The organism is Filimonas zeae (genome assembly GCF_014641615.1).
GTDB classification, from domain to species: Bacteria; Bacteroidota; Bacteroidia; order Chitinophagales; family Chitinophagaceae; genus Filimonas; species Filimonas zeae.
The window spans coordinates 1-57671 of sequence record NZ_BMIB01000001.1; the positions used below are offsets into that span (position 1 = coordinate 1).

45 protein-coding genes, 1 tRNA gene and 2 rRNA genes (1 of these 48 running past the window's edge) are annotated in these 57671 nt (G+C 41.8%); 38 read left to right on the forward strand and 10 right to left on the reverse strand.

All coding sequences use genetic code 11. From position 1 onward, the window contains the following. Both IEY13_RS00005 and rrf read left to right on the forward strand, forming a co-directional pair. Positions 1-2373 (forward strand): 23S ribosomal RNA (locus IEY13_RS00005); the annotation flags it as partial. Between the two features lie 155 nt (positions 2374-2528). Beyond that, positions 2529-2640, forward strand: a 5S ribosomal RNA gene (rrf, locus tag IEY13_RS00010). A 387-nt stretch (positions 2641-3027) separates the two neighbouring features. On the opposite strand, the gene rbp is transcribed toward rrf, so the two are convergent. Beyond that, positions 3028-3435, reverse strand: coding sequence for an RNA-binding regulator (gene rbp, locus IEY13_RS30270; RefSeq protein WP_188949422.1), 408 nt, complete (start codon positions 3433-3435; stop codon positions 3028-3030). A 212-nt stretch (positions 3436-3647) separates the two neighbouring features. On the opposite strand from rbp, the gene IEY13_RS00020 reads away from it, so the two are divergent. The 5 genes from IEY13_RS00020 to IEY13_RS00040 are packed head-to-tail and all read left to right on the forward strand — an operon-like array spanning position 3648 to position 8720. Then, a complete protein-coding gene (locus IEY13_RS00020) occupies positions 3648-4937 on the forward strand; it encodes an aminopeptidase P family protein (protein WP_188949424.1) in 1290 nt (429 codons plus the stop codon). Between the two features lie 3 nt (positions 4938-4940). Then, positions 4941-5708, forward strand: a complete 768-nt coding sequence (locus IEY13_RS00025) for a CDP-alcohol phosphatidyltransferase family protein (protein WP_188949426.1) — start codon at positions 4941-4943, stop codon at positions 5706-5708. After that, on the forward strand, positions 5708-6373 hold the full coding sequence (rsmI, locus tag IEY13_RS00030) for a 16S rRNA (cytidine(1402)-2'-O)-methyltransferase (protein ID WP_188949428.1): 666 nt from the start codon (positions 5708-5710) through the stop codon (positions 6371-6373). Before IEY13_RS00025 ends, rsmI begins: the two co-directional genes overlap by 1 nt. Positions 6374-6407: 34 nt before the next feature. Beyond that, a complete protein-coding gene (locus tag IEY13_RS00035; protein WP_188949430.1) occupies positions 6408-6842 on the forward strand; it encodes a hypothetical protein in 435 nt (144 codons plus the stop codon). A 9-nt stretch (positions 6843-6851) separates the two neighbouring features. Further along, positions 6852-8720 carry a M1 family metallopeptidase gene (locus tag IEY13_RS00040; protein WP_188949432.1) on the forward strand — a complete coding sequence of 623 codons (1869 nt, stop codon included), beginning with the start codon at positions 6852-6854 and terminating at the stop codon, positions 8718-8720. A 214-nt stretch (positions 8721-8934) separates the two neighbouring features. Here IEY13_RS00040 and IEY13_RS00045 read toward each other — a convergent pair whose 3' ends face one another. Next, the gene (locus IEY13_RS00045) at positions 8935-9459 is read right to left on the reverse strand and encodes an outer membrane beta-barrel protein (RefSeq protein ID WP_188949434.1); all 525 of its coding nucleotides are present in this window, start codon (positions 9457-9459) and stop codon (positions 8935-8937) included. Between the two features lie 375 nt (positions 9460-9834). Here IEY13_RS00045 and IEY13_RS00050 point away from each other — a divergent pair, with 375 nt between their 5' ends. The 22 genes from IEY13_RS00050 to IEY13_RS00155 all read left to right on the forward strand — a co-directional run bounded on the left by IEY13_RS00050 (position 9835) and on the right by IEY13_RS00155 (position 34274). Then, the gene (locus IEY13_RS00050; RefSeq protein ID WP_188949436.1) at positions 9835-10650 is read left to right on the forward strand and encodes a polysaccharide biosynthesis/export family protein; all 816 of its coding nucleotides are present in this window, start codon (positions 9835-9837) and stop codon (positions 10648-10650) included. 11 nt (positions 10651-10661) lie between these two features. After that, entirely contained in the window at positions 10662-13040 is a 2379-nt protein-coding gene (locus IEY13_RS00055; protein ID WP_188949438.1) for a GumC family protein, read from the forward strand. Positions 13041-13061: 21 nt separating this feature from the next. Next, positions 13062-13985: a GDP-L-fucose synthase gene (fcl, locus tag IEY13_RS00060; RefSeq protein ID WP_188949440.1), complete on the forward strand. Its 924-nt coding sequence runs from the start codon at positions 13062-13064 to the stop codon at positions 13983-13985. 48 nt (positions 13986-14033) lie between these two features. Beyond that, positions 14034-15146 (forward strand): GDP-mannose 4,6-dehydratase, encoded by a 1113-nt coding sequence (gene gmd, locus IEY13_RS00065; protein WP_188949442.1) that lies wholly within the window; start codon positions 14034-14036, stop codon positions 15144-15146. Positions 15147-15207: 61 nt separating this feature from the next. After that, entirely contained in the window at positions 15208-16752 is a 1545-nt protein-coding gene (locus IEY13_RS00070) for an MATE family efflux transporter (protein WP_188949444.1), read from the forward strand. Positions 16753-16816: 64 nt separating this feature from the next. Beyond that, on the forward strand, positions 16817-17794 hold the full coding sequence (locus tag IEY13_RS00075) for an acyltransferase family protein (RefSeq protein WP_188949446.1): 978 nt from the start codon (positions 16817-16819) through the stop codon (positions 17792-17794). A gap of 3 nt (positions 17795-17797) precedes the next feature. Then, positions 17798-18589, forward strand: a complete 792-nt coding sequence (locus IEY13_RS00080; RefSeq protein WP_188949448.1) for a hypothetical protein — start codon at positions 17798-17800, stop codon at positions 18587-18589. After that, positions 18586-19605, forward strand: coding sequence for an O-fucosyltransferase family protein (locus IEY13_RS00085; protein WP_188949450.1), 1020 nt, complete (start codon positions 18586-18588; stop codon positions 19603-19605). Before IEY13_RS00080 ends, IEY13_RS00085 begins: the two co-directional genes overlap by 4 nt. Next, positions 19598-20548 (forward strand): hypothetical protein, encoded by a 951-nt coding sequence (locus IEY13_RS00090; RefSeq protein WP_188949452.1) that lies wholly within the window; start codon positions 19598-19600, stop codon positions 20546-20548. Before IEY13_RS00085 ends, IEY13_RS00090 begins: the two co-directional genes overlap by 8 nt. Positions 20549-20584: 36 nt before the next feature. Next, positions 20585-21565, forward strand: a complete 981-nt coding sequence (locus IEY13_RS00095) for a nitroreductase family protein (RefSeq protein ID WP_188949454.1) — start codon at positions 20585-20587, stop codon at positions 21563-21565. A gap of 12 nt (positions 21566-21577) precedes the next feature. Beyond that, entirely contained in the window at positions 21578-22759 is a 1182-nt protein-coding gene (locus IEY13_RS00100; protein ID WP_188949456.1) for a polysaccharide pyruvyl transferase family protein, read from the forward strand. A gap of 22 nt (positions 22760-22781) precedes the next feature. Further along, on the forward strand, positions 22782-23963 hold the full coding sequence (locus IEY13_RS00105) for a glycosyltransferase family 4 protein (protein ID WP_188949458.1): 1182 nt from the start codon (positions 22782-22784) through the stop codon (positions 23961-23963). Beyond that, positions 23941-25059 (forward strand): glycosyltransferase, encoded by a 1119-nt coding sequence (locus IEY13_RS00110; RefSeq protein WP_188949459.1) that lies wholly within the window; start codon positions 23941-23943, stop codon positions 25057-25059. Before IEY13_RS00105 ends, IEY13_RS00110 begins: the two co-directional genes overlap by 23 nt. Beyond that, positions 25059-26342 (forward strand): hypothetical protein, encoded by a 1284-nt coding sequence (locus IEY13_RS00115; RefSeq protein WP_188949462.1) that lies wholly within the window; start codon positions 25059-25061, stop codon positions 26340-26342. Before IEY13_RS00110 ends, IEY13_RS00115 begins: the two co-directional genes overlap by 1 nt. A 48-nt stretch (positions 26343-26390) precedes the next feature. Then, positions 26391-27215, forward strand: coding sequence for a glycosyltransferase family 2 protein (locus IEY13_RS00120; protein ID WP_188949464.1), 825 nt, complete (start codon positions 26391-26393; stop codon positions 27213-27215). Continuing rightward, positions 27206-28087 (forward strand): hypothetical protein, encoded by an 882-nt coding sequence (locus IEY13_RS00125; RefSeq protein WP_188949466.1) that lies wholly within the window; start codon positions 27206-27208, stop codon positions 28085-28087. The genes IEY13_RS00120 and IEY13_RS00125 overlap by 10 nt, the downstream gene beginning before the upstream one ends. 1 nt (position 28088) lies before the next feature. Beyond that, complete coding sequence (locus IEY13_RS00130) at positions 28089-29306, forward strand: glycosyltransferase family 4 protein (RefSeq protein WP_188949468.1); 1218 nt, start codon at positions 28089-28091, stop codon at positions 29304-29306. 482 nt (positions 29307-29788) lie between these two features. Beyond that, positions 29789-30397 (forward strand): glycosyltransferase family 4 protein, encoded by a 609-nt coding sequence (locus tag IEY13_RS00135; protein WP_188949471.1) that lies wholly within the window; start codon positions 29789-29791, stop codon positions 30395-30397. A gap of 41 nt (positions 30398-30438) precedes the next feature. Next, positions 30439-31347, forward strand: a complete 909-nt coding sequence (locus IEY13_RS00140; protein WP_188949473.1) for a glycosyltransferase — start codon at positions 30439-30441, stop codon at positions 31345-31347. Next, positions 31344-31895, forward strand: coding sequence for an acyltransferase (locus IEY13_RS30335; protein WP_188949475.1), 552 nt, complete (start codon positions 31344-31346; stop codon positions 31893-31895). Before IEY13_RS00140 ends, IEY13_RS30335 begins: the two co-directional genes overlap by 4 nt. A 100-nt stretch (positions 31896-31995) precedes the next feature. Then, complete coding sequence (locus tag IEY13_RS00150) at positions 31996-32757, forward strand: WecB/TagA/CpsF family glycosyltransferase (RefSeq protein ID WP_188949478.1); 762 nt, start codon at positions 31996-31998, stop codon at positions 32755-32757. Between the two features lie 116 nt (positions 32758-32873). Then, positions 32874-34274 (forward strand): undecaprenyl-phosphate glucose phosphotransferase, encoded by a 1401-nt coding sequence (locus IEY13_RS00155; RefSeq protein WP_188949480.1) that lies wholly within the window; start codon positions 32874-32876, stop codon positions 34272-34274. A 135-nt stretch (positions 34275-34409) separates the two neighbouring features. On the opposite strand, the gene IEY13_RS00160 is transcribed toward IEY13_RS00155, so the two are convergent. From IEY13_RS00160 to IEY13_RS00185, 6 genes are all read right to left on the reverse strand, one after another. Continuing rightward, entirely contained in the window at positions 34410-36737 is a 2328-nt protein-coding gene (locus IEY13_RS00160) for a glycosyl hydrolase family 28-related protein (protein ID WP_188949483.1), read from the reverse strand. A gap of 230 nt (positions 36738-36967) precedes the next feature. Further along, positions 36968-37519 (reverse strand): dTDP-4-dehydrorhamnose 3,5-epimerase, encoded by a 552-nt coding sequence (gene rfbC / locus IEY13_RS00165; RefSeq protein WP_188949485.1) that lies wholly within the window; start codon positions 37517-37519, stop codon positions 36968-36970. 17 nt (positions 37520-37536) lie between these two features. Beyond that, positions 37537-38592, reverse strand: coding sequence for a dTDP-glucose 4,6-dehydratase (gene rfbB, locus IEY13_RS00170; protein WP_188949488.1), 1056 nt, complete (start codon positions 38590-38592; stop codon positions 37537-37539). A 37-nt stretch (positions 38593-38629) separates the two neighbouring features. After that, positions 38630-39283, reverse strand: a complete 654-nt coding sequence (locus tag IEY13_RS00175; protein WP_188949490.1) for a phosphatase PAP2-related protein — start codon at positions 39281-39283, stop codon at positions 38630-38632. Positions 39284-39339: 56 nt separating this feature from the next. After that, complete coding sequence (gene rsmG / locus IEY13_RS00180) at positions 39340-39963, reverse strand: 16S rRNA (guanine(527)-N(7))-methyltransferase RsmG (RefSeq protein ID WP_188949492.1); 624 nt, start codon at positions 39961-39963, stop codon at positions 39340-39342. A 46-nt stretch (positions 39964-40009) separates the two neighbouring features. Further along, the gene (locus IEY13_RS00185) at positions 40010-41131 is read right to left on the reverse strand and encodes a glycosyltransferase (RefSeq protein WP_188949494.1); all 1122 of its coding nucleotides are present in this window, start codon (positions 41129-41131) and stop codon (positions 40010-40012) included. Between the two features lie 59 nt (positions 41132-41190). Between IEY13_RS00185 and tgt the strand changes: the two genes are divergently transcribed. The 5 genes from tgt to IEY13_RS00210 all read left to right on the forward strand — a co-directional run bounded on the left by tgt (position 41191) and on the right by IEY13_RS00210 (position 45638). Continuing rightward, the gene (gene tgt / locus IEY13_RS00190) at positions 41191-42330 is read left to right on the forward strand and encodes a tRNA guanosine(34) transglycosylase Tgt (protein WP_188949496.1); all 1140 of its coding nucleotides are present in this window, start codon (positions 41191-41193) and stop codon (positions 42328-42330) included. 32 nt (positions 42331-42362) lie between these two features. Next, positions 42363-43463 carry an LptF/LptG family permease gene (locus IEY13_RS00195; protein WP_188949498.1) on the forward strand — a complete coding sequence of 367 codons (1101 nt, stop codon included), beginning with the start codon at positions 42363-42365 and terminating at the stop codon, positions 43461-43463. A gap of 127 nt (positions 43464-43590) precedes the next feature. Then, a complete protein-coding gene (locus IEY13_RS00200) occupies positions 43591-44916 on the forward strand; it encodes a citrate (Si)-synthase, eukaryotic (RefSeq protein ID WP_188949500.1) in 1326 nt (441 codons plus the stop codon). Positions 44917-44996: 80 nt separating this feature from the next. Then, positions 44997-45521, forward strand: a complete 525-nt coding sequence (locus tag IEY13_RS00205; protein ID WP_188949502.1) for a DUF1801 domain-containing protein — start codon at positions 44997-44999, stop codon at positions 45519-45521. 43 nt (positions 45522-45564) lie between these two features. Further along, positions 45565-45638, forward strand: a tRNA-Ala gene (locus tag IEY13_RS00210). Positions 45639-46099: 461 nt separating this feature from the next. Here the strand turns inward: IEY13_RS00210 and IEY13_RS00215 are convergent. Next, positions 46100-47461, reverse strand: coding sequence for an alkaline phosphatase family protein (locus IEY13_RS00215; protein WP_229687645.1), 1362 nt, complete (start codon positions 47459-47461; stop codon positions 46100-46102). Between the two features lie 425 nt (positions 47462-47886). Further along, entirely contained in the window at positions 47887-51120 is a 3234-nt protein-coding gene (locus IEY13_RS00220; RefSeq protein ID WP_188949504.1) for an AsmA family protein, read from the reverse strand. A gap of 387 nt (positions 51121-51507) precedes the next feature. Here IEY13_RS00220 and IEY13_RS00225 point away from each other — a divergent pair, with 387 nt between their 5' ends. From IEY13_RS00225 to IEY13_RS00240, 4 genes are all read left to right on the forward strand, one after another. After that, complete coding sequence (locus IEY13_RS00225) at positions 51508-52068, forward strand: RNA polymerase sigma-70 factor (RefSeq protein WP_188949507.1); 561 nt, start codon at positions 51508-51510, stop codon at positions 52066-52068. A gap of 156 nt (positions 52069-52224) precedes the next feature. After that, positions 52225-53310 carry a FecR family protein gene (locus tag IEY13_RS00230; RefSeq protein ID WP_188949508.1) on the forward strand — a complete coding sequence of 362 codons (1086 nt, stop codon included), beginning with the start codon at positions 52225-52227 and terminating at the stop codon, positions 53308-53310. 260 nt (positions 53311-53570) lie between these two features. Next, a complete protein-coding gene (locus IEY13_RS00235) occupies positions 53571-56774 on the forward strand; it encodes a TonB-dependent receptor (protein WP_188949510.1) in 3204 nt (1067 codons plus the stop codon). A gap of 12 nt (positions 56775-56786) precedes the next feature. Then, positions 56787-57671 carry the 5' portion of a RagB/SusD family nutrient uptake outer membrane protein gene (locus IEY13_RS00240; protein WP_188949512.1) on the forward strand. 612 nt of this gene lie beyond the right edge of the window, so the window shows 885 of its 1497 coding nt (coding positions 1-885); it begins with the start codon at positions 56787-56789; its stop codon lies off the right edge, out of view.

Genomic DNA, 57671 nt, shown 5'->3' on the forward strand with positions numbered 1-57671 from the left:
GGTGACGGCGTGCCTTTTGCATAATGAGCCTACGAGTTGCTCCTCACTGGCGAGGTTAAATTCGTAAACGAATGGAGCCGTAGCGAAAGCGAGTCCGAACAGGGCGGCTAGTCAGTGGGGGCAGACGCGAAACTTTGTGATCTATCCATGGGCAGGTTGAAGTTCTGGTAACACAGAATGGAGGACCGAACCCGTTAACGTTGAAAAGTTTTGGGATGACCTGTGGATAGGGGTGAAAGGCCAATCAAACTGAGAGATAGCTCGTTCTCCCCGAAATGTTTTTAGGAACAGCCTCGTATATAGAAGTTTAGCAGAGGTAGAGCTACTGATTGGGCTAGGGGGCTTCACCGCCTACCAAACCCTGACAAACTCCGAATGCTGCTAAATATCTGCGGGAGTGAGGCTGCGGGCGCTAAGGTCCGTGGCCGAGAGGGAAATAACCCAGATTAGCAACTAAGGTCCCTAATACATGGTTAAGTTGATCAAACGAGGTGGGATTTCAATAACAGCCAGGATGTTGGCTTGGAAGCAGCCATTCATTTAAAGAGTGCGTAACAGCTCACTGGTCGAGAGATCCTGCACGGAAAATAATCGGGCATCAAACCATGAACCGAAGTTCTAAATTCAGCGTAAGCTGAGTGGTAGGGGAGCATTGAAGTTGCATCGAAGCTGTTGGGCGACCAATGGTGGAGCGGCTTCAAAAGAAAATGTAGGCATAAGTAACGATAAAAGAAGTGAAAAACTTCTTCGCCGAAAGTCTAAGGGTTNATTATATCTGAGTGGTAGGGGAGCATTGAAGTTGCATCGAAGCTGTCAGGCGACTGATGGTGGAGCGGCTTCAAAAGAAAATGTAGGCATAAGTAACGATAAAAGAAGTGAAAAACTTCTTCGCCGAAAGTCTAAGGGTTCCTGATCAACGTTAATCGGATCAGGGTTAGTCTGGTCCTTAGGAAAACCCGAAAGGGGCATCTGATGGAAAGAAGGTTAATATTCCTTCACCTGCTATACATTAAAAGTGACGCATCGACGTGGTGGTTACGTACTGACAGAATAGTGCGTTGAGATGAACCTTCGGGGGAGTCGAAATCATAAAATTGGTGCCGAGAAAAGCGAGTATAGCGGCCAGTACCGCAAACCGACACAGGTAGACGGGATGAGTATTCTAAGGCGCTCGGGTGAGCCGTGGAGAAGGAACTAGGCAAATTAACGCTGTAACTTCGGGATAAGGCGTACCGCAGCGATGCGGTCTCAGTAAAATGGTTCAACCAACTGTTTAACAAAAACACAGGGCCCTGCAAAATCGAAAGATGACGTATAGAGCCTGAAACCTGCCCGGTGCCGGAAGGTTAAGGAAGGATGTTCGGAGCAATCCAAAGCTTCTGACTGAAGCCCCGGTAAACGGCGGCCGTAACTATAACGGTCCTAAGGTAGCGAAATTCCTTGTCGGGTAAGTTCCGACCTGCACGAATGGTCTAATGAGTTGAACACTGTCTCCTCCACGAGCCCGGTGAAATTGTAGTATCGGTGAAGATGCCGGTTACCCGCCACGGGACGGAAAGACCCCGTGAACCTTCACTACAACTTTGCATTGTTTTTGAGTAACAAATGTGTAGGATAGTTGGGAGACTGTGAAGTAGTGTCGCCAGGCATTATGGAGTCAACGTTGAAATACCAACCTTTTGTTACTTAGAATCTAATCCTGTTAAGGGAGACATTGCATGGTGGGTAGTTTGACTGGGGTGGTCGCCTCCTAAAAAGTAACGGAGGCTCGCAAAGGTACCTTCAGTACGGTTGGTAATCGTACGTAGAGCGCATTAGTAAAAGGGTGCTTGACTGTGAGACAAACAGGTCGATCAGGAACGAAAGTTGGCTAAAGTGATCCGGTGGTTCTGCATGGAAGGGCCATCGCTCAAAGGATAAAAGGTACTCCGGGGATAACAGGCTGATCTTACCCAAGAGCTCATATCGACGGTAAGGTTTGGCACCTCGATGTCGGTTCGTCACATCCTGGGGCTGGAGAAGGTCCCAAGGGTTCGGCTGTTCGCCGATTAAAGTGGCACGTGAACTGGGTTCAGAACGTCGCAAGACAGTTCGGTCCCTATCTGTGGTGGGCGTTAGGAAATTGAGAGGACGTGACCTTAGTACGAGAGGACCGGGTCGCATGTACCGCTGGTGAATCTGTTATGCCGCTCGGTGTATTGCAGAGTAGCTATGTACAGTCAGGATAAACGCTGAAAGCATCTAAGCGTGAAACCTACCTCAAGATGAGTTTCCTTTTAAGGGTTGTCAGAGACTATGACGTTGATAGGCTACAGATGTAAAGTTGGTAACAACAAAGTCGAGTAGTACTAATTGCCCGTAAGCTTTAATTTTTTTAACTAAGCTGAAACAAACAGGAAACATAATTAGTTAAACCTCTTTTGTTGCGCTTCCCAATATGATCTTATTATGGTTGAAGTATGAGTAGTAAACAGATAGAAGCATAAGTAACTATCAACTAATAACTACCAACTTACAGCTCAAGATCTTATGGTGATTATGCCGAGGGTGTTCACCTCTTCCCTTCCCGAACAGAGAAGTTAAGCCCCTCATGGCCGATGGTACTGCAAAGCAATGCGGGAGAGTAGGTAGTTGCCATATTTATTTAAACCGCCTTACTGGAAACAGTGAGGCGGTTTTTTTTTGTACATACCTCAGGCAAACACTGCCAGTTTTATTCTACTACATGGCTGTTTAAGTTATCTGATCAAACAGTAACCACCTGATAGTTTGCTGAATAAACTCCTGTTATCTCTTCAATAAACAGAGCACCATATTCACAACAGAATCTTATTTATCAGGGCTTAATTAAGATAAAGCAACAACAACAAGTTGTTGGCAGCGATAGCTGGCACATTTTATTTTCTTCACGGTCTTTTTCCTGATAACCAATTAATGTTTGTAAACAGGGGCTTTCTTGTTGCGAAAGTCGTGACATAAAAAAAGCCGTTCCGGAGAACAGCTTTAATAATCTTGATCAGGAAACTCTTAATAACGGTTGTATCCACCGCCACCGCCGCCTTCGCCACGGTTACGGTTATAACCACCGCCGCCGCCGCCACGGTTGAATCCACCGCCGCCACCGCCACGGTTGAACCCACCACCGCCGCCACCGAAGCTCTTCTTCTTGTAACCGCCAGCATCACCTTCTGCACGGGGAGCTGATTCGTTTACAACAATTTTACGGCCTTCGATGTCAGTTTCGTTTAACTGGCTGATGGCGTTGCGTGCTGCATCATTATCAGCCATCTCAACAAAACCAAAGCCTTTGCTGCGGTTGTTGTTGAATTTGTCGGTGATAATTTTGGCAGAAGCAACTTCGCCGAATGGTGAGAAAAGATTGTACAGATCGTCACTGGTCATGCTCCAGTTCAGGTTTCCAACGTAAATGTTCATTTGAAAAGAAATTAAAAAATTAATACCCAATACAGTAACCAAAAAACTAAAGCATTTACGCCGAAACGTCTTAGAGAAATGGAAGAACTGTACCAATAGCATACAAATGTAAGGTAATTAATTAATTGGTTGGAGATTAAAATTTCGCTATCTGAATGCCTTAACTTGCACCGGAATCAGGCATAACCATTTATTAGATAAAATTAATATAAGTGAAGAATCTGCCCATTAATAATCAACTGTTTATTGAAAACCGGAAGCGGTTTATTGCGGAGATGAGGCCGGGAAGCATTGCTATTTTTAATAGCAATGACGAAGTGCCAAGCAACGGAGATGCCATTTACCGGTTTATTCAGAACAGTGATTTATACTGGCTTACGGGAATTGAGCAGGAAGATACGATGGTGATTTTATATCCGGATAATCCGGACCCAAAGTACAGGGAAGTGCTGGTTCTGGTACGTCCGAACGAGCTGAAGGAAAAATGGGATGGAAGACGTTTAAGAGCAGCAGATGGAACGGCGATTTCGGGAATATCTACTATTGTTTGGCTGGACAATCTGGATGCTTTGCTTCAGGTATGGGTTCACCAGGCAGAAAATATATACCTGAATACAAACGAAAACGACCGCAGAAACGTAGGAGTAGAAACAAGAGACTACCGTTATGCACGTACATTGATGCAGCGTTTTCCACTGCACGCGTATCAGAGATCAGCAATCATTATGCGTAAGCTGCGTGCAGTAAAGTCTTCTTTTGAAGCCGAGGTAATGCAACAGGCTATCGACATCACGGAGAAGACCTTCCGGAGGTTGCTGCAGTTTATTAAGCCAGGTGTAATGGAGTATGAAATTGAGGCTGAAATTATGCATGAATTTCTCCGTAACCGTGCCAGAGGCGAAGCTTATGGTAGTATTATAGCCAGCGGCGATCGTGCGCGTACGCTGCATTATGTTTTTAATAACCAGGAATGTAAGGATGGGGAATTAATACTGATGGATTTTGGCGCTAATTACGGCGGTTATGCGGCTGATTTAACGCGGACGGTACCTGTGAATGGAAAATTTACTAAGCGGCAAAAGGAGGTGTATAATGCATGCCTGCACTTACACAACTATTGTAAAGAAATTTTGAAACCAGGTATATCTCTACTCGATTACACGGAAAGGGTAGGAGATGAAGCGACAGTAGTTTTTGAAAAAATAGGTTTGTTATCGAAGTCAGATATCAAAAACGAGCATAAAGAAAACAGAGCGTACCGTAAATATCTGTACCACGGCATATCACATCATCTGGGTGTGGATGTGCATGATCTGGGTACACGCACGGAGCCGCTGACAGCCGGAATGTTGCTTACCATTGAACCCGGTATCTACATTGAAGAAGAGCACATGGGTATCAGAATTGAAAACAATGTATGGCTTACTGAAAATGGAAATATTGATCTGATGCAGAACATACCAATAACAGTAGAGGAAATTGAATCATTGATGAAACGTTAAACCATGAACCGGCTTATCCCCAATATTTTTACGCTTTTTAACCTGTTTCTCGGGTGCATGGCTATTGTGGCTGTTATGCAAAGCTCACTTACAATGAGTATAGAAGCTGACGGCTCTTCTGTAGTTGTATTACCCGAAAAAATTTATATGGCTTCCATTCTGGTTGCCTGCGCAGCAGTAATAGACTTTCTGGATGGTTTTGTGGCCCGCTTGCTGAAAACCCCTTCTGAATTAGGGAAGCAACTGGACTCACTTGCAGATGTGGTGAGTTTTGGAGTAGTGCCGGGTTTAATTGCATTTCAGTTTCTGCGGTTTGCTTATGCGCAACAGGAAGATGGGCTTGATATCAATGCACTCTGGCTGCTGCCTGCATTTGTTATACCCTGTGCCGGCGCTTACCGGCTGGCCCGTTTTAATATAGACACCAGCCAGAGCTACGGTTTTAAAGGCGTGCCTATTCCGGCTGCCGGTATACTGATAGCATCCTTTCCATTAATTTATTGGTACACCACTGAAGAATGGGTTATTAAACTACTGGTGAACAAATGGTTTTGGTATGTGGTTATTATACTCATCAGCTATCTTATGATTAGCACATTGCCCATGATGGCATTGAAATTTAAGAATGTAACTATTAAAGATAACTGGCCCAAGTTAGTGATGTTGCTGGTAGCTGTATTAGCTGCTATACTGTTTCAATGGCTTGCTGTACCGGTTGTATTTGTAGTATATGTTATATTGTCTTTATCGCTTAAACAGGAGAAAGTATAGTGCTGTATCTCGTTCCCACACCATTAGGTAATCTGAAAGACATTACGCTGCGTGCACTGGAAGTGCTTCAGAGTGTAGATCTTATTTTATGCGAGGATACAAGAACTTCTTCCAAATTGCTTTCGCACTATAATATACAAAAGCCTTTATCTCCCTATCACCAGCATAATGAGCATAAGGTGGTGCAGCATCTGGCAGATCAGCTGGCAGCGGGGAAAACTATGGCGTTAATTACCGATGCCGGAACACCGGGAATTTCCGATCCGGCTTTTTTACTGGTAAGAGCCTGCGTAAGACAGAATATACGTGTGGAATGCCTGCCTGGTGCAACTGCCTTTGTTCCTGCCCTGGTAAACAGTGGCTTGCCAGCGAACAGGTTTGCTTTTGAAGGTTTTTTGCCGCCTAAAAAAGGACGGCATACCTTGTTAACAAAGCTGGCAACAGAGGAGCGAACAATTATTTTATATGAAAGTCCTGTGCGGCTTGTAAAAACGCTACAGGAAATCGGCTCCTATTTTGGAGAAGACAGACAGTGCAGCGTAAGCCGTGAACTCACCAAATTATTTGAAGAAACAGTACGCGGCACTTTAAAAGAGGTGTGCGATCATTATATAGCCAAACCTCCCAAAGGTGAAATCGTGCTGGTTATTTCTCCCCCTTCTTAGAGTAGTATTAGTATAATCCCCAAAAACCAATGAAATGAAAAACGTGTTTATTTGCGCCTTTATGTGTGTGGCGTTGTTTACAACAGCCCATGCACAATTCAGAAAAACACCCTCGCTGGTGCTGGACGCTTTCCACAAAAAATACCCTACGGCAGAACAGGCTGCATGGAAAAACAAGGACCGGGTATTTCAGGTGGCGTTTATTATGCTGGGCGTACAGTTTGAGGCAGAATTTTCTGAAACCGGAACCTGGCTTCAGTGTGCGCAGGATATTTTACCGGTTACTATTCCGGATGATGTAATGTACGGCGTTGGAAAAACCCAGTATAAGGGTTGGGACGTAAAAGAGGCAGCTTTTATTACCTTGCCGGAGGATAAGACGGAATACAGGCTGCTGTTATTTAAAAATGTTGTACAGCAGAAATACCTGTTTTTTGATCCGAGTGGTGAATTGAGAGCTATTAAATAAATGAGTGTAATGAATCGAATAAAATATTTTGTAGTGGTGGCAACTCTTTTGACCACTCAGGCACTATATGCACAACCCGATCGTTGGCAGCAACGTGTGAAGTACCAGATTAATGTGGATATGGATGTTAATACCAATCGGTTCTCAGGAGAAGAAAAAGTGGAATACTGGAATAATTCACCCGATACTTTACATCGTATTTTTATTCACCTATACTGGAATGCTTTTCAACCCAACAGTATGATGGACGTACGTAGCCGTGCGCTGGGAAAAATTCTGCTTGGTTACGATAAAAGCAATAACGAAGTATTGGACTGGGACGCACGTGTTAAAGACCGCATCAGCAAACTCACCCCTGAAGAAATCGGATACCAGCAGGTAGAGTATGTAAAAATGGGTGGGAAAACGCAGCAGCTGACAGAACATGAAACCATTCTGGAAGTAAATTTGGATAAACCCCTTCTTCCAAAATCTAAAACCACTTTCGATATTGCTTTTAAAGCGCAGGTGCCTTTACAGGTGCGCCGCAGTGGCCGTGATAATAAAGAAGGTATTCGTTACAGCATGAGCCAGTGGTATCCGAAAATTGCAGAATATGATTATCAGGGCTGGAATGCAAACCCTTATATTGCGCGGGAGTTTTATGGAGTATGGGGTGATTATGATGTAAACATTACCATTGATAAAGATTATATACTGGCAGGTACCGGAACCATTCAGAATCCGAATGAAGTAAGGCATGGATATGAAACTGCCACAGCGGCTTCTGGTGCAGTTACCAAATCTAATGCGTTGGTATGGCGTTTCAGTGCACAGAATGTGCATGATTTCATGTGGGCGGCAGATACCGCTTATGGTGTTATCAAAAAGCAGGCAGCCAATGGTCCATTAATTTATGTGGTGCATAAAAAAGTAGATTCAGCACAGGCGGCGTGGCAGCTATTGGCTGATACAGCTGCTTATGCTTACCCATATATTGCCAAAACCTTTGGAGCTTATCCATATAAGAACTATTCCTTTATACAGGGTGGCGATGGCGGTATGGAATATCCGATGGCAACTTTGATAAAGAGCCCAAGCCAGGGAACCGCTATTCATGAATGGATGCATAGCTGGTATCAGGGAATGATGGCTTCCAATGAAAGTTTATATCCGTGGATGGATGAAGGGTTTACTACTTATGCTGAGCTGCGCGTGTCAGGCTATCTGCACAATAATAAAGAGTTCTGGTGGAAAAATGCTTATGAAGGTTATTATCGTCTTGTGCAAAGCAGACGTGAAGAGCCTATGAGCACGCATGCAGATCATTATAATACCAATTATGCCTACAGTAATGCGGCATATAGTAAAGGTGCTGTTTTTCTGGAGCAACTGTCTTATATAGTAGGAAACACTACTCTGGATAAAATATTGCTGGAGTATTATCAGCAATGGCGTTTTAAACATCCTAATCCTAACGATTTTATCCGTATTGCTGAGAAAGTGAGTGGTATGGAGTTGGATTGGTATAAGGAGTATTGGATGTGCACTACTAAAACCATTGACTACGCCATAGGGAATATTCATCTTGTAGATGGCAAAACGGCAATAACTCTGAAAAAGCTGGGTGATATGCCTATGCCATTGGATGTGCTGATTACTTTTAAAGATGGTAGTAAGGAAATGCATTACATACCTATGAATCTGATGTACGGGCAAAAAATGCAGGAGTCAGATGATTATAAGTGGTTAGTGCATGACGAATGGAAATGGACACATCCTGAATACAGTCTTGGAATAACCAGGAGTATTAAAGATATTAAATCGATAGAGATTGATCCGGGATTAAGATTAGCGGACGTAAACAGGATAAACAACCTACTGGTGGTACCTGATTAAGAATGATTTGATAGTATCAGCAAAAGGCAGAAGTAATCTATTCACTTCTGCCTTTTTTATTGGCAATATCATCCGGCTTAGTGCCGACATTTACTACAGATAAACTTCCTGAATATAAGCATTGCCTTAAAAGAGAGAAGGCCCTATTATAACAATGGGGCCTTCTCTCTTTTATAATTGGCTGTATTCCAATTCTTTTTCTATCTACTGTGTTCTATTGCAGGCTGAACCCATAGCCTATCCCTATAGCAATAAACGAAAGGCTGTTAGTATTACCACCAAATCCCTGATAGCGTGCAGAAAGATCTATTTTGTTGTTAATTAAGTAACCGAGCGCTACTCCATAGGTGCCTGCAAGGTGTTTGGTGCCATCAGCAGTTAACCCAAGTTTAGGTTCTATGTAAAGTGTATTATAGTTGTATAGCGGGCTTAAATAGTAACGGTATCCCGCCATCAAAGCAAGAATATTACGTGCTTTAAAGTTGGCAGACTTGTTAGGCTGCTTTTTCCCCATAAAACTCATGAGAGAGCCTGCAAGTACAAAATCGCTACGTTCTCCTATAGGGAGGGTATATTTAGCGGTTCCACCTATTCCGGGTTTGTTTTTGTCGGACATTCCGGCAGTTAAAGGAAATGCCGCATCCAATCCTAATACCAAAGACGGGGAGTCATCATAATATTGGGCACAGACTGCACTGGTTACAAATACAAGCATAAGTGCTAGTATAACTTTCCTCATACGGATATTGGTTTTATCAACGAAAATACAAAACGGCTATAGTTTTCACTATTAATTTATTAACATATTTAAAAAAAAATACTGTGGAAGGCATATTGTTAAATTTGATGAAAAACGATTAAGTTTGTGCCAATCAATATCCGAAAATCAAGGCGAAAAGCCCATATAACTGAAAATCCAAAATATAGTATGGTCTGAAGTACCTGTTTTCTCTGAATTTTCCCCCCATCGTTATATCTCCACTTAAGTGAAGGGCAGTAGTCCTCTTCGATATTGTTTGTATTGCTATATGAAAAAACGTGACTTATGTGAGTGAGATTGGCGAAGCTTTGAGCAATAACACCTTATTTTTAATTCCTAATTTGCAAATCTGATATGAAACTGGTCTCTTTAAGCACAAAGAACAGATTCGCTGTTATAATCAACTTCTTTTTCTTTTCAGTGGTGCTTTTATCGTGCAGAGCTCCTAAGAATATCGCTTATTTCAGGGATATTCCGGATTCTACCGGCAATAGTTTTCCTGGAATTCCGTCACAACCCTTCACCGATCCCCTCATTAAAAGCAACGATATTCTGCAAGTTTCTATTCTTACACTGGATCCGCAACAAAATGTGGGTTTAACTTCAACCAATGCCAGTACGTATGCTACCAATTCTTCGGCAGGTGCTGCTCCTGATATTCAAGGATTTATGGTAGACAGTAAAGGAGAAATAGAACTTCCGATTATTGGCAGAACACGAGTAACAGGGTTAACAACCACCCAGATTAAAGACTCTATTCATGCTAAAGTAGCAGTGTATTATAAAAATCCGGTTGTGAACGTAAGGCTGGTTAATTTTAATATTACTGTACTTGGTGAGGTTAACCGCCCGGGAACCTACGTTGTAGCTAATGAAAAGGCTAACCTTTTAGATGCTATTGGTATGGCAGGAGATTTAACTATATATGGCAAACGTGAGAATGTGATGTTGGTTAGAGACTCAGCTGGTACAAAGTTGTTCGGTCGTTTTAACCTTACTGCTACCGATAAAGTAATAAAATCGCCCTTTTATTATCTAAGGCAGGGGGATGTGATTTATGTTGAACCTAGTAAAGCAAAAATTGCATCTACCGACGTTATGAGAACCAGAACTTATGCGTTAATAGCATCGATAATTACTGTATTTGTTGTTGTAATTTCTAAACTTTAGATTTTTAATACATGCAAGCAGAATCTCCTGAGCTTTTGCATTTGGAAGATGATGAAAACGAAAACAATAGTTCCGTTTTTATTCAGAAACTGATTAACAAAGTGTTTGTTTTATGGCCATGGGTTTTATTGTCTGTAGTATTATGTACCGGCCTGGCCTTCCTTAAATTTAAACTGTCTACTCCCATTTATATGTCTGCTGCATCTGTTCTGGTGCAGGATGACAAGAAGGGAACTGATTTTGGAGAAGCCAGCATGTTGCAGGACTTTGGTGTGCTTTTTGGAAAAAGCAGTGTTGACAACGAAGCTGAGATTTTCAAAAGCCGCTCTCTGATGGAGCAGGTTATTATAGAATTGCAGCTGAATGTACGCTATTACATTGAAGGGCGTGTGCAAAAAAAAGAACTATTTTCAACACGGCCTGTTAGTGTGCATTTGCTGGAGATTTCATCTCATACACCGGCTCCGGAGGCTTATACCATTCAGGTAAATAAGGAGCAGGATTCGTTTGTTTTAATTGGTGATGAAAAAACCGTAAACGGTAAAATTGGAGATACTGTACGTCTTAAATATGGAAAAGCTGTTATATTAAAAGAGGCTGGTTTTAGTGGGTGGGATAATGCTCAGGCTTTGTTTGTAAGTATTAACTCTTTAGATGCAACCAGCAGGCAGTATACTAACGCTTTACGGGTAGCAGTTGCTAATAAATCAGTTAGCGTAATTAATCTGACATTGAATGAAGTATTGCCTGAAAAAGGGGAGATTATTTTAAACGCTTTAATCAGATCTTATCTTCAGGCCAGTATTAATGATAAAAGCAGAATGGCTGACAGTACCGTTAAATTTATTGATGAAAGATTGCGGTTGGTTTTTGGAGAGTTGTCTGGTATTGAAAATGAAATCGAGAATTTTAAAACTGTGAATAAACTTACTGATGTAAGTGAGCAAGCCAAATTGTTGCTTGATAATACAAGTGAGTATAGTAAGCAACAAACTGCACAGGAAGTTCAGTTAGCCATTGTTAAAGAGGTAGAAGGCTTTTTGAAAGCTAATATAGATAATTCCAGAGCAGTGCCATCTTCTCTGGTTGTTCAGGATCAGAGTTTTGTTGCTCTGGTACAACAGTATAACGAATTACAATTGCAGCGGGAAAAAATGCTGATGAGCCAGACGACGGAGCATCCTGCAGTAAAAACTGTTGATGAGCAACTACGTAACCTTCGCCTGCAATTACTAAGCAGTATCAGTTCTATTAAAAAAGGAATTGAAGTTGCCATTTCGGAACTTAGAACAAGAACACAGTCATTTGTAAATCAGATCAGCAAAGTACCAGCTAAAGAGCGTGTATTTCTGGATTATTCCAGACAACAGGCTATTAAGCAGGAGTTGTACTTATTTCTTTTGAAGAAAAGAGAGGAAACAGCTATATCTAAGTCGTCTACCATTGCCAACGCCAGAATCATAGATATGGCAAAGGCTAATAAAGTGCCTATAGCACCTAATCGTAACAGCATATTAATGGTAGGTTTTATGCTGGGCTTACTAATTCCATTTGCCATTAGCTACGGCCGCGACTTTTTAAATAATAGAATTTCTTCTCAGGAAGATATTGCGGCTTATACAGATGTACCTATTCTGGCTGAAATAGGACATCATGAAGAAGAAAATGTAATAGCTATCAATGCCACTTCCCGAACACTTGTGGCCGAACATTTCCGGGCGTTGCGAACCAATTTGCAATATGTTTTGCCTCAGGCAGATAAAAAACTGATATTGATTACTTCCAGCATGAGTGGGGAAGGAAAGTCTTTTCTTTCTATCAATCTGAGTGCAAGTCTGGGTTTGGCAGGTAAAAAAGTAATATTACTGGAACTGGATTTAAGAAGGCCGAAGATATCAGAGGATCTGAAATTACAGAAGAGCGGATTTACGAATCTGATGGTTTCTGAAGATCTTGACTGGAAGAAATGGATACAGAGATCGGCTTTGCAGGATGGTTTTGATGTGTTATCGTCAGGCCCGTTACCTCCTAACCCGTCAGAGATATTGATGTTGCCTAAAGTAGAAACTTTATTTAATGAATTAAGGCAGCATTACGATTATATAATAATTGACTCTGCTCCAATCGGGTTGGTTACAGACGCGCAGATAATAGCTTCCTATGCTGATCTTACACTGTATATTGTAAGGCATCACTTTACTTATAAGCAACAGCTGAAAGCGGTAGAGAAATTGTATAAAAAGCGTGTTTTACCTAAGATGAATATTATTGTAAACGATATCATATTAAAGAAACCTACTTACGGGTATGGCTATGGTTATGATTTTTATCTCTATGGCTATGATTCCGGCGAGAAAAAAACACATAACAGAAAGGGCAAAAAGAAGTAAGCTTTTATATAATATTTAAAGATGGAAAAGAATAACAAGATATACATTGCCGGGCACCGTGGAATGGTGGGGGGCGCTATATTAAGGAAGTTAAAGGCAGAAGGTTACACTGATGTCATTACCCGTTCTTCTGCAGAACTTGATTTGCGGGATCAGAATGCAGTAAATACATTTTTTGAAACAGAAAAACCAGAATATGTTTTTTTAGCCGCTGCAAAGGTGGGGGGAATTCACGCTAATAATACTTACAGAGCCGAATTCCTTTACGATAATCTGATGATTGAGGCTAATATTATACATAGTGCTTACAAGACCGGGGTTAAGAAACTCATGTTCTTAGGAAGTTCATGTATTTATCCTAAACTTGCGCCGCAGCCTTTAAGGGAAGATTATTTACTTACTGGTCCTTTGGAACAGACTAATGAGCCTTATGCTATAGCTAAAATAACCGGCATAAAGTTATGCGAAGCATATAGAGACCAGTATGGTTGCAATTTTATTAGTGTAATGCCTACCAATTTATATGGAATAGGAGACAACTATCATCCTGAAAATTCACATGTGTTGCCTGCGCTTATCAGAAGGTTTCATGAGGCGAAAATGAAAGGCGACCCATCCGTAACAGTGTGGGGAAGTGGCAGCCCTAAAAGAGAGTTTTTGTATGCAGATGATCTGGCCAATGCTTGTGTTTATCTCATGCTGAATTATAATGAAAAGGAATTGGTAAATATTGGCACTGGCGAAGACCTGACTATTAAAGAACTGGCAGGCATAGTTAAAGAAGTAACAGGCTTTGAAGGCGAGCTTTTGTTTGATGCTTCAAAACCTGATGGTACGCCAAGGAAGTTAATGGACGTGTCAAAACTATCCGGTCTGGGCTGGAAATATACAACTGCTCTTAAAGAGGGCATTGAAAAAGCTTATCAGGATTTTCTTTCAAAATAGCTGTTTAAAAAACAATTTATCCATAATCAATTTAATCAAAAGATCGCTATGAAAAAAGCGCTTATTACAGGTATAACAGGACAAGATGGAGCTTATCTTTCCGAGCTGTTGTTAGAAAAAGGATATGAAGTTCATGGATTAAAAAGGAGAAGTTCCTTGTTTAATACAGATCGTATTGATCACCTGTATCAGGATCCTCACGAGGAGAACGTTAGATTTAAGCTGCACTACGGCGATCTTAATGACAGCACCAATTTAATTAGAATTGTTCAGGAAATACAACCGGACGAAATATATAACCTTGGTGCCATGAGCCATGTTAAGGTTAGCTTTGATACTCCGGAGTACACAGCTAATGCTGATGGTATTGGTACATTGAGAATTCTGGAGGCGGTAAGGATTCTGGGGCTGACCGGAAAAACCAAAATATATCAGGCTTCTACTTCTGAATTATATGGATTGGTTCAGGCTGTTCCCCAATCTGAAACAACTCCTTTTTACCCACGTTCTCCTTATGCCGTTGCTAAACTTTACGGTTACTGGATTACAGTAAACTACAGAGAAGCTTACAATATGTTTGCTTGTAATGGCATCTTATTTAACCATGAGAGCCCATTACGTGGTGAGACTTTTGTAACAAGAAAAATTACCAGAGCGGTTGCTAAAATTGCTTTAGGCCTGCAGGATAAGCTTTACATGGGCAACATTGATGCTAAACGCGACTGGGGACATGCCAAAGATTATGTAGAGGCAATGTGGCTGATTTTGCAGCAGGATACACCAGAAGATTTTGTTATTGCTACTGGTGTAACAACAACTGTAAGAGAATTTATTAAAATGGCTTTTCAGGAGGTGGGCATTGAGGTTGAATTTAAAGGCGAAGGTGTAGACGAGAAAGCTTATGTGGTAAAAGCCAGCAACCCTGATTATTCACTGCCGGTGGGAACAGAGGTTATGGCCATTGATCCGAGATATTTCAGACCAACAGAAGTAGAATTACTGATTGGTGATCCTACCAAGTCTAAGACTAAATTGGGATGGAAGCCTAAGTATGATTTAGCGGCATTAGTAAAGGAAATGGTTGCTGCTGATGTTGAATGTTTCCGGAAAGAAACCCTGCTGAAATCGCACGGCTACAGCATCAGAAATCAGTACGAATAGAAGTTATAAATACAGGTAAATACGGATTCAAGAGGTTTTAAAAGAACAATTACATAGCTGCATGAAAGCTGCTGACAGAGTGGTGGTAAATACAGGCATACTGTATGCCAGGATGGGAGTTACAATTTTCTTTTCGCTTTATACTACGCGTGTATTATTGGCTACGCTGGGAGTGAATGATTTTGGCATTTTTAACCTTGTGGGCGGCGCTATAGCAATGCTGACTTTTTTGAATACGGCTATGACAGCGGCCACGCAGCGTTTTATTTCTTATGCAGAAGGTGCGGGAGATAAAGAGAGGCAGAAAAGCATTTTTAATGTCAGTGTTGTATTACATCTTCTGATTGCAGTAATTATTGCTATTATACTGGAAGTAGTTGGTTATTTTCTTTTTGATGGTGTTTTTAAAATTCCTGTAGACCGGATATACGGTGCTAAAATTGTGTATCAATTCATGATTGTTAGCACCGTATTTACCATTATATCAGTACCGTATGATGCTGTTATTAACGCACACGAGAACATGCTTTTGTATGCGATATTGGGGGTTATTGAATCTGTATTAAAACTGGTTATAGCAGTTTACCTGATACATACCTCTTATGACAGATTGATTGCGTATGGGTTATTAACTGCATTACTTTCTATTGTTCTATTGTTAATACGTAGATTTTACTGCAGGGCTAAGTATAAAGAATGTGAAATCAACTTAAAGAGGTACTATAAAAAATCTACGTTTAAAGAACTAAGCAATTTTGCCGGATGGTCTTTTTTAGGAACGTCTACCAGTATGCTCACTAATTACGGGCAAGGGGTGGTAATGAACTCCTTTTTTGGCCCTATAGTCAACACTGCCCAGGGCATAGCTAACCAGGTAAGCGGGCAGCTGGGGGTATTTGCTGGTACTATGCAGAAAGCTTTAAACCCGGTAATTGGAAAAAGCGAAGGTGCGGGAGATCGTACTTTAATGTTGCGGGCTTCTACCATGGGTAGTAAAGTGTCTTTTTTTCTGCTGATGCTTTTTTTTATTCCTGTTCTGATTGACATACCCTATATATTTGGCGTATGGTTGAAGAAGGTGCCGGAATATGTAGTTGTTTTTTGCAGATTATTGCTGATCAGAAATCTTGTGGAGCAGTTGTTTACCACCTTGTCTGTAGCTATTGCAGCAGTGGGAAATATCAAAAAATATCAGATCTATCGTTCGCTTGTTAATATTATTCCTTTAATTCTTTCTTACTTTCTATTTTCCTTACATTATCCTGCTTACACCATTTATCTGGTTTTTCTTGGGTATTCCTTAATGAATGGAGTGGTGCTTTTATATTTTGCAAAAAAAGTTTGCGGGCTTTCTATCAGCGACTATATGAAAAATGTGGTAGGACGTTGCGTGTTGCTTTTTTTACTTATCCTTTCGTTAGCGTCTATACCGGTTTTTGTGATGGATGAAGGGTTTAAACGTTTAATTTTTATACTGTTTTTAAATACAGTTTTTTTCTTTATAGGCACATGGTTTATAGGATTTTCCGGTGAAGAGAGAAAACCGGTTTATAACCTGATCAGTAATCTGATGATTAAATTAAAGCTTAAACGAAAGTTGGCTTAGATGATATTAGTGTATGTGCGGGCATGCATTTTAGAACTAAGCTTCTGACTATTCAACCTTAAATATGGGAAAAATACTTTCACCAGGAATATCCAGGTCAACCACCTCGCAATTAAAAGGTATTGCCTGTATAATGATAGCCATACATCATTATGTGCATTTTGCATCGAATAGCCATAATATTGTAACATACATTATCTCCGCTCACTTCGGGTATCTGTTTGTTTCTCTTTTCTTTTTATTATCGGCTTATGGTTTAACAGAAGCGGAAAGTGCCAAAAGGCAAAGCTTCGGTCTGTTTCTTAAGAAACGCTTATTTAAAATATGTCAGCCGTTTATAATAATGAATATTATTGCATTGGCTATATATGGTCTTGTAGGTTATAGAACCTTTTCAGCCAAAGATGTTTTTTTATACACTTTTGGAATAAAACTTATTGATCCGGTATGTTGGTACATACTTGTGTCGCTGATGCTTTATATTTTCTTCTGGATCTCATTTCAATTTAAGCGCAACTGTTACAGAGTTGCTGTGCTGCTACTGCTTTCAGTATTGTATATGCTTGCTGGTCATTTTTACTTTCATTTGCCAGAGAATATATATATGAGTGTACTCTCTTTCCCTTTGGGTATGAGTCTTTCCTTGTATAAGGAACAGATATGGCAGTGGATAAGGAATCGTTATTTTCTCGTATACAATGCAGTATATGTATTCGCTATTTTAGCGGTAGCATTTGGTTTTCATAAGCTTGGCATAAACATGTTCCAGACTATTTGTATGTCGTTCATTTTAGTGCCTACGTATCTCTTTATTTCATACAAAGATGTTCTGAAGTTAAAAGTCCTTGATTTTTTTGGAAATATATCTTACGAGATATATCTGGTACACATGAAAGTGCTTGTGTTAATGCGTCTTTTTATCAGCGGTTATACAAACCTGGCCTCGTTTATGCTTTTGGTGTTAGTTTTTGCTTATCTGTTCAGTTTATTTTTATCCTTCATCAATAAAAGGAAAACAAATAAAGTTATCTTAACCAATTAACTCATGCGAGATTGTCCTGTTTTCATAAGCTCTTCAGACGCATATTCGGATCTTTGGCCCATGTTTTTTGCACTTTTTAAAAAGTACTGGCCTGCATATGATGGAACGATATACCTGAATACCGAAACAAAGCTGTTCTCATACGAAGGATTGGACATCAGGTGTACTATGGTGGGAAAACTCAGGAATTTTGGAGAAACTTTCCGGGCCGGACTTGATAAGATAGACTCTCCCCATGTGTTGTTGATTATGATCGACTATTTCTTCATGGGTGAGGTAAATGAGAATGAATTAAGAGGTTATTTTGAGTACTTTAAGGAAAAGAATCTGGATTCGCTATGTTTAAGAAAAAATCCATATACAACTATACAAAAGCTTGATTATAAAGATTTGAATCTGGTTATTCCACCATCCAGAGACATGTTTTCTTTTCAGATTGCTTTTTGGAAAAGGGAAATGCTTTACGAAATGGTGTTACCTCATGAAACGCCATGGTTATCTGAATGGTTTGGTACACTGCGTGGAAATGTAATTAAACTTAAGCTGGCTTATACTGCTAATAACAACACTGCTATCAGCTACCTTTCGGAGGGTGCCCTGCATAAGGGGAAGTGGGTGGAACCAATGGTTAAGTTTTTGAATGAGATATCTTATGAAGTAGATTTTTCTAAAAGAGGCTTTTTTGAGGATAAACCCCTGGCATTTCGGGAAAGGCTTAAGCGCAGAATTAATACACTTATACCAAGGTCATTATCCAGCCTGGATTTGTTAAGAAGGAAAATTTATAAGAAATGACAGTATCTGAACTGGTGGGGAAAATCAGGCTGCGTATCTGGTATAAAATAATACAAAAAACAGTAAATACAGGTACATATCCTAAACTGTATAAATCATACTGGCATTGGCTGTTGAATAGGAAGAGTACTACTACCGATAATCAGATGAGGTATTATACCGCTATTCCCAACAAGGGGGCGGGCATTGGCCACCAAATGGCCAATTGGATAGCAGGTTACTGGTATGCGAGGCAGTTTGGGCTTAGGTTTGCCCATGAGCCTTTTTCCAAAGAAAGCTGGGAAACGTTTTTAGGTTTTGGAGAAGGTGAGGAAAAAGTGGAGACGCTGGTCAAAAATGGCTATAAAAAAGTAAAACTACCTTTGTTCAGGGAATCCAGGCCTCATGAGTTTGCGTTGAATAAAAACATCATAGACTCCTATAAAGGAAAGAAGGTTGTATTTATCGCGGAACAAGACCAGTTTTACAGAGATCAATACGGTGTGGTTGAGGACCTCAGAAGAAAGTTTTTTGCTGCACAGGAGAGAAGTAATGACCAGTTCATTTACTCAAGGCAACACCTGAATGTAGCTATACATGTGCGGCGTGGTGATATTTTACCAGGACAGCAAAACCAGAACCCCAACCTGGTAATGCGTTGGCAGGATAATTCTTATTTTGAAAAAGTGCTGACAAGGGTATTGGCTGTGATACCAACAACCAGGCCTGTTGCTATTTACCTTTTTTCTCAGGGAAACCGGGAGGATTTCAGCGAGTTTGAGAAATTTGAGAACATTCATTTTTGCCTTGATATGGGGCCGAAGGAAAGCTTCCTGCATATGGTATTTGCCGACATTCTGATAACAAGTAAAAGTTCATTTTCTTATAAACCTGCTTTAATATCTAAAGGGATTAAGGTATGCCCCGAAAACTTCTGGCATAAATATCCTAAAAGCGCTGATTATATTCTGGCCGGAGATAATGCACTGTTTAATGAAGAACATTTAACTGATCAATTGCATCAAATCAATGAATAAATTATATAATACTTACTGTAAGCTGGTTGGTGCTGATAACTTATTCGGTAATTCTAAAGAAAATGCACAGTTTACTGAAGATCCTGCATCTTCTTTGATCAAAGAAGCGATTACGTCCGGAAAGCCGCTTATGATTGCGCGTTTAGGTGCAACGGAGTTAAATGCTATCCTGAATTATCACTTTGTTAACACCAGCCTTATTAATAACATTGGAAACATATTCAGAGGCATTCCATATTTTATGACCTACAAAAAAGGGGTTATGGAAAATATGAATGTGCTTTCCGGCTTTTTTCCTTCTACAAAAGAGAACCTCGATCGTTTTGCTAAGATGTCTCTGGAAGATATGGGGCAAATAGATATATTAGGTTCCTGGTTGAAGCAGGAACGATTTCTGTTTCCATTTATGAGCCAGGATCACGCGAGAATACGGTTATGGGATTTAACTCCTTTTAAGCATGAAAATCCCTGGACGGAGGCGCTTGCCGGTAAAAAGGTATTGATAGTGCATCCATTTGAGGACACTATTATTTCGCAGTATAAGAAAAGAGAATTTTTATTTAAAGATCCCAGAGTGCTGCCTGCGTTTGAATTAAAGACTGTTAAGGCAGTTCAATCTGCAGGTGACCATGACAGTGGGTTTAAAAGCTGGTTTGAAGCACTGGATTATATGACTGATCAGATCAGCGCGAAGGATTTTGATATTGCATTGCTGGGATGTGGTGCTTATGGACTGCCTCTGGCTGCCAGGATAAAGAGGATGGGAAAGCAGGCTATTCATATAGGAGGAGCACTACAGTCATTATTTGGTATTAAAGGAGCCCGCTGGGAGCGCCCGCCTTATAATTTTCATGAGCTATACTATAATGAATGTTGGGTAAGGCCTAATGACGCTGATAAACCAGCAGGTGCGCAGAAGATTGAAGGTGCGTGCTATTGGTAGGATATTTCAATCTTAGTACAATCTAATAATTAAACTATGTTGATTAGAAAAATATTGCAGAAGGTTGGAGAAAAGAATGATGTGATATGGAATTTATTGACATTAGATCAGCTGAAATTTAAATTCAACGCTTTAAAAAAGGGTGTTGAGGAAAATAAAAAAAGCAAGTCTAACTTATTTAGTGTCAGACGTAACATCCACCGTTTAGAAAAGGCCTTATCTTATCCCGTTGCAAAGGCAACCTTTGCAGAAGACTACATTCTCGAAACTGTTAATAAATTTAAACACGGTATAGAAACCAGCATTTTTGATGCAGAAACGGTTAGCTGGGGTACATCGGTCTTGTCTTTATACTTTAAAAATGTAACTTCAACACCGGCAGTTGAACAAGCCAGAAAAGTATTTTTGGGTACGGTTGCTATGGAAGAAACACCTGCAAATGTTCCGTATTTAAGTTCTACCAGACCTATTCATAACATACAATATGACGAGTTATTGAAATTGTCTGTGAGGAGAAGAAGTGTACGCTATTTTGAAGATAGGAAGGTGGATGTAGCCACTGTTCAAAAAGCTTATGAGATTGCAAAATATTCTCCCAGCGCCTGCAACAGGCAGTCGTTTCAGTTTTTATATTTTGATGACGCCGAAACGGTAAAGAAATTGTCTAAAGTACCGGGAGGTGTAGCGGGTTATACATTGCCTTCTGTTATTGTTGTAGTTGGCAGGTATGACGGATATAATGATATACGGGATATAAATGCTCCTGTAATTGACGCCAGTTTGACTTCCATGAGTTTTTTATATGCTGCTGAAACACTGGGGTTAGGTACTGTATGTATTAACTGGCCTAATCTGATAGATAGGGAAGAGAGCATAAGGAAGATAATAGATTTAAAGCCCTATGAGTTTGTGATTATGTTAATTGGCATTGGTTATCCGTTAGATAACGGCAAGGTTCCGTATTCAGCAAAAAGGCCTTCAGAAAATGTTTTCCTTATAAACGACAGGATAAAATAGCAAATAGCAGTTATGAATATATTGATTACCGGCGCCAATTTTAACAATAAAGGAGCGCAGTTAATGTTGGTGAGTTTAGTATCAGTTATTAAAAATAAGCTTCCTAATGCGAAAATCTTTGTAAGCCCTCTTTTGGGTAATAGAGAACAATTGAAAGAAATGGGAGTTGGTGTTTTAGATTATCCATTGTTTCATTATGGTAATTTACGATATTTTAAACTGGCGCTCAATGCTCCTTTTTTAGTAAGATTAATAATGAAGCTGAAAGGAATTAACACTTCAGGCGAGTTACCTTTAAAAAAGGTGGATGCTGTGTTCGATATCTCTGGATTTGCTTTTGGCGATAAATGGGGGGCTAACCCGGTTAACGATTTGCAGATGCTGGTTGCCAAAATGAAAAAGCAAGGTGCTAAATTTTTCCTTTTACCTCAGGCGTTTGGTCCGTTTACCAAAGAGGGAATGAAAGAAAATATCAGCAAGGTTGTTGATGAAGTGGACTTGCTGGTAACAAGAGATCAGCAGTCTTATGAGTATGTTACATCTTCTTTGCCGGTACCTAAGCCTAATGTATTAAGGTACCCGGATATTACATTATCTTATAAGAAGTCCATCCCTGTTGAGGATGAAATTTTTTCCAAACCATTCAGTATTATAGTGCCTAACGAAAGGATGTTAGACAAAGCATCCATTGGATGGCAAAAGAATTATTATGAAGTGGTTGGCAAAATGATAACAACTATTCTTGCCAACAGTACTTTGAATGTGGTGATGTTAATACATGCCGGTGGTAACAGCAAGGATGGTGAGGTTGGTATGAATATTAAAAATTCTCTGCCTTCAGAATATGCCAATCGAGTGTTTTATTATGTAGAGGAAGATCCTACCAGACTTAAATCTTTAATTGCCAAATCTCAGTTTCTGATTGGATCCCGGTTCCATGCATTGGCTTCGGCTTTATCTTCCAACATTCCTTCTATCGGTACCTCATGGTTGCATAAATATGAGATGCTGTTTAATGAGTATGGATGTAGCGACTACAGTTTTAAAGATCCTGAAGAGGCCATATATGCCAGAACACTTGAACTGGTGGATGAGAAAAACAGAGAGCAGATTATTGCAACGCTTAAAGCAAAGAATAGCGAGATCGGCCAATTGCACGAGCAAATGTGGAACACAATTATATCCAGACTTTAGCAGTTAAAGGGCTTCATTTATTATGAGAATAGGTATAGCTGCTCCGATTGAAATGGCGTCTTTAAAAGCACATTTTCCGGGCATTAAGGCAAACGAAGAAACGTTGGGGCTTGGTGGAACAGCAGTAAACGTATTGATAGATGGCTTTTTGAAAGCAGGGCACCAGGTAACTGTGTTTACACTTGATGAAAACATTCATGAGAAATATGTAGTAGAAGGACAGAATATAAAAGTGATATTCGGTCATTTCAGGCGCTCTTCAACAGGTAAGTTGTTTGATTTTTGCGCTAAGGAATTCAGGCAGATTCAAAGATTTATCAATGAGGAGCGGCATAACCTTGATATTGTGAATGCTCACTGGTCTTACGAGTTTGCTATCGGAACAATTTTGAGCAGACTTCCTCATCTTATCACATTCCGTGATAATTCCCCCACTATTTTAAAGCTCACCAAACATCCCTACCGGTTTATACGGATGTTGATGGATTTTTGGGTAAGAAAAAAGGGGATGGCTTTTAGCTTTAATTCTGAATATCTGAAATCGTTAATCAGGCTTAATGGAAGAGCAATTCCTAACCCTGTTGGCGTTGCCGTTGCGGGTGAGGGACGTATATACCCGGAGGAAGGACATACGTTTAAGATTTGTTTCGTAGCCAATGGCTGGGATTACCGAAAAAACCCGGAAGCTGCAATTGCAGCTTTTGCTCTTTTGCGGAAGAACGTGCCCGATACAGAATTGCATTTAATTGGGCATGGTTTTGAAGAAGGAAGCAAAGGCTACGTGAAAATGGAGGGTAAAAACAGGAATGGTAATGTGTTTTACCATGGTAGCATGCCGCATACAAAGTTGATGCAGCTAATGGAGGGTTTTGATGTGATGGTGCATACGGCCAGAGAGGAAAGTTTTGGCAACAACCTGGTTGAAGCAATGGCAAAAGGGTTGCCTGTTGTGGCGGGGGAGAAGTCAGGCGCTGTTCCATGGATTCTGAATTACGGAGAAGCAGGCAGCCTTGTGGATATAGAAGACGCTTCAGCAATTGCTGGTGCACTGGAAGGAATTATTACAGATAAGAGTTGTTACGAACGCCTGAGCAGAAAGGGAATTGACAATGTTAGCGAAAGATTTTCTCAGGCAAGTGTTTGTAACACCTACATTGAAGAATTTGAAAAGGTAATTGCAGATGCGCGTACTACACGTTTTTAATGAAATTAACTTTTCGGGAGCAGAGGTAATGTATGCTAATGCCGCTCCTCTTTTTCAGGAAAAAGGAATTGAGCTTATTGCATTAAGTACGGGAAAGGAATTTGGGAATTTTACCCAGCAGTTTGAAACCGTGCACATTAAAATGCATCATAAACCCTTGCTGGAGTCTGATAAAAATCCGCTGTTTCTTTTTAAGTACTTCAGAAGTATCATAAAATTTATCAGAGAGGAAAATATTGCAGTTATTCATATTCATCGATCTTCTTTTTTCTGGTTGTTTTCTCTATGTGGATTTATTACCGGCAGAAAGACGATAAGAACGTTGCATAATGTATTTAAAAACAGGCGTATTACCTGGATTAAAGCTTATTGGGAACGACTTACAGCGAGGACACTTTTAAGGGTTACTTTTCAGTCAATAGGTAAGAGCGTTTACCTAAATGAGTTGCAATATTACAAGAACAAGTCCGTTATTGTGAATAACTGGTTTGATAAAACAAGATTTTATCCGGCAGTAAATGAAGCTGAAAAGGCTTCTGTACGAAAAATACTCAATATACCGGCAGACGTGTTCGTAGTTTCTACAGCCGGCCGTTGTACTGAAATAAAAGGGCATAAGGATATCATTCAGGCGTTAGCTATTATAAATAAACAGTTTCCATGTGTTTTTCTGCACCTGGGGAGCGGCGCGTTAGAGAAGGAAGAGCAGGAACTTGCAAAGGAACTGGGATTAGATGGTGTTATTCGTTTTCTGGGAAATGTTACCAATGTGCGTGATTTTATTATAGCATCAGACGCATTTGTTATGTCATCAAAATTTGAAGGGCTAAGTATTGCTTCTATAGAAGCAATGGCGTGTCGTATTCCAGGCATTTTTTACGATTCACCGGGTTTAAGAGATCTGATTAATTCGGATGATAACGGCTTTTTAGTGGCTCATGGAGCCCGCGCTCTGGCGGATGCTATTTTGTTATTTTGCAATGACAGGAACCTTTGTGAAGTGAAGGGACAAAGCGCAGTTACGTTTGTGAATGAGCATTTCTCCATTGAGAATGGCGTAAAGGGGATTCTTAACTTATACGGGAAGACAGTTTAATGATCGAAAGAGATAATAAGCTTATTTTTCACTCTTTTGCTTTTCTGATTTCATCAGATGCTATTGAATATTTGTCTGGATCGAGCCGGCTGGGTTTCAATTCCACCTATATATGTGCCATTCTGAAACTGGCGTCTGTCTGGAATATCCTTAAAATAATATCGAACAGCAACTGGAAGAAGGAAATACCCGCGGCTTCAAACCAGATTTTTTCTCTGATGCTATTATGGAATCTGATTACTTTTTTCCGGGGTGCTTTTTTTGCCAGAGATTATTGGGATTGGAAATATCTGATGATGACGGCTTCCTTTTCTTTTCTGATTCCATATGCTCTGATATTGGGAATCAGATTTTACAGTTGTGTTCAGCTATTCCGTTTTATTATAAAAAAGCTTTATTGGTTTGGTTTTGTGCTTGTGCCGCTTTCTACTGTAACCTTTGGAGTTGCTTTATACGCACGGATGATGTTTTCTGTAAGCCTGTTTTTGATGTTCAGTGTTTATATGAAGCGAAAGTGGTTTTATGTTGTTGGCGCAGTAGGGCTTTTGTCAATTTTGTCTGGGTACGATTTACGGGCCAACATTATGAGGGTTTTTATTTCTTTTATTTTAATTGGTGTTTATTATTTTAAAAATTTTATAGGAAAAGCTATTCTGAGATTTATTTGCCTTGTCTTTTTTGTTGTTCCTCTTGTTTTCCTTGCACTGGGATTTACCGGGCAGTTTAATATATTTAAACTGATGGGCGATGATGAGCAGGTTGCTAACTTATCAGAGAATGAAGCCAATCTTACAGCAGACACCCGAACCCTGTTGTATGAAGAAGTATACCGTTCAATGGACAAGCACCAATCTTTGATATGGGGAGAGGGAGCAGCCAGCAAATATGAGTCCAGTACTTTTGATTATCTGAATGATGGCAGAGGTAGATATGGAGCCGAAGTTGGATTTTTGAACACGTTATTATCCTCGGGAATAGTAGGCGTTGGTTTATATTTTATGGTTCTTTTTGTTGCCTGTTACTACGGTATAAACCATTCAAAAAACTTTCTCTGTAAAATGCTTTCTGTTTTTCTGGCTGGCCGATGGGTAGTTTTCTTTGCTGAGGATATCACTAAATATGATATGAACTACTATTTTTTGTGGCTGGCTGTTGGTCTTTGTTTTTCGAACAGATTCAGAAAGATATCAGACAGGGAAATACGGGCTTTCTTTTTACTGATAGTAAAAAATATCAGTTTGAAAAAAGCAGAATATATAGCTTATTTAAGACTGGGCCGTTGAGATAACCCTTTTGTAAAAGGAATGAATAACGTTATTAAGTAGAGATTAATGGTAAAAATTGCTGTGTTGCTAACTTGTTTTAACCGTAGGGATAAAACATTGCAATGTTTAGGAAATCTTTATGGGCAGGAAAGGCGCGGTATCCTATTTGAGCTTGATGTTTTTCTGGTAGATGATGCTTCCACAGATGGCACATCCCAGGCTGTATCGGAGCGGTTTCCTGAAGTTAATATCATTAAGGGAAATGGGAAGCTGTATTGGAACCGTGGTATGTACACTGCCTGGAAGAATGCTGCATCTGATATATACGACTACTATTTATGGCTGAATGACGATACAGATTTGCTACCAGGGGCCATAACCGAAATGTTGCAATGTGATATGGCTGATTCAGTACCTGCAATTGTGTGTGGTGCTATTTGTTCCGCCAATACAAAAATGTTTAGTTATGGTGGGGTTTCCAAAGATGGAAGGGCTGTTGTGCCGGATGGTACCGTTCAGCATTGTTATATTATAAACGGAAATTGTGTTCTTGTGAGTAAAGCTGCTTTTCAATTAGCAGGTAATATAGATCCTGTGTTTCCTCATGCTATAGGCGATCATGATTATGGCTTGAGGTTGCTGAAAGCAGGAGGTAAGATTATTACTACCAGAAAGTTTATTGGCTATTGTGAACGCAATGCAAAATTGCCTAAATGGTGCTACAGTGAAACACCTTTAAAAGAGCGGGTAAAGGCGTTATATTCTCCGCTGGGGAATAGTCATCCGAAGTATTATTTTATTTATGAAAGAAGGCATTTTGGATTGTTTCTGGCTGTAAAACATTATTTGTCCATTCACTTAAGAGTTTTAATACCTTCTTTATGGAAATAACACATCCGTTTGTTTTTCAGGTCGATTCTGAAATTGTTATGGAGCACTATAACAATCAATTAAACTATCTGATTGAGTATAATAAAAACGTGCCTAAAGAGTATTGCGTTGTTTATTTCAGTAGTAATGATTTATACTATCCTAATAATGAGATTGCCTTTTCTGAAAGTATTTTGAAGAAAAACAGATTCGAATGGTATGGAAACAGAATTGCCATTGGGCATAAGCACATTTTTCTGAGAGACATAAGAAAGCAATGGTATCTTACCGGTATCAATAGTCAGATTAATTCGTTTGGAAAGCTGATAGATTTTTTAAAAGAAGAAACAAAAGGCTATAAAGTTATTACACTGGGAAGCTCGGCAGGAGGCTTTGCTTCCATTATCACCGGGCAGGGAATTAATGCAGAGAAGATATGTTCATTTAACGGTCAGTTTGAGATATTGTCTTTGCTGAAAAAATCGAAGCCGGAAGTAGACCCTATTCTTTTCAGAAATCAAAAGAACAGTGAAATGCTCCCTTACTATGATACACTTAATTTCATTACTTCCCCTTCCTCCATATTTTATTTCCAATCATGTAAAAGCCAGTGGGATATAGAACAGGCTGAATATGCTACATCTGTTAAACTGAACAAAATAGCTTTTCGCACCACTAATCATGGAGTTCCGTTTCTGAAATCGAATTTACCGCACGTTATTAATCTTAACAGAGAACAGCTGCTAAAACTGGCGGGAAAAACTTTTCATCCCCTTTTCTTTTCACTGAAGACAGTGGGCGTAATTGAAACGGTGAAAGGCGTAAGCTCCATTATTCAATTTGGATTAAACAAGATATATATCAGAACCATTCAAAAGTGGAAGTCTAAATAATATGCAAAAAGTATTGCTTTCGGCATTTGCCTGTGATCCTTCTAAAGGGTCTGAACCAGGCAACGGGTGGAATTGGTCATCCGGGCTTGCAAAAAGAGGGTTTGAAGTCCATTGTTTAACGAGGGTTACAGGAAAGACAGCCATAGAAGAGCGTAACTCTGGTAGAGAAGGACGATTGTTTTTTCATTATGTAATGCTGCCTTTGGGAATGGAGAAACTATACGGAAAAGGTGCTGTTGGCATGTATCTCTACTACTTATTATGGCAATGGGCTGCCTACCGTAAAGCGCAAACCCTTAAAAAAGCACATGCCTTTAAAGTGGCGCATCATGTAACGTGGGGAAGCCTTCAGATGGGGTCTTTTCTTTACCGTTTGGGTATTCCATTTATTTTTGGCCCTTCAGGTGGAGGACAAAAAGCGCCTGTTACTTTTAAAAAATATTTTTTAAATTATTGGGGCAGTGAGGAAAAGCGGGAGAAGGTTTCTGACCTGATGGTAAAATATAATCCAGGCTTTAAAGGAATGTTGAAGAAGGCGCATACTGTGCTGGTATCTAATGAAGAGACACTTGAAATGGCCAGAGCTTACGGGGGCAACAAAGTTGAGCAAACACTGGACGCGGCATTACCTGACGACTTTTTTCCGGATATTTTTGTACCTAAGAAAACCGAAGCCGGTTTGTTGAAGCTATTATGGGTAGGAAGATTTATGCCAAGAAAAGGGCTTTTGCTTTTATTAGATGTTATGAAAGAATTAAAGCATATGCCTGGTATAACTTTAACTGTAGTTGGAGATGGAGAAATGAAGGACGCTTTTTTGCAGAAGCAGGATGAATATGGATTGAGTAACACTGTTGATTGGAAAGGAAAAGTGCCGTTTGATGTTGTAAGAGAATATTACGCATCGCACGACGCTTTCTTTTTCACCTCTTTAAGAGATTCATGTCCTGCTCAACTTATTGAGGCAATGGCTTTTGGCCTTCCGGTAATTACGTTGAATTTACATGGACAGGCACTTATTGTGAATGATGAAAACGGGATAAAGTGTTCTTGCGAAACACCGGAAGAGGCGATAAAAGAGTTAAAAGCTGCTATTCTTAGTTTGTATAATAATTCTGAGCGGGTTCAAACGATGAGCACCGCTGCCCACAACTTTGCGCGCCAGCAAAACTGGAATAAAAAAATAGATCATATTATTCAACATTACTATCCTGTATAGAAGGTTAGGCAATCTTTTTTCAATCATAATACTTTTTGATGCAACCTGCAGAATCGGGTAATAAAAAACTGCTACTGGTTTCTTTTCCTGTGGATTTAGGAAACAGAACTTATGAAGCGAATCTTCATCAGTTATTCAGGAACGAGATGGATTTTTTTCGTTTTGCTGCGCAGCATGTTAATGAATTGGATAAGGGCGTGAATTATAAAAGAAGTATCAGGGATCGGTTACTTTCTATTGCTGCGCTGAGAAAAAAATTAAGGTATTATCGGGGGGGCGGTCATCGTGTGCTTTTTCATGGTTTAAGCCCTGCTTTCTTGTCTTTTGGGGCATGGAAGCTTGCTAATACAGCTATTCTTATGGATTGGACGCGCTGTCTGTATCCTTCAGTTCAGGGAAAAGAAGTAAAAAAGAACTGGTTGTTTTATCTGCATAAAAAAGTATTAAACTCTTGCCCGAGAATACTTTGCATGACGGAAGCTGTGAGAAAGAATCTGATTGAATATTACGGGGTAGAAGAGAGTAAGCTTTTTAAAGTGCCTGCCCCTTTTTACATTGATAATATACAAATGGCTCCCCGCGCTACTCCTGACAGGCCAAGGGTACTATTTGTAGGTGGAGATCTTAAAAGAAAAGGTGGAGATCTGCTTGTTAATAATTGGGTAAGCCATCTTAAAGGAAAGTGTGAGTTAAGTATGTTAACAAACGACCCCTCTGCTAATGTAGAAGGGATTAACTTTTTACCCGGAATCCGGTATGGTACCGATGCACACCGGAAAGTTTTTGAGGAACACGATATTCTTATACTTCCTACCAAAATGGATTCTTATCCTCAGGCCATAGGAGAGGCGGCAGCAGCAGGAATGGCGGTTATTACTACCAGGTTTGCACTTGGAGCCACGGAAGTGGTAATGAATGGTGTTTCAGGATATGTTGAACAATCTCCGGAAGCATGTCTGGAAAGGCTTGTTACACTTATTCAGGATGTTGCTTTAATAGATGGGTTTAAGAGTGCCGGATATCAGCATATGCAAACGCAGTTTTCTGCTGCTGCTATAAAAAAATCTTATCTGGATATTCTTGTCCGATAGGGGAGCATTAACTTATTTACTTTATTAAACTTTGTTTTATAATGCAAACTGCCCCTATATTATTATTTACTTATAAGCGGCTGGACACTTTAAGGAATACTGTTGAAGCGTTAAAGAAAAACAAGCTTGCTGAGGAAAGTGAATTATTTATATTTTCAGATGCGGCCAGGTCTGAAAAAGATGCGTCTATAGTAAATGAAGTAAGGAGATATATTCATTCTATCTCCGGGTTTAAAAAAATTCATATTACAGCTGCTGAAAAGAATAAAGGTCTGGCACCTTCTATTATTGAAGGGGTATCTCAGGTATTAGAAAGTTTTGATAGTGTAATTGTGCTGGAAGACGATTTGCTTACTACGCCTAACTTTCTTTTTTTCATGAATCAATGTCTGATAAAGTATGCTCAGGAACCTGATGCTTTTTCAATTTCCGGCTATTCTTTTAATTTAGGTAGCAGTGGAGACGGAAACGATGCATATTTTATTAACCGGGGATGGTCGTGGGGATGGGCAACATGGAAAGACAGGTGGAATAAAGTTGATTGGGAAGTGAAGGATTATCAGGCATTCAAACTGGACACTAAAGCACAAAAGGAATTCGCCAAAGGCGGATCAGATTTAAATGCCATGCTGGACAAACAAATGTCAGGCAACCTGGATTCCTGGGCTATACGTTGGTTTTATCATCAGTTCAGAACAAAAGGACTTACCATTTATCCGGTATTGTCAAAGGTATATAATGACGGCTTCGATCAGTTTGCTACACATACCAGCGGGTCCGGGCGCAGGTATCTGCCAGCTTTGGATAAAGAAGGGAGCATGAACTTTTCCTTGCCCGCCAGGGTTGAAATTGATTCTTATTATCAGCGTAGTTTCAATAAAAAGATGGGGATTACAGCAAGAATAATCTCAAAACTGGAAACGATCATTCAAAAGATGCTTAGTAAATGATAGCGGGAATAATCAAACAACTGAGAGATTTTTATCTGGTAAAAATCAGATGGCGTAGATACTCTATTGATAAAGGATTTCATGCCGGAGCAAGGGTTAGAATATGGGCCCGGAGTCAGGTAACTATTGGGAAAAATTTTTATATAGGAAGGGGATCGCAGATTGAGAGTGATGTGATTATTGGTGATAATGGATTATGGGGTAATAACGTTGCACTGGTTGGTAAGTTTGATCATCATTATCAACAGATTGGCGTACCTGTAAGGCAGGCCATGCAAATAAGGGATAAGGACTATAACTGGAAAGGTCTTAACTTGATTACTGTAATAGAAGATGATGTCTGGATAGGATATGGCAGTGTTATATTAAGTGGAGTTAAGATAGGGGAGGGGAGTATTATTGGTGCAGGATCTTTGGTTACCAAAGATGTGGAACCTTATTGCATTTATGGGGGGGTACCGGCAAAAAAAATTGGTGAACGATTTGGTAACAGAGACGATTTGCAGAAACATCTTACAATAATTAATTCGAAATATCTTGCGGGATAATTCACCTCTTTTAGTAGATAAAATCCTGCACCAGGCTGCAGGATTTTTTATTTAAATTTGCTTTTCTAATATCCAATACCTGGAAATAATCTAACCCTTTATGCGGAGGCAAAAGCACCTAAGCTTAAAAATTAGTTTGGGCCCATATAGTGCATTTATTGATCGTATTATCGAACTGGCAGAAGTGCGCCAGTCGAGTTACGTTTGCGTGGCTAATGTACATATGCTGATAGAAGCCAAAAATGACAAATCTTTCAGGAAGGCCTTGATTGCAGCGGACGTTGTAACACCTGACGGAATGCCCCTGGCAAAAGCACTCAAGTTGCTATATGGCATTGATCAGGATAGGGTTGCGGGTATGGACTTACTGCCTGATTTACTTGCAAAAGCTGAGAAAGAAGCTTTATCCGTATTTTTCTATGGCGGCTCTCAGGCTATGCTTGATAAAGCAGTAAAATATACTGAGGAACGGTATCCTCAATTAAATCTTGCGGGAGCATATTCACCACCTTTCAGACCGCTCAGTGAAGAGGAAATGAAGGAAGTTGCCCATGTAATTACTACATCCGGTGCTCAGATTGTATTTGTTGTGCTGGGGTGTCCTAAACAGGAAAAGTGGATGTATCAGATGAAAGGGAAGATTCCTGCGGTAATGATTGGCATAGGAGGAGCACTTCCTGTATTGATCGGCGATCAGAAAAGAGCACCGCAATGGATGCAGAAATATAGCCTGGAGTGGTCTTACAGGTTGATGCAGGAGCCAAGGAGATTGTTTAAGCGATATCTGGTAACTAATTCCAGTTATCTGGTGCTTTTGTTTGGACAAAAGGTTAAGTTAATGTTTTTGAAGAAAAAAGGTTAAAATTTTCGAAAATTCCTTATCTTTAGCACGGCTTTTGGTATTTCCCCCATGAAGAGATATTGCTTCTGCCATTTGAAAGCTATATATGTTTAATATCCATTTAAAACCAGTATCTCATGGGAACCCGTTTCCAGTACCTTTTGCGTACAACCCTACTCATCAGTGATTTTATCATTGTAAATGGTACATGGCTTATTTCTTATTTCATACTCCAGAAAATTAATTATGGGCTGCGTGCCCAATACAACCCCTTAAATCTTCTTTCCTTCAATTTATGTTGGTTACTGGCGGCAGGTTTTCTGGGCTTATATCAGTACAATACTATTCAGAAACTTGAAGTAACATACAGGAAGACCATTAAAACCATCATAGTACATGTTTGTTTTTTCGCTGTATTTCTGATGTATCAGAATCAGGCTGAGTTTTACAAAAGTTTTGTATTAGTGAGCCTGGCATTGATTAGTGTATTTTTTACCGCCAGCCGTTTCTTTTTGACATTTGTTGTTGAATTTATTATTGATAAAGCTCGCCTGCAACAGAAAACTGCCATTATTGGTTATAATGAAATGGGGGTAAAGCTGGCTAAGTATTTTGAAGGAAAGCAGAAAATGTACTCTTTTGAAGGTTTTTTTGATATTGATGGCGAAGGGAGCGGGTATGCTATTAATGAGAGCGGTAGAATTGTAGGAGCAATTGATCAATGTATAGACTTTGCAATTAAAAATGATATAAGAGAGGTATATTCAACATTGCTTCCCGGGCAACATCAAAAGGTTACGGAACTGGTTGAGGTTGCAGAACGTAATTGCATCAGAGTTAAATTTGTAGGTGATTTTCAACCAGGTGCTTATGCAGCACATCACGTTGAATATCTGGATACCCTACCTGTAATAAGTTTACGCGCTGAACCACTGCAGGATGTTAGCAATCGTGTGAAAAAAAGGATTTTTGATTTAGTTATAAGTGCTTTAGTTATTATACTTATTCTTTCCTGGCTGGTTCCGGTACTGGCAATTTTGGTTAAATTGGAATCGAGAGGTGCCGCATTCTTCAGGCAATTAAGATCTGGTAAAAACAATGAGCCTTTTTGGTGCTATAAATTCCGCAGTATGCGGGAAAATAAAGAAGGTGATTTACTTCAGGCGTCCAAGGGGGATAAGCGGATTACCAAAATGGGATCTTTTTTGCGCAAAACCAGCCTGGATGAGTTTCCACAATTCTGGAATGTATTTATTGGTGATATGAGTATTGTAGGGCCACGTCCGCACATGTTAAAACATACTGAACAGTATAGTGCCATTATAAATAAGTACATGGTGCGTCAGTTTCTGAAGCCAGGCATTACAGGTTGGGCACAGGTAAATGGATACAGAGGAGAGACAAAAGATACCGAACTGATGGAGAAAAGGGTAGAATATGATATCTGGTATATGGAAAACTGGTCGTTGATGTTAGATATTAAAATTATATTCATGACTGTAATAAATATATTTAAAGGGGAAGAACAGGCTTATTAATCCTGTTGTTTAACACACATTTGTTACAGATTATCAATTGCAGTTTACCTGACTAAATAATAATTAAAAAGGTGCCTTAGTGTTAAGGCACCTTTTTAATTATTATTCTTAACCGGCTTTCATTCATGCAATGACCTACTGAGAACTAACAGGAACATCCACTTTCTGAAAAGTGTTGCTACCTATAAAAATACGTTGCGGGCTACTGTTAGACACAGCAGCAGGCGAACGATCTTTTAAAAGGATGCCCTGAGAAACATTGCTGATATTATTTTTTTCAATGATGATATCTGCTACATCGCCTGCAATTGATATACTGGCATTATTGTCAAGAGTATTGGATCTGATGACGTGAAACATGGCGCCAGGTGAATCCGCACGCCAGTTTTTGAGTCCAATAGAGTTAAGAGAACCATTGCCCGTTATTCCTAAAGTTGCACTACCTTCCCAACTCATACCCTCGCGAATATGGTTACTTATAAACTGATTGTACCAGCTGGGTTCTATTCTGATTGCCTGCGTATTATTAGAGTTTACAGTATAGGTTTTCATGCTGGAACTGCAGTTCATAGATTGTGTGCGCCACGATTGGTTTTCTGCAACGATGCAATCCATATTAGGTGGATATAATTGAATTGATGTGCCTGCATCGTAAAATTGATTGCCGATAAAAAGAGATTTACCCTGAAATTTTCCGATAGACACAATAGAGTTGCTATCAGGAATGACTTTCCAGGCAGAATCTATACTGATTGTTTTGCCTTTTATCTCCGTTACATTCCTGTATTGCCCAGTTCCACGTCCGCTAAGTATGTACATGGTCAACCCATGATACTCTTCCGTAGCTGCATTAATTTTTTCGTTAGCAGCTTTTTTTAACTCAGCAAATGTTACAACGTCTTTACTGGTATAATCAGCTGCCACCCACGGAGTATCTTTCAAGGTGATAGAAACTGCTCTGGCTGCTTGTACTTTACCAAGATATGCAGTTCCATGCCCATCTGTGGTTAATGCTTCCCTGTCGCCTCCAAAAGTCTGGCGGCTTTCATTATGAGCGAAGTAAATGTTATACGATGCTACTGATGCGCCATGCAGGCTTAAGCCCATACCGCCCGACCATAAAGAATTACCCTGGAAAATATTATCCTCTATAATAACGTGTGATATTCCGTACAGCTGCATAGGCCCCTGACCGTAGTTTAAGGTGTTTTGTGCAATAACCCCTCCATTAGTATGATACAGTTCTATTGCATGTATTGTATGTATTATATCACAGTTTGTTATTGTAGCATTGTTACCACTTAGTTTGATTGCTGCACCTCCTCTCAGGCTACCGGGACTTACCGGACTAACGGAGTTTGCGGCACCTGAATTTTCATGTCTGTAATAAGCATTTGCTCTTATTCTGGTACGCTCTATTCTTACATTATTCAAGCCCAGAATAATATTACTATGGATACCGCTGGTGATAAGGGTGATATCTTCTACTGCAAAATCATTAGTGCCTTTTAGCAGGCATGGTAGTGCCGTTGTTCTTGGCGGCCAATAGAGATTTACCAACCCCATTCCTTCGCCGCGGATAATTATATTAGGCGGAATGGCAATCATGTCACTGATAATATACCGGCCGCGCGGAAAATAAACTATACCACCGCCATTGGCTTGAGCGGCTGCCAGCGCTGCACGCAAGGCAGCTGTTGCCTCCTGTGAGGTGCCGGCATTTTTATCTTGAAATTGTTTAACGTTATAAACAGTACTATTCCACACTGTGGGGGATGTAATTTTAAGGGAGATGTTTTGCGACCAGCTACTGGCGTTAAGGCCATTATTAACATTGATAGTGTAATTTCCTTTGGGGATATCCCGTGGAATTACAACAGAAACCGCGTAGCCGCCTTTATCTTTTGAGCGTGCTGCATTTAGTATGTAATTCTTTCCATTTCCGGTTATTTTAACTTTCGGCTCTTGAGCAAAATAGAGCGCATTTCCGAAAATACGTAGCCAGCCTCCGGGAATGCCTGAAAAGCCACCATTATTTCCCTGGACCCACCAGGCGTCTGCCTGATTGAGGTATACTATGTCTGATGGCGTGAAGGCGCTTGCACCTGGAGCAGGAACGATACGGCATGCAAAGATGTCCATGGGAAAATTGGAGGGGATTGTGAACTTCAAAGAATGAGCACTCAGCTGAGCTACTTTTGCACGGGTCCATGTTGCATTTTTTTTGCCGATGGGCAGTATCTCTACTTCTACTCCCGTTAGAGAGTTCCCTTTATATATCTGAGGCCAGTCTCCTGTAAGCATAACAGTTTCTCCCGGTGCAGCGGGGCTGATTGCTTTAATAATAACCGCTTTTGCTTTTATTGTTTGTGCATGAATCGGGAAGCCTGATAGTATTGTAAATAGGGTAACTACAGCGTATGATACCACTTTATTTGCCGGAGGAACGATGCTAACTCGCATATGCTTTGATTTGATAGATCAATGATATGACATACTATTTGAAAGCAGGTTTAACTTATAAAGAGGGGAATCATAATTTTCTGTATAAGGTTAGCCCGGTTGAGGAAGCATTTAGCCTGAGCAAAAAAATGAGCGAGTAAAGGCGGGTAGGTGTACTATAACATTACAAAATGGGCACCACCGCCGAACGGCTCATGGTGCCCATTTTGTAATGTTATAGGCTTTCCTCCTTACAGGGCTGCTGTAAACTCCTGCAGGCCTGGTAGCTGTAAATCTTTCTCAGACAGTTCAAATTCAGCTGAGGGTATTTGCCAATCTATGGCGATATCGGGGTCATTATAAATAATCCCTCCTTCAGCTGCTTTATTATAGAAATTGTCACACTTATAAAAAAAGGTTGCTGTTTCACTCAGAACAATAAAGCCATGTGCAAAGCCACGCGGAATGAACAGCTGTGTATGATTTTCTTCTGTTAACTCTACAGCTACGTGCTGCCCGAAGGTAGGAGAGCCCTTGCGTACATCAACAGCAATATCAAGTACCTTACCTGTAATTACACGTACCAGTTTTGCCTGTGCAGCTTCACCCTTTTGCAGGTGAAGGCCGCGTAATACTCCACGCGAAGAATAAGATTGATTGTCCTGCACAAAATTAACAACCTGCCCGGTTTGTTCAGCAAACTTTTGCTGGTTGAAGCTTTCGAAAAAATATCCTCTGCTGTCCCGGAAAATAGAGTCGTGTATAATAAAACAACCTTCCAGTTTAGTCTGTTCTGCTTTCATACTTTGTATGTCTGGTATTATCTGCCGTCGTATTGATTTTCGTAGTACTGCTGATAAGCGCCTGAGGTTACGTTTTTCAACCATTCTTCGTTGGTCAGGTACCAGTCGATGGTTTTACCCAATCCCTCTTCAAAGGTTACAGAGGGTTTCCAGCCCAGTTCTTTGTTGATTTTATTGGCGTCAATGGCATAGCGGAGATCATGGCCGGGTCTGTCTGTTACATAGGAGATGAGCTTTTCGCTTGATCCTGCAGTTCTACCCAGTTTTTCATCCATTATTTTACAAAGCAGCTTTACCAGGTCAATATTCTTCCATTCATTAAAGCCGCCCACATTGTAACCTTCGTGGTTTTTTCCGTTGTGAAAAACCGTGTCAATAGCCGTCGCATGGTCAATTACATACAACCAGTCACGCGTATTATCGCCTTTGCCGTATACAGGAAGTGGTTTATTATGGATGATGTTGTTAATAAACAAAGGGATCAGCTTTTCCGGAAAATGGTTAGGGCCATAGTTGTTAGAGCAATTGGTCATTACATAACCCAATCCGTAAGTTTCTCCATAAGCACGAACAAAATGATCTGAGCCTGCTTTGCTGGCTGAGTACGGTGAGTTTGGCGAATATGGGGTTGTTTCTGTAAAAAAACCGGTATCGCCCAGTGTACCAAATACTTCATCTGTAGATACATGATGAAAGCGATGGTTGGCGTAATTGCCTTTCCATTTGTCTTTAGCCAGGTTAAGCAGGTTTACAGTACCTATGATATTGGTATATACAAAATCAAGTGGTGATAATATAGAGCGGTCTACATGTGATTCCGCTGCGAGATGTATTACATCTGTTACCTGATGCTTCTCAAAAACCTCTTGCAGAGCAGTTGCATCCAGTATATTCACTTTTTCAAACCTGTAATTAGGAGCGTTTTCTATATCACGCAGGTTTTCTAAGTTGCCGGCGTAAGTAAGAGCGTCGAGGTTGATAATTGTGTATTCAGGATATTTGGTTACAAACAGACGCACAACGTGTGAGCCTATGAAACCGGCACCACCTGTGATTAAAATGTTTTTGGGCATGAGATTTTGATTAAAAGAATTCTGCCAAATTTAGGGTTTAATTAGATTCACGAAGAGCCAGATTTTTTCCCGTTTTATAGCACCACCAGGTAAATAAGGGGGCTGCCAATACATCAAAGGTATAATGCACATGCTGTACCAATACCAGTGTACCTATAAGTACCGTTGCTGCAAGGGCAATACGGCGGTCGCGTTTTTTTTCAAGGCACAGATATAACAGGAACAAAGTAGCTGTATGGCCGCTGAAAAAAAGGTCTTTGGTTATAAATTTTTTACCGTAGCAGATATTGCTGATAGGATCAGCCAACGGAATAAGGCCTGCGGGCGGATTAAGGGGTACCAACGAGATGGTTACAATACGCAGCAGGCATAATATAAGGTAGCAATACGTAAAAGTGAGGAGCAGCCGGGGTTTTTGTATTACACGCACCACAAACAAAGCGAACATACCCCATAGGATGATGAAAATAGGAATGGATACGTTGACCGGAGTTATGTACTGCAACAGTACATCGTTTACTGTAAAACCGTTTCTTGCCTCAATATGCTGGAAAAAGAAAGGGAATACAGCCAGTACCAGCAAAATAGCTGCTATACCAATTGCAATGCGCTTAACAAAAAGATATTCCTGCAGGGCGTGTTTCCAGCAGGAAGGGGCTAAGGCTATCGTTTGTTTACTTCCGGGGGGCATGGGGTGAAGATCGTATAAAACCGGTATGAATGTTATGCTTAAGTAAATTTTAAGATTTACCTGGGCACGTGCAGCAGGAACTTTTCTTCAAAGCCTTCTTCCGGAAATATGTTTTTTACAGGAGTCATGCGTGGGCGTGCACCGCTTTCTGATATTTCCTGCGCGAGATCGCCACCTTTGAGGCAAATGAGGCCATTTGCCAGTTCCTGTGTACCGCCTTTCTTTACCAGCGGGTTGCTCCATTGCAACAACTCTTTTAAAGGAGCTACTGCACGGGATACAGCAAAGTCGAACTTGCGACCTTTAATTTCTTCGGCGCGGGTATGTTGCACTGTAACATTGGTTAAGCCAACGGCATCGGCTACACCTTGTACCACTTTTAGCTTTTTGGCAATACTATCAACCAGATGAAACTGTACTTCGGGGAAATAGATGGCCAGTGGGATACCAGGAAAGCCACCTCCTGTGCCGATATCTATGATCTGTGTACCTGGCCGGAAGTCGATAACGGCGGCAATGGTTAAAGAGTGCAGTACATGCTTCAGGTACAGGCTTTCAATATCTTTCCGGGAAATGACATTGATCTTTTCATTCCATTCTGAATACAAGCCTTCCAGCGCAGTAAATTGCTCCAGCTGCTTCTCCGTAAACTCACTAAAATATTTCAGCACAACTTCCATGTAAAATCAGAATTCAAAAGTGAAAATTAAAAAAGAGTCTGACAGATTAGTTCCAGTGTTGTCTGGGCTTTTTAAACAGCGCCGGTACAAACAGGAAATAATAAACAAACATCCAGAGATCAAACAGCAGGAACATAGGCCACAAATCGCCTTCCTGTAGTTTTCTCATGCTTTTATACCATATTACTGCCTGCAACAGTAAACGTACGCCATAAATGCTAAGCGCGAGCCACCAGTTGTAAAACAGAGATACGATTAATAAAGGATATAACAAGGCATGGGATAAAGAATACAATCCCAGCAGGAACTTATGTTTAGGCTTATAAAACCGGGCAGCAGAATAGTGTCTGTTCTTTTGGCGCCACCATTCTTTCCAGGTTTTTTTAGGCGCGCTGAAACTGTAAGTTTCAGGGTCTATCATAATAGCTGTATTGGTTTTGGTGGCAACTTTATTAATAAACAGGTCGTCATCACCTCCGGGTATCTGATTGATAGAAGAGAAGCCTTTGTTATTAAAGAACAGTGCTTTTTTATACGAGAGATTACGGCCAACTCCCATATAAGGGATGCCTGCCAGTGCATAGGAAAAATATTGCAGGGCAGAATGGAAGGTTTCGAAGCGGATGATTTTATTTAAAAAACCGGGTTGTTTATGGTAAGCTCCGTACCCAAGTACTATTTCAATACCGGGTTGATAGGCTTCCTGCATTTTTTGCAGCCAGAATTCGGAGGAAGGAATACAGTCTGCGTCAGTCAGCAGCACTACTTCATATTTCGCCTGCTTAATACCCATAGATAATGGGAACTTTTTGCCAGGAATCAACTTGGCTTCCTGTGTAAGTGGTATTATTTCCAGGTTCTTGAAACTCTTTTTAAATTCTTCCAGCAGGTATTTGGATTCGTCTTTAGAGTTGTCGTTTACCACAATAATCTCATGGCTGGTGCGGTAGTTCTGCACCAGGATGCCCGGCAGGTATTTGGCCAGATTGTGCGCTTCATCGCGCGCGCAAATGATTACAGAAACGGGGTATTCCTGGCTTTGCGCTTTCACAGGTGGGGTATAAGCGGCCAGTCTTCTAAAGAAAAACAGGTAATAAAATACCTGTATCACCACTACCGTACAAAATAGGGAGAAGACGATCAGCCAGAATGAAGGCATTAGATTCATCCGGCAAAAATAATTGTTAAGATGAATAGTTGAGGGGGTTGTTAGTACTTTTGCCGGCTATGGCAGCATTATCATTCGAATTGCAGGGTGTGGATAACAATAGTAAGGCCCGGGCAGGGGTAATTACCACCGACCACGGCCAGATACAAACGCCCATTTTTATGCCTGTGGGTACCGCAGGCAGTGTAAAAGCGGTTACCCAGCAGCAGCTATATAGCGAAATAAATGCGCAGATTATTCTGGGTAATACTTATCATTTATACCTGCGGCCGGGCATGGAAGTGCTGGAAGCAGCCGGCGGCTTACACCGTTTTAATGGCTGGCACAGGCCCATTCTTACAGATAGTGGTGGTTATCAGGTGTTTTCGTTGGCCGAAAACCGTAAAATAACAGAGCAGGGGGTATTATTTCAGTCGCATATAGATGGTAGCCGGCATTTGTTTACGCCGGAAAGCGTAATGGATATACAACGCACTATTGGGGCGGATATTATTATGGCGTTTGATGAATGTCCTCCTTATCCGAGCGAATATAAATACGCTAAGAACAGCATGGAGCTTACGCATCGCTGGCTGGATCGGTGTTTTACCCGTTTGGCGGAAACGCCGGACAAATACGGTTATTCGCAAAACCTGTTTCCCATTGTGCAGGGCAGCACTTATCCTGATCTGCGCCGTGCTTCCAGTGAATATATTGCTTCCCGTAATGCAGCCGGCAACGCCATTGGCGGCTTAAGTGTGGGTGAGCCGGAGGAAATGATGTATGAGTACACCGCATTATGCTGTGAGTATTTGCCGGAAAGTAAGCCCCGTTATCTGATGGGGGTGGGTACGCCCTGGAATATATTGGAAGGCATTTCTTTGGGTGTAGATATGTTTGATTGCGTAATGCCTACCCGTAACGGACGTAATGGAATGCTGTTTACTACAGCGGGAGTTGTTAATATTCGTAATAAGAAATGGGCCACCGATTTTTCTGTAATAGATGCTTCTCTGGATTGTGAGACCAGCCGTTATTATACAAAGGCTTATCTGCGCCATTTGTTTGTAGCCAATGAAATACTGGCGCTGCAGATTGCCAGTATTCACAACCTGGCTTTTTACCTGTGGCTGGTAAAAGAAGCGCGGGCACATATTCTGGCAGGCGATTTTAACAATTGGAAACAAAACATAATACCTGTATTGAAGCAAAGGTTGTAGTAATTCAAAATTCCAATTTACATTTAGGGGGTATGAAGAAGTTAGACTGGTATATCATTAAAAAATTCCTGACCACTTTTTTCTTTTCTATTTTTCTGTTCGCTATTATTTCTGTGGTAGTGGACGTTGGCGAGAAGACAGATGACTTTGTAAAAAGCGGCTGGAGCTTTTCTAAAATAGTGGTGGATTATTACCTGGCTTTCATTCCTCATATTATTGCACTGCTGTTTCCGCTGTTTGTGTTTATTGCAGTTATCTTCTTTACTTCCAAAATGGCCGGGAAGAGTGAGATAGTGGCTATACTGGCGGCCGGCGTACATTTCAGAAGAGTGCTGCGCCCTTATTTTATAGCGGGTTTATTTCTTGCTTTACTGCTCTGGTATGCCAGCGGTTATGTAATACCAAGAGCGGAAGTGAAGCGAACCTATTTTGAAGATGTATATGTAAATGGTAACTCTACTTATAACCCCCTCATCCAAACCAGTAATAACCTTTATTTCAGAATAGACTCCTTTACTTATGCCGGGGTACATTATTATGATACTGTACGTAAAACAGGTGGTCCGTTTTTTATGCACCGTGTAAACCGGAAAAAGCTGAATGAAGTGGTATTTAACCTGCGTGCAGAAACCATACGCTGGGATACGGCTACCCGTAAATGGGCGCTGGATAACGTAGTGGAGCGTGAGATTAACGGCCTGAAAGAGAAAACAACTTTAACGGCTACGAAACAAATGAAGTTTACGTTTGAGCCACGCGATTTACGGAAGGATGATTTTGCCAAAGATAAAATGACTACGCCCGAACTGCAGCATAACATAAAGCTGGAGGAAATGCGAGGTACGGAAGGGGTGAAGGCGTTGCAGATTGAACGTTTTCGCAGAGATGCTACACCTGTTTCTGTTATTATCTTAACGTTAATCGGAGCTATCATCGGGAGCCGCAAAGTACGTGGTGGCAGTGGCGTGCATCTGGCCATGGGTTTTATTATCGCAGCTGTTTTTATTCTGATGGATCGTTTTTCTACCATTTTCTCTACCAAGGGTAATCTGCCGCCTGTAATTGCTGCCTGGATTCCCAATATTGTGTTTAGTATGGTGGCTTATTATATATATAGGAAGTCACCTAAGTAAGGGGTGAATTTTCATTTCTTTCAAAAACTTTTGTCCTTCCAGGCAAGTTGCCTTACCTTTAACCTTTCTAAAAAAGCAGGAAAAAAGGTCTATAACCGACAGCCTATATTTAAAAATTTTTGCAGTCATGGAAGTTATTAAGGAAAGGTTTAAGGCGAAAGCAGAAGCCGCCGGTGCAGAGATAAAGGATTTGTTGAAGGAGCATGGTTCTAAAAAGATAGGAGAGGTTAGTCTCTCGCAAATTTATCAGGGTATGCGCGGTATTACCGGCATGGTAACTGAAACCAGCTTACTCGACCCGCAGGAAGGTATCCGTTTCCGCGGCTATTCAATCCCCGAATTACAGGAAAAACTGCCTAAAGCCAAAGGAGGCAGTGAGCCATTACCAGAAGGTATTTTTTACCTGATGCTGGTAGGCGAAATTCCCACCGAAGAAGATGTTCAGTTATTAACTTCCGTATGGCAGCGCAGAAGCCATGTACCTAACCACGTGTTTGACGTGATAGATGCATTTCCGCTTAGTGCGCATCCTATGACTATGTTTGTGGCTGCTATTATGGCTATGCAAACAGAAAGCCATTTCTCCAGAGCTTATGCCAAAGGCATTAACAAAAAAGATTACTGGGGCTATATTTTTGAAGACTCTATGGATCTGATTGCGCGTCTGCCACGCGTGGCTGCTTACGTGTATCGCCGCAAGTATAAAAACAATGAGCATATCCAGCCTGATGGCCTGCTTGACTGGGCAGGTAACCTGGCACACATGATGGGTTATGAAGACCCCAGCTTTTTTGAGTTGATGCGTTTATATATGACTATCCATGCCGACCATGAGGGTGGTAACGTGAGTGCGCACACCACTCACCTGGTAGGTTCTTCTTTAAGCGATCCTTACCTGAGTTTTGCAGCAGGTATGAACGGTCTGGCAGGTCCTTTACACGGCCTGGCTAACCAGGAAGTGATCAAGTGGATTTTTGAAATGCGTGAAGCTTTAAATACTGCCAAGCCTACTCCTGAGCAAATTGCTGATTATGTAAACAGCACCCTGGCTTCCGGTAAAGTTGTGCCTGGTTATGGCCACGCTGTATTACGCAAAACTGATCCGCGCTTTACTGCACAGATGGAGTTTGGTAAAAAGCACATGCCTAACGATCCGCTGGTACAAACCGTTTGGAACATTTATGATACAGTGCCCCCAATTTTAACAGCGCTGGGCAAGGTGAAAAACCCATGGCCTAACGTAGATGCACATAGCGGTGCATTACTGGTACACTACGGTATGAATGAGTATGAGTTTTACACTGTACTGTTTGGTGTAAGCCGTGCTTTAGGTGTACTGGCCAGCCTGTGCTGGGATAGAGCTTTGGGCTTCGCTATCGAGCGTCCGAAGTCTGTTACCACAGATTCTGTAAAAGCCTGGTTAAAAGGCGAAGGCGAAATCTGGGGCGACTAAGCCAACAATTTCTATATTGAAATAGCTGAAAAGAGTTCCTGTTGCGGGAACTCTTTTTTATTTTTAAGAAACTGTACGCTATGCCTGCCTCACAACCTGTAAAGAAAGCTGCAAAGAAGGCAGCAAAAAAAGCTGTACCCCAAAAGAAGGTAACACCTGCTGCTGCAACACCAGCAGCGTCTGCCAGCGAAAAGTCTACTGGTATTAAATATGCCGATAAATCGGCCGGTCAGCCACAATTGAATCCCATTTTTGAAGAACTGAAGGCGCTTGTAATACCTTATGCAAAAGGAACTATTGCATTGAGGGGCGGCTCTGGTGGGCAACTTACATTGGTAAGTGAGAAAGAAGTAATAGTAGATGGAAGAAAAAAGCCGGAGATGTATTTTGTCGCCGTGCTGGTTCAGAAAGGATATGTTGGATTTTACTTTATGCCTGTATATACAGAGGAGGAGCAGAAGGCGTTGTTTGCTCCTGAGCTACTACAGCTGCTGAAGGGTAAGAGTTGTTTCCATATCAAAAGATGGGATGCTACGCTGAAAAAACAGATTAAGGAGGCTTTGAAAAAAGGCTACGAAGTATATAAAGAAAAAGGTTGGGTTTAATTTTGTTGGAATCAAATGGTTACCATACATTTGCAACCTCTTCGGGGGTTTAGCTCAGTTGGCTAGAGCGTTTGCATGGCATGCAAAAGGTCACCGGTTCGACTCCGGTAACCTCCACAGAAAGCTTCAACATTGGTTGAGGCTTTTTTATTGCCCGGAAGTTATTGATCCGGGATTTGTTTACCGGGAACATATTGGGGATCAAGACGATTTGTTAACAGCCAGTGTTGCAGTGCTACAGCCTTTATTATCCGCGTAAAAAATCTGCAATTATTAAGAGCAGCTCAACTCTTGTAGCTACAGCTTGAAGCATGATAGCGATCAGACGGGGAATTGTGGTTATAGCCCGGGCTAATTGTGCTATAGCTCAGAAGAGTTGAACTGTTGGTCTGGCCCTTGAACTGTCGCTCTGTTCATTCGGGCTACCGCTCAATTCTTCTGAGTTCCTTTACCGTTCATCGGAGAAGGAGCCAACACTTGCCGTGTTGGGCCAGGATAGGGATATTGCTTGATAATATATACATAAAAACAAGGGCGAAAGATGATCCTTCGCCCTTGTTTTTATGTATCCGCAAAGCTTACTGAAAGAACTCAGTACGTACAATACCCTCAGTTTGCGGAAAGCGGATGCCTGCTGATTGGGCAATAAAGGGAGCAACATCCAACAGTTTCATTTTAGGAATTATTACTCCCTTTTTCAGGCCGGGGCCGAAGGCTACAAAGCCGGTTTCTATTTCTTTATGGTCGGGAAAAAAGCCGTGTGTTCCTTTTACTTTGCCAAAGATGTCCATTAGTTTTTTGGTGCCTGCGCCAAAGGTGGTTCCTTTTAAGCCGGTAAGGGCTAATGCTACGGAAGGGTCGGCGCCCACTGTAGTCAGTTCTGCTTTTTCTACTATTCTGAAATATTGTTTTATAGAATCGGGCAGATTGTTTAACAGGGTACGTACCTGTTGTACAGTTTGCTCGTCTTTAGCATCTTTCAGGTGCAGAAAGGCAGAGCCACCCTGGCTGTGAAACTGTGCTTTCCACGCGCCTGTTTTGGCGTTGGTGATAATGCCGTTTTGTTTTAGCAGCACGTTGGGGCTGAATGAGCGGTAGATGTTTTCAAAACCATGATCGCCGGTAACTATTACAAGTGTGCTGTCTGCAATACCTGCGCGGCCAATGGCTTCCAGCATAGATTTAATGCTTCTGTCTGCACCGGAAACAGCTGCTCTTACCATATAGCTTTCACGACCATCCTGATGCTCGTAGTGGTCGGTACAGGCCAGGTGTACAGCCAGGAAGCCAGGCTTGTACTGGCGGATGATGTAGCTGGCCATACGGGCAACATTTTCATCCTGAATTAGCTCGTTGTGTTCTGCATTCAGATCGTCTGCCTGTAAAAAGCCGGTTGCGCTGTCCTGTACTTCTTTCCATAAAGAGCGGGGCTGTGTAGCTTCTGCGGTATAGGCACGGGCATCATTTTTATGTTTGTAATCCCAGTATTCGGGAATGCGATAGTCAATAGGGGCACCTACTGTAACGGGCCAGCGCACGCAGGCTGTTTTTCTGCCGGCATCGTGCATGGCTTCCCATAAGGTTTTTGATTTAATAAGGTCGTAGTTCCATAACCATTTACCGGTTTGCCCTTCCGCTTCAAAAGGGGTGTTGTATACAATGCCGTGCCTGGCAGGTGTAACACCGGTTACCATGGTAGTGTGGTCGGGATAGGTAACGGAAGGGAATACCGGGTCTACCCCTTTTGCGGCTACTCCATTCTTCATCAGTTCGCGAACGTTCATCATGCCATAGGTGCTGTCCAGATAAAACTCTGGTCTGAATCCGTCTACGGTTATCAGCAGTACATGGGTGGCTACTTTCTGTTGTGCTTTGGCTGTGGCGCCCATGGTTGCAAGCAGCATCATGGCTGCGCTGAATCTTTTGATTGTTTGTTTCATGCTATTGCTTCGTTATAACTATTTGGGGGGTACTTGTTGCAATAGTATCGACTAAAAAAGCGGAGCGTGGTCCTATAGGGAAGGTTGAATTTATATTTTGGTAATGAATTAGTAATGGAAAGATAATGTTGGGTGCTGTAGGTTGGAACGGGCGTGCAGGGATGGAATAGTGCAGATGTGTTGTTCGTGTGTTGCTAAGCCAATAGGGTTTTAGCGTGTGCGGCAACGGGGAAATAGCAGTTGCAGAAGTAAAGCGAGCGGGCTAATGTGGTGGAATAAAAATTGAGGTGTTAAAAGGATAGGTGGGTGGAAGGGCGATACAGATACCGATTGCAGGAGAAAAGATAAACGCCGCAATACAGCGATAAGTCTGCTGTATTGCGGCGTTTATAATAGTGTATACGTGAAGGGGTGAAACCCGGAGTCTAAGACTTCTTAGCCTTACCTAGCCCTATCTTATAGTCGTCTGGTGTGCCGGTTACCTTAATGTTCATAAACCGTACTTTTTTATTCACATCGCGGTATTCAATGGCATCTACCTGATCGGGGTCTACTTCTTCCTGCTTTCTGCCAAAGAGCGCGCGGAAGCCTACAGACGTTACCATTTTAAGCGGTATGCGCATGTAGTATTCCATCTGCAGGTTCATGTGCTGTTTGCCGGATATTTCCATAAAGCCCAGTGAGGAGTTGATGTTCATGCTGGGGATGGTTAAGGCACCATCTTTAAACGTAAGCTTGTTGCGCAGAGTATCAAAGCGCACCATAGCCAGGTTCTTGTCTTTAAAGTATTTAGACATGGCCTGTATAGGCGCAAAGTTCATGAGCGTGCCATTGCGGATATCCACATCCAGCTGTGCCTGCGAGTTTTCTATAATGGGGGTAAGGTCAGGGTGTACCTGTACATGGCTTCTGATTTGGCCGAACAGGCGGCCTTTAATGTTTTTGTTGATGACGTAGTCCTGACCAAAGTAATCCAGCTTCAGCATCATCTTTTCAATATTGAGGTCGTTTACATTGATGCGGCTTCTGAAGTAAATCTTTTTAGGATCGGCGCCGTTAAAGTGGCCACGCATGCCCATTTTGCCTTCTGCAATTTCCAGCATCAGGGTATCCAGGTACAGGTGCTGATCGGCCTGCATTCGTACGTTGCCATGCAGGTTTTTAATCCACAGGCGATGGTATTTTATTTTGCCTATGCTGGTAGTGGCTCGGAAGTCAATGAATGGTATCTGGAAGATGTTAAAAGCATCGGCATGTGCGGATGTTTTATGTGCTACCCGGGTAACCGGAGGGGCGGTGGAAAGGCCGGGTGTGGCTGCTTCCTGTGCTTCGCTGAAGTTGTAACTGGTTAGCTGATCCACATCCAGAAAGCGGGAGTTGAAAACCAGATAGTTTTCTTTCTTCCTTTTTACGGTGTCTTTGCCGGTGTAGAGGCGCATGTTGATGTCAAAGTCGCTACGGCCTATTTTACCCGTAAGGGTGTCTATTTTAATAAAGTGATCCGCCCCTACTTTCACCATGCCTTTAATGCTATCCAGCTGAAAGTTGTGTTTGGTAAGAGTGCCCGATACGTTGGCTATCTTTATTTTGGCAAAGCGGAATACAGAATCGTATTTCAGATCGGTTTTAGAACGCAGCCACAGATTGCTGGCTACTTCTGAATGATAGTCTTTAGGTACATAATTACGGCTGATGGGACCTAACAGATCACTCAATGCAAAGTGTTTTGATTTGAAGTCGAATGCTACCTGTGTGCGGCCGCGCATTACCTTATCAAACCACAGCCCGTAATTGTTTACGCGGCCGCTGAAGGCGATATCGGTACTGTCAATTTTGCCCATGAAGTTGCGTAGCAACAAAGAGGTATCACCAATGGTAAGCTCTGCACCAAAGTCGTGAAAGGCATGCGGATAATGCTTGAAGCCTGCAAACAGCTTTTCCAGTTTAAACTTACCTCTGGGTAATGGCTTAGGGTGCAACAGTTCCTGTACGGAAGTCTCCAGTGCCAGGCCAATGTTAAAACCATAAATTTCTTCTCTGGCTTTGTTGCTTTTGGCGGTATCAAAGGCCAGTAGTTCTTTCATTATCATTTTATGGCTGCGTGCCTGAAAGGTTACCTGTACCGGTTTCTCCTGCTTGTGGAAAAGCGCCGGCAGATCGCTCAGGGAGGCTTTCATCTGAAAGTCGGAGTTGCCTATGCGGAACGAAAGAGTATCCATTTTTACAAAACCGTTCTTCATGTCTGCATGCAGGTCCAGATGCTCTATGTTGTAAGGATAAGAGGGGATGCGGAAGGTGAGGTCGCTTATCCGCAACTCACTCTGTATGCCTTGTGTTAATTTACCCAGCGATTGTTCCGGCTCGCCTACGTCTACCAGCTCTTTAAAGTTCATCACCAGGCTAATGTGGCCGGTAATGCGCTGCAGATCTTTAATACCCAGAAAAGCGCCTATAAACTCCAGCTCCAGTTCGGAGTTTAGTTGCATGAGTATTTTGGGGTCGGTAAAGTCGCGCATTATAAAGTTGCCTTTGAATATGCCTTTATCCGGGCGGGCGTTCATGTTGGTGAGGCGCAGTTCAGATGTTTTCAGCGAGCGGCCGGCACCATTGGTGTAATAGCCGGTAAATGCCAGTGAATCTAATTTCCTGTTGGCATCGGTATTGTGCATCCATGCGTTTTTGCACGAGAAGTTGAGCGTAATCTGTGGCATTTGCCCGCCTTTCAGTTTGCCTTTTACAGCACCCTCAAAGGTGAGGTGACCATCATAGGCAAAGTGTTTTAATTCTTTGCTTACTTCTTCGGGTGCAAAGGCAAAGAGTTGTTTAAAGTCAGGTTTGTCGCCGGAGAATTTCAGGTCTACCAGATTATCATTTTTCAAATCGGCGGTACCGGTGATATTAAAGATGGCATTTTCCAGTTTCAGTTTGCCTACCGGCAGACTCAGCACCTGTGTGGGCTTGTCGTAAGTCATTTTAAACTCTGCCTCCAGTTGCTTGTGGCGAAACAGGCTGGTATCACCGGGGCGGGTATAGTCTATCATGGTTTTGCCGGTGAGGTCGGCATAGATATGTGCGCTGTCGCTGCGGAAGGAAGATTTAATTTTGTCTATGTGAGAAGCTATATGCTGGCCGCTGATCTTATCTTCAAAAGCAATCTGCATGTTTTTAATCACCACCTTTTTAATATCCAGGTCCAGCTCCTGCGAAGTGCTGTCTGCTACTGCGGTGGTGTCTGACTTCATGCGGCTGGCTTCTACGATATTCAGTACGCCGTTATGCTCCTGTACCAGATTCAGATGGCCGTTTTTTAACACGATGGCTTTTACGCGGTATTTCTGTTCCAGAATATCGGGCAGACTAAAGCCTACATACATACGTTCTGCCTGATAAATGGGAGTGCCTGTTTTTAGCTTGTTAGCATAGAACTGTACGTTCTGCAGGCCTATAGATACGTAGGGGAAGTTCTGGAAAGGCGTAACATTGCTGCTGCCCACCACCAGCTCGCCCTGGAATTGTTTGTTCAATTCTTTAATAGCTATCTGCACCAGCCGTTGTTGTTGGGTGTACAAAATAGTAAGTGCTACCCCTACCAACACTATTAATAATAGAATGGGGAGTAGTACAAAACGGATCAGTCTTTTTTTCACTTTGCTTGCCATGGGTTGAATTGCTTCCGGTGAACAAATACGGGGCAAAAATAATGCCTCCGGGCTTATCGGGAGTTTTCATTATATATACGGCGTAAAAGAATCGACGGGGAGCCTTTTTTAGTAAAAAAGGGCCATTTATTATGTGTACAACAAAATGTCTGAAAACGCCAGGCCAGGTGCTTTAAGCGTGTTTTTGCTGTAATGTGTACAACAGATTATATCATAAAAACAATCATTAAATGTTAACGGGTTGTTGTATTGGCAGATAAATAACCCTGGTATAAGGGTGCGAACTGCCTGACTGGTCTTTTTTGCAGGCAGCATTGGTAAATGTTGTTTCTTTGTTCTGCAATCGGGCTATCCGGTTGTTAATGCACATGTAAGCCGGATGAGAGGATGCAGCCTTTAGCAGCGATACAGGAAAGGATCAGTTGTGGTGATGAGCAGGCACTGGCAGAGCTTTGCCGCTTGTTGCACCGCAAGCTGGAGCAGTTTGCTCATACGCTGGTTCGCTCACGCGAACTGGCTGAGGAAATTGTGGAGGATGTATTTGTGAAGCTGTGGTACAATCGCCAGCATATTACCACTATCGACAACTTATCTGTGTATTTATATGTGGCTGTGAAAAACCAGTCGCTCAACACGCTTTCCCGTAAAGCAAAAGAACTGGTTACTGCATCTTACGATCAGTTGGATATTACCCTTACGCATACTACTGCCGATCCGCACGACCAACTGGTATCTGCCGAAATGATGCAGCGTATGTACGATGTGGTAGAGGCGTTGCCGCCGCGGTGTAAAATGATATTTAAGCTGATTCGTGAAGATGGATTGTCTTACAAAGAAGTGGCTTCTATTCTTAGTATCTCTGTAAATACGATTGATGCGCAGATGGCAATTGCCGTTAAACGTATTGCTGCTGCACTGGAGCTGACCCGCCCTCAAAAACTTTTTTAACTTTTTTTTGTTTCCTCTTAGTAGATAACTGAAAAAACACTGTCTATGCTTTAGCAGGTGTTGACAAACAACGCTGTGTGGCTGATTGCGAGATGTTTCGTAGGGAGCTGAGGTATAATGCACATGAATAAAGAATCAAACCGGATATGGATTCTGATGTCCCGTTCCCTGAACGGCGAGGCAGATATTGATGATAGGCAGGAACTGGAACAGTTGTTACGGGCCGATCCTGCTTTACAACAGCAATATCTGATGATGCGTGCGCTGTGGCAGAGCACTACGCCGGAAGCGGATACAGAAAAAGAAGTGAATGTATCGCGCATATTACAACTGGCGCGCGTTCAGGAAGCGGTGGCTGATATAGAACCGGTTACTCCGGTAAAAGCAAAGCGGTTTACACTGCGGCATATAGCCATAGCAGCAGCTGCGGTGGCAGCATGCGTTGCAGGTATTTTTATTTATCAGGCTTATCCTATTAGTGCTCCGGAAACGGTGCAACTGATTGTTGCACACAATGGCAGCCGTACCCAATCCCGCTTACCGGATGGCTCTACGGTATGGCTGAACGCAGGTTCTTCTTTAAGTTATGAGGCTGATTTTGCAGGCGCTGTGCGTGCTGTAAAACTTACCGGCGAAGCTTATTTTGATGTGGCGCCCAATGCCCGCAAGCCTTTTATTGTACATACTTCCGGTATTCATATTAAAGTATTAGGTACGGCTTTTAATGTAAAAGCCTATGCTACTGATAAAGCGGTAGAAACCACGCTGATCAGTGGTATGGTACAGGTGGTGCGGGAAGACCGTGCTGAAAAGAATGCTATTTACCTGCACCCTGATGAGAAGCTGGTGATTGCCCGCAGACAAGCGAAAGCAGCCGGGAAAGGAAGTGCCTCCGGTGGCAATATGGTATCTGATTCGGCTGCGGGAGAAGAATGGCAGCTGGCGGAATCCATCATAACACGTCTTGATTCGAAACAACATACTACGGCTGAGCTGGCAGAAACTGCCTGGATGTATAACCGCCTTGTGTTTTCGGGCGACAGCTTTGGCGAGCTGGCGCCGCGACTGGAGCGGTGGTATAATATCCGTATTGAGTTTGCCGGCGAGGAGTTAAAGCAGTTGCATTTTAACGGCTCTTTTGAAAAGGAAACAGTGGAACAGGCTTTTACCGCATTGTCAACAGCGGCGCCTTTTCAGTTTTCTATCCAGGGGCAGCGGGTATTGATTTCGGCAGGAAAGTAACCTGAAAACGATTTTGTCTGATATGAAAAATGTAGTTCCAGTGCGGTATTTGCTTGTGTATCTGCACAATTTTCATCCGGAGTAGCGGAATGAAAAACGGAGAATGTTGGCGCATTCTCCGCATAAAGCAGGTTAAATCATCCATTTGCGTGTTCCCAACCCTTGGCGGGGTTGGGTTTCATTAACCCAACAATTCTAAAAGTATGAAATCTCCGGTAACGGAAGCCAAAAAACCTTTGGCGTTAAAGCTATTGCTTCTCATGAAACTGACAACGATCTGCATGCTTGCCTTCGTTCTGAGTGTGTCAGCAAAAGGGCTTGGCCAGAAGAAAATTTCTATCCAGGCTAAGAATACTGATATCAGTGCTATTCTCAGCAACATAGAGCAAAATTCCCCCTACAGGTTCCTGTACAATACCAATCTGCAGGCCATCCGCCAGAAAGCTTCGCTGAATGTGCGTGATGCGGAGTTGAAGGATGTACTGGGCCTGTTATTAAAAAATACAGGATTGAGTTTTCAGTTGATGGAAAACAATCTGGTGGTAATTAAAGAAGGCGCTTTTGCCCCGGAAGAAGTGGTAATTAAGGGCAAAGTAGTCAGCGAAACCGGCACTCCCTTATCCGGCGTATCTGTGCAGGTAAAAGGTGCCGCGCGTGGCACTACCACGGATTCAACGGGTGCTTTTACTCTTCGCGTGAATGATGAGAAGGCGGTGCTGATTTTTACCTATGTAGGGTATGAAATGCAGGAAGCCGCTGCTACTGCTGACATGACGGTTAGGTTGCAACCTTCGAGCATGCAGCTGGATCAGGTGGTGGTAGTAGGGTACGGTACGCAGCGTAAAAGCCAGGTAGTAGGTTCTGTTGCCAAAGTAAACGGTACAGAAATTACCAAACAGCCGGTGCTGACTGCTGCACAGGGCTTACAGGGCAAAAGTTCAGGTGTACAGATTGTGTCTTCCGGTCAGCCAGGTTCCCAGCCGGTAGTACGCATCCGTGGTACTAACTCTGTAACCGGTAATGCTGACCCTATTTATGTAGTGGATGGTGTTATTATGACTGATATTACCAACATCAGCTCTTCAGACATTCTTTCTGTAGAGGTATTGAAGGACGCGAGTACACAGGCTATTTATGGTAGCCGTGCCGGTAACGGTGTGGTACTGGTAACTACCAAATCGGGCAAGAATGGCCGTATGCGTATTTCCTTTGATTCGTATGTAGGCTTTAAAACACCTACTTCTAAAGTGAAGATGGCAGACGCGCGTACGTATGCAGCTTATACCAACGAAGCAAGAGGGTACGATGGCGGTGCGCCACTGTACGGCCTGGACACGCTGAGATATAATACAGACTGGTTTAGTGAAATTACCCGTAAGGGCATTATGCAGAACCATAATATTAATGTAAGCGGTGGTACAGATAAGACTACTTATTACTTCAGCGCAGGCTTTCTGCGTGATGAAGGTATATTAAAAGGTTTTGATTATACACGTGCGGTAGTACGCCTGAACAATGAATACAAGCTGGCTAAGTTTTTAAAACTGGGTCATAATATTAACCTGAGCGTTGCCAAAACCAATGTAAAGCCTAATGAGTTTCCAGACGCTTATCGTATGGCGCCTACGGTGCCGGCAAAATATGCGAATGGAGGCTATGGTTACCTGACTGCATTGAGTGTGGCCAACCCGGTGGCGGCTTTGGATCTGGTAGATAATTTTAATACTGTAGCCCGTTTGCAGGGCAATGCGTATGCAGAGCTGACGCCTGTAAAAGGTTTAACTATCAGAAGCAGCTTTAATTTTGACCGTTTTGATGGAGACTCTACCAATTATGTTCCTCAGTACAATATCTGGAGTGGCCAGAAGATGGATACTTCATTGCTGAAGCTGAATACCGGTAATAGTTTCTATTACATTTTAGATAACAATGCTACTTATAGCGTTACTGCTGCCAACGTACATGAGATTAAGATAACAGCAGGTTATTCGGCAGAGCGTACCAATGCCAGAAGTATTTATGCAGAGGAGAAGGGGATTCCTAACCAGCGTAATCTGTGGTATATTGGTCAGGGCCTGGGTAATATCAACTCTGATATTGTTACATCTATGGCTACACTGGTTCGCAGGGCTTCTGCTTATGGCAGGTTAACCTATAGCTACGACCGCCGTTATAACTTCACCGGCGTAATACGCAGAGATGGGTCCAGCAAGTTTCCTGTTGGTGAAAAATGGGGAACCTTCTATTCTGCCGGTGCATCATGGATTGTAACGGAAGAGAATTTTATGAAGAACCAGCGTGTATTTGATATGTTGAAGCTGCGTGGTGGTTATGGTAAAGTAGGTAATGATAACGTATCTAATGAAGTAGCTTTTTTACAGGCATTGGCGGCTACCGGTAACTATTCATTCGGTGGTAATGCTCAATCCGGGCTTACCAACAATGCTGCCCGTTTTACCAATGCAAGCTGGGAGCCTACCAAAGGTGTAGATGCAGGTATTGAATTTACTACATTGGGCAGAAGGCTGACTGGTGAGGTAGGATACTATTACAAAACAACCAATGCTTATATTCCGGTGCGTTTAACATCTGCCAGTGGTGATGCTGACAATATTGCCTATGGAAGAGCGGCTGATGTAAGTAACAGAGGTTTTGAAGTATCTCTGAACTGGAGCGATAGGATAAATGAAGACTTCTCTTACCACATTGGCGGTAACATTACTTTCAATAAGAATAATGTAGAGAATGTAGAAGGAACCCTGCAACTGAAAGCGGGTAGCCTTAACAATGGTGAGGTGGTTACTTACACCGTGCCGGGTAAACCTATTGGTAGCTTCTGGGTGTACCAGACAGATGGTATTTACAAAACCATGGATGAAGTAAATAACTCTGTACACTTTAATGGTGCTCAGGCAGGTGACCTGAGATATGTAGATACCAATGGTGATAAAGTGCTGGATGATAATGATCGTATATGGGTAGGCAGCTATCAGCCTAAAACCTTTTATGGTATTAATGGTGGTATTAACTGGAAGAAGTTTGACTTTTCTATAGACTGTTACGGCAATGCCGGTAACAAAATCTATAATGGTAAAAAGGCAGTTCGTTTAGGTAATGACAATATAGAAATGGCAAGAGCTGAGAACCGCTGGACGCCTACCAACACTAATGGTACCAATCCGCGCGCTTCTAACTCTATTCCCAAACCATCTACTTATTATGTAGAGTCCGGCAGCTTTTTCAGAATTAACAACATCTCTGTGGGGTATACCCTGCCTACCGAAGGATGGCATATGGGTATCAGTAGCCTGCGTGTATTTGCCACGGCACAAAACCCCATTATTTTCAAGAAGTACAGTGGCTATACTCCTGAATTACCAGGTACAGCTACAGAGGCAGGTGTAGAGCTTTCTATTTATCCTGTTACCTCTACTTACATTATGGGTGTTAACCTGTCATTCTAATAACTTATTACCATGAAAAGAATTTATATTATAGCAGTTGCAGCGGTTTCCGCTTTATTTATACTGCCTGCCTGTAACAAAAACTGGTTAAGTCCGGATGTACAGGGTCAGGTATCTACCAGCGATACTACTTTTAATAACCCGGCCAACGCCACTAAGTTTGTGAATGCTTGTTACACGCAGTTGCTGAACTGGGATGTATCCAGCTTTGGATGGATTGGCTTAACCAGCATTACTTCTGATGATGCGGATAAAGGCAGCTCGCCGGGTGATGTGGGGTCTGATAAAGACCTGATGGATGCCATTACCTATACCGCCACTGCCAGCTCTGTAAGCAGTGTATGGTCTGGTTATTTCAGAGGTGTAGCCTATTGTAACCAGGCTTTGTTTTATCTGCCTCAGTTTACGATTGCTGATAACGTAAGACAGCAGTACCAGGCAGAAGCCCGTTTTTTACGTGCCTATTATTACTTTACGCTGGTTAGAGCTTTTGGTGATTTGCCTTTGGTTGATACAGTTATCAATGCTTTATCTGAGGCCGGAAGGGTTAAACTGAATACCCGCGTTTCCAAAGATTCTATTTATGCGTTAATTGAGTCTGATCTGAGGTTTGCTATCAGCGTGCTGCCCACCAGAGATCAGCAGGCGGCTGGTGATGTAGGACGTGCTACCAAAGGGGCTGCTACCGGTTTGCTGGCTAAAGTAAGCCTGTATGAGAAGAAGTGGCAGCAGGCGCTGGACTTAACCAATCAGATTATACAGGGTGGTGTAGGTACTTACAGTTTGGTGAATGATTATACTACTATCTGGCGTGAAGTGGGGGAGAACAGTCAGGAGTCGCTGTTTGAAATTCAGAGCAAGTCTACCACTCCTTATGCAGCAGTACAGCAATACTCT

Bases quoted from the DNA above. Each gene is read 5' to 3' on its own strand.
- IEY13_RS00220 (WP_188949504.1), bottom strand. From the start codon at position 51,120: ATGGCAAGCAAAGTGAAAAAAAGACTGATCCGTTTTGTACTACTCCCC.
- IEY13_RS00075 (WP_188949446.1), top strand. From the start codon at position 16,817: ATGGGAAAAATACTTTCACCAGGAATATCCAGGTCAACCACCTCGCAA.
- IEY13_RS00080 (WP_188949448.1), top strand. From the start codon at position 17,798: ATGCGAGATTGTCCTGTTTTCATAAGCTCTTCAGACGCATATTCGGAT.
- IEY13_RS00095 (WP_188949454.1), top strand. From the start codon at position 20,585: ATGTTGATTAGAAAAATATTGCAGAAGGTTGGAGAAAAGAATGATGTG.
- IEY13_RS00050 (WP_188949436.1), top strand. From the start codon at position 9,835: ATGAAACTGGTCTCTTTAAGCACAAAGAACAGATTCGCTGTTATAATC.
- IEY13_RS00040 (WP_188949432.1), top strand. From the start codon at position 6,852: ATGAATCGAATAAAATATTTTGTAGTGGTGGCAACTCTTTTGACCACT.
- IEY13_RS00100 (WP_188949456.1), top strand. From the start codon at position 21,578: ATGAATATATTGATTACCGGCGCCAATTTTAACAATAAAGGAGCGCAG.
- rbp (WP_188949422.1), bottom strand. From the start codon at position 3,435: ATGAACATTTACGTTGGAAACCTGAACTGGAGCATGACCAGTGACGAT.
- IEY13_RS00070 (WP_188949444.1), top strand. From the start codon at position 15,208: ATGAAAGCTGCTGACAGAGTGGTGGTAAATACAGGCATACTGTATGCC.
- IEY13_RS00195 (WP_188949498.1), top strand. From the start codon at position 42,363: ATGAAGAAGTTAGACTGGTATATCATTAAAAAATTCCTGACCACTTTT.
- IEY13_RS00035 (WP_188949430.1), top strand. From the start codon at position 6,408: ATGAAAAACGTGTTTATTTGCGCCTTTATGTGTGTGGCGTTGTTTACA.
- IEY13_RS00090 (WP_188949452.1), top strand. From the start codon at position 19,598: ATGAATAAATTATATAATACTTACTGTAAGCTGGTTGGTGCTGATAAC.
- IEY13_RS00230 (WP_188949508.1), top strand. From the start codon at position 52,225: ATGTCCCGTTCCCTGAACGGCGAGGCAGATATTGATGATAGGCAGGAA.
- rsmG (WP_188949492.1), bottom strand. From the start codon at position 39,963: ATGGAAGTTGTGCTGAAATATTTTAGTGAGTTTACGGAGAAGCAGCTG.
- rfbB (WP_188949488.1), bottom strand. From the start codon at position 38,592: ATGCCCAAAAACATTTTAATCACAGGTGGTGCCGGTTTCATAGGCTCA.
- rfbC (WP_188949485.1), bottom strand. From the start codon at position 37,519: ATGAAAGCAGAACAGACTAAACTGGAAGGTTGTTTTATTATACACGAC.
- IEY13_RS00200 (WP_188949500.1), top strand. From the start codon at position 43,591: ATGGAAGTTATTAAGGAAAGGTTTAAGGCGAAAGCAGAAGCCGCCGGT.
- IEY13_RS00215 (WP_229687645.1), bottom strand. From the start codon at position 47,461: ATGAAACAAACAATCAAAAGATTCAGCGCAGCCATGATGCTGCTTGCA.
- IEY13_RS00105 (WP_188949458.1), top strand. From the start codon at position 22,782: ATGAGAATAGGTATAGCTGCTCCGATTGAAATGGCGTCTTTAAAAGCA.
- IEY13_RS00225 (WP_188949507.1), top strand. From the start codon at position 51,508: ATGCAGCCTTTAGCAGCGATACAGGAAAGGATCAGTTGTGGTGATGAG.
- IEY13_RS00025 (WP_188949426.1), top strand. From the start codon at position 4,941: ATGAACCGGCTTATCCCCAATATTTTTACGCTTTTTAACCTGTTTCTC.
- IEY13_RS00160 (WP_188949483.1), bottom strand. From the start codon at position 36,737: ATGCGAGTTAGCATCGTTCCTCCGGCAAATAAAGTGGTATCATACGCT.
- IEY13_RS00150 (WP_188949478.1), top strand. From the start codon at position 31,996: ATGCGGAGGCAAAAGCACCTAAGCTTAAAAATTAGTTTGGGCCCATAT.
- IEY13_RS00205 (WP_188949502.1), top strand. From the start codon at position 44,997: ATGCCTGCCTCACAACCTGTAAAGAAAGCTGCAAAGAAGGCAGCAAAA.
- IEY13_RS00235 (WP_188949510.1), top strand. From the start codon at position 53,571: ATGAAACTGACAACGATCTGCATGCTTGCCTTCGTTCTGAGTGTGTCA.
- fcl (WP_188949440.1), top strand. From the start codon at position 13,062: ATGGAAAAGAATAACAAGATATACATTGCCGGGCACCGTGGAATGGTG.
- IEY13_RS00055 (WP_188949438.1), top strand. From the start codon at position 10,662: ATGCAAGCAGAATCTCCTGAGCTTTTGCATTTGGAAGATGATGAAAAC.
- gmd (WP_188949442.1), top strand. From the start codon at position 14,034: ATGAAAAAAGCGCTTATTACAGGTATAACAGGACAAGATGGAGCTTAT.
- tgt (WP_188949496.1), top strand. From the start codon at position 41,191: ATGGCAGCATTATCATTCGAATTGCAGGGTGTGGATAACAATAGTAAG.
- IEY13_RS00110 (WP_188949459.1), top strand. From the start codon at position 23,941: ATGCGCGTACTACACGTTTTTAATGAAATTAACTTTTCGGGAGCAGAG.
- IEY13_RS00175 (WP_188949490.1), bottom strand. From the start codon at position 39,283: ATGCCCCCCGGAAGTAAACAAACGATAGCCTTAGCCCCTTCCTGCTGG.
- IEY13_RS00120 (WP_188949464.1), top strand. From the start codon at position 26,391: ATGGTAAAAATTGCTGTGTTGCTAACTTGTTTTAACCGTAGGGATAAA.
- IEY13_RS00115 (WP_188949462.1), top strand. From the start codon at position 25,059: ATGATCGAAAGAGATAATAAGCTTATTTTTCACTCTTTTGCTTTTCTG.
- IEY13_RS00140 (WP_188949473.1), top strand. From the start codon at position 30,439: ATGCAAACTGCCCCTATATTATTATTTACTTATAAGCGGCTGGACACT.
- IEY13_RS30335 (WP_188949475.1), top strand. From the start codon at position 31,344: ATGATAGCGGGAATAATCAAACAACTGAGAGATTTTTATCTGGTAAAA.
- IEY13_RS00125 (WP_188949466.1), top strand. From the start codon at position 27,206: ATGGAAATAACACATCCGTTTGTTTTTCAGGTCGATTCTGAAATTGTT.
- IEY13_RS00130 (WP_188949468.1), top strand. From the start codon at position 28,089: ATGCAAAAAGTATTGCTTTCGGCATTTGCCTGTGATCCTTCTAAAGGG.
- IEY13_RS00185 (WP_188949494.1), bottom strand. From the start codon at position 41,131: ATGAATCTAATGCCTTCATTCTGGCTGATCGTCTTCTCCCTATTTTGT.
- IEY13_RS00045 (WP_188949434.1), bottom strand. From the start codon at position 9,459: ATGAGGAAAGTTATACTAGCACTTATGCTTGTATTTGTAACCAGTGCA.
- IEY13_RS00085 (WP_188949450.1), top strand. From the start codon at position 18,586: ATGACAGTATCTGAACTGGTGGGGAAAATCAGGCTGCGTATCTGGTAT.
- IEY13_RS00155 (WP_188949480.1), top strand. From the start codon at position 32,874: ATGGGAACCCGTTTCCAGTACCTTTTGCGTACAACCCTACTCATCAGT.